Source organism: Sandaracinobacter sp. T42 (assembly GCF_059115405.1).
Window position 1 is genome coordinate 749405 of the sequence record NZ_CM181101.1, and the last position, 54107, is coordinate 803511.

At 67.3% G+C, this 54107-nt stretch carries 51 protein-coding genes and 1 tRNA gene (2 of these 52 running past the window's edge); 27 read left to right on the top strand and 25 right to left on the bottom strand.

Translation table 11 applies throughout. From position 1 onward, the window contains the following. Positions 1 to 568, bottom strand: partial view of a TonB-dependent receptor plug domain-containing protein gene (locus tag ACW9TV_RS03570; RefSeq protein WP_494304485.1) — the beginning only. It extends 2081 nt beyond the left edge of the window; 568 of the gene's 2649 nt are visible here — the first part of the coding sequence; the start codon lies at positions 566 to 568; the stop codon falls past the left edge of the window. A 160-nt stretch (positions 569 to 728) separates the two neighbouring features. Between ACW9TV_RS03570 and maiA the strand changes: the two genes are divergently transcribed. Beyond that, entirely contained in the window at positions 729 to 1358 is a 630-nt protein-coding gene (gene maiA / locus ACW9TV_RS03575; protein WP_494304486.1) for a maleylacetoacetate isomerase, read from the top strand. Positions 1359 to 1394: 36 nt separating this feature from the next. Here maiA and ACW9TV_RS03580 read toward each other — a convergent pair whose 3' ends face one another. From ACW9TV_RS03580 to ACW9TV_RS03590, 3 genes are all read right to left on the bottom strand, one after another. Next, the gene (locus ACW9TV_RS03580; protein WP_494304487.1) at positions 1395 to 2516 is read right to left on the bottom strand and encodes a PEPxxWA-CTERM sorting domain-containing protein; all 1122 of its coding nucleotides are present in this window, start codon (positions 2514 to 2516) and stop codon (positions 1395 to 1397) included. Between the two features lie 79 nt (positions 2517 to 2595). Next, positions 2596 to 4494 carry a tetratricopeptide repeat protein gene (locus ACW9TV_RS03585; protein WP_494304488.1) on the bottom strand — a complete coding sequence of 633 codons (1899 nt, stop codon included), beginning with the start codon at positions 4492 to 4494 and terminating at the stop codon, positions 2596 to 2598. A gap of 94 nt (positions 4495 to 4588) precedes the next feature. Next, the gene (locus ACW9TV_RS03590) at positions 4589 to 5101 is read right to left on the bottom strand and encodes a TetR/AcrR family transcriptional regulator (RefSeq protein WP_494304489.1); all 513 of its coding nucleotides are present in this window, start codon (positions 5099 to 5101) and stop codon (positions 4589 to 4591) included. A gap of 263 nt (positions 5102 to 5364) precedes the next feature. Here ACW9TV_RS03590 and ACW9TV_RS03595 point away from each other — a divergent pair, with 263 nt between their 5' ends. After that, the gene (locus ACW9TV_RS03595; RefSeq protein ID WP_494304490.1) at positions 5365 to 5895 is read left to right on the top strand and encodes a hypothetical protein; all 531 of its coding nucleotides are present in this window, start codon (positions 5365 to 5367) and stop codon (positions 5893 to 5895) included. Here ACW9TV_RS03595 and prsR read toward each other — a convergent pair. Both prsR and prsK read right to left on the bottom strand, forming a co-directional pair. Then, positions 5886 to 7256: a PEP-CTERM-box response regulator transcription factor gene (gene prsR / locus ACW9TV_RS03600; protein ID WP_494304491.1), complete on the bottom strand. Its 1371-nt coding sequence runs from the start codon at positions 7254 to 7256 to the stop codon at positions 5886 to 5888. The two genes, ACW9TV_RS03595 and prsR, sit on opposite strands and share 10 nt — an antisense overlap. After that, on the bottom strand, positions 7253 to 9403 hold the full coding sequence (gene prsK / locus ACW9TV_RS03605) for an XrtA/PEP-CTERM system histidine kinase PrsK (RefSeq protein ID WP_494304492.1): 2151 nt from the start codon (positions 9401 to 9403) through the stop codon (positions 7253 to 7255). Before prsK ends, prsR begins: the two co-directional genes overlap by 4 nt. A gap of 206 nt (positions 9404 to 9609) precedes the next feature. Here prsK and ACW9TV_RS03610 point away from each other — a divergent pair, with 206 nt between their 5' ends. Then, positions 9610 to 9762 (top strand): hypothetical protein, encoded by a 153-nt coding sequence (locus ACW9TV_RS03610; RefSeq protein WP_494304493.1) that lies wholly within the window; start codon positions 9610 to 9612, stop codon positions 9760 to 9762. On the opposite strand, the gene ACW9TV_RS03615 is transcribed toward ACW9TV_RS03610, so the two are convergent. Further along, positions 9742 to 11259 (bottom strand): alkaline phosphatase, encoded by a 1518-nt coding sequence (locus ACW9TV_RS03615; RefSeq protein WP_494304494.1) that lies wholly within the window; start codon positions 11257 to 11259, stop codon positions 9742 to 9744. The two genes, ACW9TV_RS03610 and ACW9TV_RS03615, sit on opposite strands and share 21 nt — an antisense overlap. Beyond that, positions 11256 to 12194 (bottom strand): isopenicillin N synthase family dioxygenase, encoded by a 939-nt coding sequence (locus ACW9TV_RS03620; RefSeq protein WP_494304495.1) that lies wholly within the window; start codon positions 12192 to 12194, stop codon positions 11256 to 11258. The genes ACW9TV_RS03615 and ACW9TV_RS03620 overlap by 4 nt, the downstream gene beginning before the upstream one ends. 360 nt (positions 12195 to 12554) lie before the next feature. Here ACW9TV_RS03620 and ACW9TV_RS03625 point away from each other — a divergent pair, with 360 nt between their 5' ends. Both ACW9TV_RS03625 and ACW9TV_RS03630 read left to right on the top strand, forming a co-directional pair. Continuing rightward, positions 12555 to 14189, top strand: coding sequence for a GMC family oxidoreductase (locus tag ACW9TV_RS03625; protein ID WP_494304496.1), 1635 nt, complete (start codon positions 12555 to 12557; stop codon positions 14187 to 14189). 74 nt (positions 14190 to 14263) lie between these two features. Continuing rightward, positions 14264 to 15601 carry an oxygenase MpaB family protein gene (locus ACW9TV_RS03630; RefSeq protein ID WP_494304497.1) on the top strand — a complete coding sequence of 446 codons (1338 nt, stop codon included), beginning with the start codon at positions 14264 to 14266 and terminating at the stop codon, positions 15599 to 15601. Between the two features lie 36 nt (positions 15602 to 15637). Here ACW9TV_RS03630 and ACW9TV_RS03635 read toward each other — a convergent pair whose 3' ends face one another. The 3 genes from ACW9TV_RS03635 to ACW9TV_RS03645 form a co-directional block, all read right to left on the bottom strand. Continuing rightward, on the bottom strand, positions 15638 to 16411 hold the full coding sequence (locus ACW9TV_RS03635) for an SDR family NAD(P)-dependent oxidoreductase (RefSeq protein ID WP_494304498.1): 774 nt from the start codon (positions 16409 to 16411) through the stop codon (positions 15638 to 15640). A 134-nt stretch (positions 16412 to 16545) separates the two neighbouring features. Further along, positions 16546 to 17670: a succinyl-diaminopimelate desuccinylase gene (gene dapE / locus ACW9TV_RS03640; RefSeq protein ID WP_494304499.1), complete on the bottom strand. Its 1125-nt coding sequence runs from the start codon at positions 17668 to 17670 to the stop codon at positions 16546 to 16548. 67 nt (positions 17671 to 17737) lie between these two features. Further along, on the bottom strand, positions 17738 to 18388 hold the full coding sequence (locus ACW9TV_RS03645; RefSeq protein ID WP_494304500.1) for a glutathione S-transferase family protein: 651 nt from the start codon (positions 18386 to 18388) through the stop codon (positions 17738 to 17740). Between the two features lie 96 nt (positions 18389 to 18484). On the opposite strand from ACW9TV_RS03645, the gene ACW9TV_RS03650 reads away from it, so the two are divergent. Then, positions 18485 to 19351 carry a helix-turn-helix domain-containing protein gene (locus ACW9TV_RS03650; RefSeq protein ID WP_494304501.1) on the top strand — a complete coding sequence of 289 codons (867 nt, stop codon included), beginning with the start codon at positions 18485 to 18487 and terminating at the stop codon, positions 19349 to 19351. Between the two features lie 76 nt (positions 19352 to 19427). Here ACW9TV_RS03650 and pnp read toward each other — a convergent pair whose 3' ends face one another. The 5 genes from pnp to polA form a co-directional block, all read right to left on the bottom strand. Then, positions 19428 to 21728: a polyribonucleotide nucleotidyltransferase gene (gene pnp / locus ACW9TV_RS03655; protein WP_494304502.1), complete on the bottom strand. Its 2301-nt coding sequence runs from the start codon at positions 21726 to 21728 to the stop codon at positions 19428 to 19430. 176 nt (positions 21729 to 21904) lie between these two features. Next, positions 21905 to 22174: a 30S ribosomal protein S15 gene (rpsO, locus tag ACW9TV_RS03660; RefSeq protein WP_494304503.1), complete on the bottom strand. Its 270-nt coding sequence runs from the start codon at positions 22172 to 22174 to the stop codon at positions 21905 to 21907. A gap of 10 nt (positions 22175 to 22184) precedes the next feature. Next, positions 22185 to 23078: a tRNA pseudouridine(55) synthase TruB gene (gene truB / locus ACW9TV_RS03665; protein ID WP_494304504.1), complete on the bottom strand. Its 894-nt coding sequence runs from the start codon at positions 23076 to 23078 to the stop codon at positions 22185 to 22187. Beyond that, positions 23075 to 23770, bottom strand: coding sequence for a YbaY family lipoprotein (locus ACW9TV_RS03670; protein ID WP_494304505.1), 696 nt, complete (start codon positions 23768 to 23770; stop codon positions 23075 to 23077). The genes truB and ACW9TV_RS03670 overlap by 4 nt, the downstream gene beginning before the upstream one ends. Then, positions 23767 to 26562, bottom strand: a complete 2796-nt coding sequence (gene polA / locus ACW9TV_RS03675) for a DNA polymerase I (protein WP_494304506.1) — start codon at positions 26560 to 26562, stop codon at positions 23767 to 23769. Before polA ends, ACW9TV_RS03670 begins: the two co-directional genes overlap by 4 nt. A 78-nt stretch (positions 26563 to 26640) precedes the next feature. On the opposite strand from polA, the gene ACW9TV_RS03680 reads away from it, so the two are divergent. Together ACW9TV_RS03680 and ACW9TV_RS03685 are read left to right on the top strand one after the other, a co-directional pair. Further along, positions 26641 to 28335 (top strand): class I adenylate-forming enzyme family protein, encoded by a 1695-nt coding sequence (locus tag ACW9TV_RS03680; protein ID WP_494304507.1) that lies wholly within the window; start codon positions 26641 to 26643, stop codon positions 28333 to 28335. After that, positions 28332 to 28730, top strand: a complete 399-nt coding sequence (locus ACW9TV_RS03685; protein WP_494304508.1) for a hypothetical protein — start codon at positions 28332 to 28334, stop codon at positions 28728 to 28730. Before ACW9TV_RS03680 ends, ACW9TV_RS03685 begins: the two co-directional genes overlap by 4 nt. A gap of 33 nt (positions 28731 to 28763) precedes the next feature. Here ACW9TV_RS03685 and ACW9TV_RS03690 read toward each other — a convergent pair whose 3' ends face one another. Continuing rightward, complete coding sequence (locus ACW9TV_RS03690; protein ID WP_494304509.1) at positions 28764 to 30215, bottom strand: coniferyl aldehyde dehydrogenase; 1452 nt, start codon at positions 30213 to 30215, stop codon at positions 28764 to 28766. A 79-nt stretch (positions 30216 to 30294) separates the two neighbouring features. Further along, complete coding sequence (locus ACW9TV_RS03695) at positions 30295 to 31065, bottom strand: inositol monophosphatase family protein (protein WP_494304510.1); 771 nt, start codon at positions 31063 to 31065, stop codon at positions 30295 to 30297. A 165-nt stretch (positions 31066 to 31230) separates the two neighbouring features. On the opposite strand from ACW9TV_RS03695, the gene ACW9TV_RS03700 reads away from it, so the two are divergent. Further along, positions 31231 to 32382 carry a sensor histidine kinase gene (locus ACW9TV_RS03700; protein WP_494304511.1) on the top strand — a complete coding sequence of 384 codons (1152 nt, stop codon included), beginning with the start codon at positions 31231 to 31233 and terminating at the stop codon, positions 32380 to 32382. Positions 32383 to 32438: 56 nt separating this feature from the next. Continuing rightward, positions 32439 to 33191 (top strand): LytR/AlgR family response regulator transcription factor, encoded by a 753-nt coding sequence (locus ACW9TV_RS03705; RefSeq protein WP_494304512.1) that lies wholly within the window; start codon positions 32439 to 32441, stop codon positions 33189 to 33191. Positions 33192 to 33275: 84 nt separating this feature from the next. Here ACW9TV_RS03705 and ACW9TV_RS03710 read toward each other — a convergent pair whose 3' ends face one another. After that, positions 33276 to 33653 carry a UrcA family protein gene (locus tag ACW9TV_RS03710; RefSeq protein ID WP_494304513.1) on the bottom strand — a complete coding sequence of 126 codons (378 nt, stop codon included), beginning with the start codon at positions 33651 to 33653 and terminating at the stop codon, positions 33276 to 33278. 202 nt (positions 33654 to 33855) lie between these two features. Next, positions 33856 to 36147 carry a TonB-dependent receptor gene (locus ACW9TV_RS03715; RefSeq protein WP_494304514.1) on the bottom strand — a complete coding sequence of 764 codons (2292 nt, stop codon included), beginning with the start codon at positions 36145 to 36147 and terminating at the stop codon, positions 33856 to 33858. Positions 36148 to 36290: 143 nt separating this feature from the next. On the opposite strand from ACW9TV_RS03715, the gene ACW9TV_RS03720 reads away from it, so the two are divergent. The 4 genes from ACW9TV_RS03720 to ACW9TV_RS03735 all read left to right on the top strand — a co-directional run bounded on the left by ACW9TV_RS03720 (position 36291) and on the right by ACW9TV_RS03735 (position 39937). Further along, a complete protein-coding gene (locus tag ACW9TV_RS03720) occupies positions 36291 to 36479 on the top strand; it encodes a zinc-finger domain-containing protein (protein ID WP_494304515.1) in 189 nt (62 codons plus the stop codon). A 32-nt stretch (positions 36480 to 36511) separates the two neighbouring features. After that, the gene (tldD, locus tag ACW9TV_RS03725; protein WP_494304516.1) at positions 36512 to 37921 is read left to right on the top strand and encodes a metalloprotease TldD; all 1410 of its coding nucleotides are present in this window, start codon (positions 36512 to 36514) and stop codon (positions 37919 to 37921) included. A 166-nt stretch (positions 37922 to 38087) separates the two neighbouring features. After that, positions 38088 to 38426, top strand: a complete 339-nt coding sequence (locus ACW9TV_RS03730; RefSeq protein WP_374390420.1) for a P-II family nitrogen regulator — start codon at positions 38088 to 38090, stop codon at positions 38424 to 38426. Between the two features lie 110 nt (positions 38427 to 38536). Continuing rightward, a complete protein-coding gene (locus ACW9TV_RS03735; RefSeq protein ID WP_494305026.1) occupies positions 38537 to 39937 on the top strand; it encodes an ammonium transporter in 1401 nt (466 codons plus the stop codon). Between the two features lie 180 nt (positions 39938 to 40117). On the opposite strand, the gene ACW9TV_RS03740 is transcribed toward ACW9TV_RS03735, so the two are convergent. Then, positions 40118 to 40747, bottom strand: coding sequence for a GcrA family cell cycle regulator (locus ACW9TV_RS03740; protein ID WP_494304517.1), 630 nt, complete (start codon positions 40745 to 40747; stop codon positions 40118 to 40120). Between the two features lie 63 nt (positions 40748 to 40810). Between ACW9TV_RS03740 and ACW9TV_RS03745 the strand changes: the two genes are divergently transcribed. The 6 genes from ACW9TV_RS03745 to ACW9TV_RS03770 all read left to right on the top strand — a co-directional run bounded on the left by ACW9TV_RS03745 (position 40811) and on the right by ACW9TV_RS03770 (position 46801). Further along, entirely contained in the window at positions 40811 to 41650 is an 840-nt protein-coding gene (locus tag ACW9TV_RS03745; RefSeq protein ID WP_494304518.1) for an ABC transporter permease, read from the top strand. Positions 41651 to 41736: 86 nt separating this feature from the next. Beyond that, positions 41737 to 42924 carry an aspartate aminotransferase family protein gene (locus ACW9TV_RS03750; RefSeq protein ID WP_494304519.1) on the top strand — a complete coding sequence of 396 codons (1188 nt, stop codon included), beginning with the start codon at positions 41737 to 41739 and terminating at the stop codon, positions 42922 to 42924. Then, a complete protein-coding gene (gene argF / locus ACW9TV_RS03755) occupies positions 42921 to 43859 on the top strand; it encodes an ornithine carbamoyltransferase (RefSeq protein ID WP_494304520.1) in 939 nt (312 codons plus the stop codon). The genes ACW9TV_RS03750 and argF overlap by 4 nt, the downstream gene beginning before the upstream one ends. Positions 43860 to 43866: 7 nt before the next feature. Then, the gene (gene hslO / locus ACW9TV_RS03760) at positions 43867 to 44751 is read left to right on the top strand and encodes an Hsp33 family molecular chaperone HslO (RefSeq protein ID WP_494304521.1); all 885 of its coding nucleotides are present in this window, start codon (positions 43867 to 43869) and stop codon (positions 44749 to 44751) included. 50 nt (positions 44752 to 44801) lie between these two features. Beyond that, a complete protein-coding gene (locus tag ACW9TV_RS03765) occupies positions 44802 to 45185 on the top strand; it encodes a DUF3617 domain-containing protein (RefSeq protein ID WP_494304522.1) in 384 nt (127 codons plus the stop codon). Positions 45186 to 45253: 68 nt separating this feature from the next. Next, positions 45254 to 46801, top strand: a complete 1548-nt coding sequence (locus tag ACW9TV_RS03770; RefSeq protein ID WP_494304523.1) for an acyl-CoA carboxylase subunit beta — start codon at positions 45254 to 45256, stop codon at positions 46799 to 46801. A 47-nt stretch (positions 46802 to 46848) separates the two neighbouring features. Here the strand turns inward: ACW9TV_RS03770 and ACW9TV_RS03775 are convergent, their stop codons facing one another. Continuing rightward, positions 46849 to 47628 (bottom strand): NUDIX hydrolase, encoded by a 780-nt coding sequence (locus ACW9TV_RS03775; RefSeq protein ID WP_494304524.1) that lies wholly within the window; start codon positions 47626 to 47628, stop codon positions 46849 to 46851. Positions 47629 to 47689: 61 nt separating this feature from the next. Here ACW9TV_RS03775 and ACW9TV_RS03780 point away from each other — a divergent pair, with 61 nt between their 5' ends. Together ACW9TV_RS03780 and ACW9TV_RS03785 are read left to right on the top strand one after the other, a co-directional pair. Beyond that, on the top strand, positions 47690 to 48604 hold the full coding sequence (locus tag ACW9TV_RS03780) for an acyl-CoA thioesterase (protein WP_494304525.1): 915 nt from the start codon (positions 47690 to 47692) through the stop codon (positions 48602 to 48604). After that, positions 48601 to 48906: a DUF167 domain-containing protein gene (locus ACW9TV_RS03785; RefSeq protein ID WP_494304526.1), complete on the top strand. Its 306-nt coding sequence runs from the start codon at positions 48601 to 48603 to the stop codon at positions 48904 to 48906. The genes ACW9TV_RS03780 and ACW9TV_RS03785 overlap by 4 nt, the downstream gene beginning before the upstream one ends. Before the next feature lie 116 nt (positions 48907 to 49022). On the opposite strand, the gene ACW9TV_RS03790 is transcribed toward ACW9TV_RS03785, so the two are convergent. Continuing rightward, positions 49023 to 49098: transfer RNA gene (locus ACW9TV_RS03790), tRNA-Ala, on the bottom strand. 225 nt (positions 49099 to 49323) lie between these two features. On the opposite strand from ACW9TV_RS03790, the gene ACW9TV_RS03795 reads away from it, so the two are divergent. Together ACW9TV_RS03795 and ACW9TV_RS03800 are read left to right on the top strand one after the other, a co-directional pair. After that, positions 49324 to 50436 carry a Ppx/GppA phosphatase family protein gene (locus ACW9TV_RS03795; RefSeq protein ID WP_494304527.1) on the top strand — a complete coding sequence of 371 codons (1113 nt, stop codon included), beginning with the start codon at positions 49324 to 49326 and terminating at the stop codon, positions 50434 to 50436. Next, positions 50433 to 51122 carry an RlmE family RNA methyltransferase gene (locus ACW9TV_RS03800; protein ID WP_494304528.1) on the top strand — a complete coding sequence of 230 codons (690 nt, stop codon included), beginning with the start codon at positions 50433 to 50435 and terminating at the stop codon, positions 51120 to 51122. Before ACW9TV_RS03795 ends, ACW9TV_RS03800 begins: the two co-directional genes overlap by 4 nt. 26 nt (positions 51123 to 51148) lie before the next feature. Here the strand turns inward: ACW9TV_RS03800 and ACW9TV_RS03805 are convergent, their stop codons facing one another. Continuing rightward, entirely contained in the window at positions 51149 to 51472 is a 324-nt protein-coding gene (locus ACW9TV_RS03805; RefSeq protein WP_494304529.1) for a hypothetical protein, read from the bottom strand. On the opposite strand from ACW9TV_RS03805, the gene ACW9TV_RS03810 reads away from it, so the two are divergent. Together ACW9TV_RS03810 and aguB are read left to right on the top strand one after the other, a co-directional pair. Then, complete coding sequence (locus ACW9TV_RS03810) at positions 51471 to 52436, top strand: agmatine deiminase family protein (protein ID WP_494304530.1); 966 nt, start codon at positions 51471 to 51473, stop codon at positions 52434 to 52436. The two genes, ACW9TV_RS03805 and ACW9TV_RS03810, sit on opposite strands and share 2 nt — an antisense overlap. After that, positions 52433 to 53293 carry an N-carbamoylputrescine amidase gene (aguB, locus tag ACW9TV_RS03815; RefSeq protein ID WP_494304531.1) on the top strand — a complete coding sequence of 287 codons (861 nt, stop codon included), beginning with the start codon at positions 52433 to 52435 and terminating at the stop codon, positions 53291 to 53293. Before ACW9TV_RS03810 ends, aguB begins: the two co-directional genes overlap by 4 nt. A gap of 2 nt (positions 53294 to 53295) precedes the next feature. Here the strand turns inward: aguB and ACW9TV_RS03820 are convergent, their stop codons facing one another. After that, the gene (locus ACW9TV_RS03820) at positions 53296 to 53922 is read right to left on the bottom strand and encodes a uracil-DNA glycosylase (RefSeq protein ID WP_494304532.1); all 627 of its coding nucleotides are present in this window, start codon (positions 53920 to 53922) and stop codon (positions 53296 to 53298) included. Between ACW9TV_RS03820 and folK the strand changes: the two genes are divergently transcribed. Beyond that, on the top strand, positions 53921 to 54107 hold the 5' end (the start) of the coding sequence (gene folK / locus ACW9TV_RS03825; protein ID WP_494304533.1) for a 2-amino-4-hydroxy-6-hydroxymethyldihydropteridine diphosphokinase. The gene runs 329 nt beyond the window's last position; only the first 187 of its 516 coding nucleotides appear in the window; its start codon is at positions 53921 to 53923; its stop codon lies beyond the right edge, outside the window. The genes ACW9TV_RS03820 and folK overlap by 2 nt on opposite strands.

Below are 54107 nucleotides of genomic sequence, written 5' to 3' on the forward strand. Positions count from 1 at the left end.
TGTCGGTGACGTTCTTGCCGTAGGTGACAGAAACGCGGCCGCCTTCGCGCGCATCGTTCAGCTGGAAGTTGATCACGCCCGCGATCGCGTCGGAGCCATATTGCGCGGCCGCGCCGTCGCGCAGGACTTCGACGCGGCTGAGTGCTGCGGTCGGGATGAAGTTCACATCCACCGCCTGGCTGCCCCGGCCCACCGAGCCATTGATGTTCAGCAGGGCGGACAGGTGGCGCCGCTTGCCGTTCACGAGCACCAGGGTCTGATCGGGGCCCAGCCCGCGCAGGGAGGCGGGGCGAATGACATCCGTTCCGTCCGCGACGGTCGGCTGCGGGAAGTTGAAGCTGGGGATGAGATCCCGAAGGGCGCGGGCCGTTTCGGTCTGGCCGCTGTTCTGGATGCTGGTGAGCCCCACGACATCGACCGGGACGGGCGAATCCGCCACTGTCCGGTCGAGCCGGCGGGTTCCGGTGACGATGATGGTATCGGCATCGGCAGTCGTCGCGGCCTCCTGCGCCAGCGCGGGCGCCGACGGGATGGCGATAGTTGCGAGAAGAAGGGTTCGGAAGCGCATGGAAAGTCCCCTGTTTTGAACCTGCTGCAATGCAGCAAGAATGCCCTGCGCGACGCGTTGCGCAACGAGACTTCGATCAACACCATACAGGATTGTCGGACCTGTTGCAGAATAGTGACATGCTGGCGCCCTGTCTTTGCCCGCGCTAGGGTTCGCCGCCATGAAATTGTACGGCTATTTCCGGTCCGGCGCTGCCTGGCGGGTTCGCATCGGCCTCCACTGGAAGGGGGTGCCGTTCGAGACTGTTTCCATCGACCTGAGGACCGGCGCGCAGGGCGCCCCCGAGTGGCTGGCACGCAACCCGCAGGGCCTGGTGCCTGCACTGGAGCTGGCGGACGGGACGCTGCTGACCCAGTCGCTTGCGATCCTGGCGTGGCTGGAGGAGACCCGCCCCGCGCCCGCCTTCCTGCCGGAAGACCCCATCGACCGGGCGAGGATCCGGGCCGTGGCGCTGGCCATCGCGGCGGATACACACCCCGTCCAGAATCTGGGCGTTCTGAAGCGCATCGAAGCGCTGGCCGGGGCCGAGGCCGCGCGCCGCTGGGCGCAGGACACGCTTGTCAGGGGGCTGACGGCCGTCGAGCAGCTTGTTGGCCGGACTGGGGGGCCGTTCGCCTTTGGAGGGGCGCCGACGCTGGCGGATATCCTGATCGTGCCGCAGCTGTTTAACTGCCGCCGCTTTGGCGTGGATCTTTCGCCTTTTCCACGCATCACCGGGATTGAATCCGCCTGCGCGGACTTGCCCGCGTTTCGGGCAGCCCATCCGGACGCGCAGCCCGACGCCGACTGAATCGGGGGGAGCCCGACGGCCGGCGCTGGCCGGGGATCAGGCCCTGACGGGCTTTTTCCCGCGGCGCATGGACAGGCCGACGAGGCCGAAGCCCATGATCAGCATCGCCCAGGTGTCCGGTTCGGGGATGGCGCCTGGCGCGGTGAAGCTGAAATTGCCGTTTTCATCGATGTTCCCGATGTTCAGCACATAATTGCGCTTCTGGTCGCCGCCTTCGCGGAAATCATCGCAGGTGGGATCGGCCAGCGAATTGATCAGCGGAATGATCGAGCTGGTGCTGCCGCGGCCGACCGGATCGGCGAAGCAGGAAAAGGCGATGATGGACCGGCTGGATTCGTTGTTCCCGGTGAGGGAGTCGCCGAAGCTGTAGGTGGTGATGCGGTAGCCGATGCTGCCGGATCCGACGATGGGCTGATCGAAGTTGACGGTGAAGTTCGACTGATCCCAGCCGTAGATCAGGCCGTAGCCGTCGTTCTGAAGCAGTTCGAAGCCGGGCAGCACACCCGACAGGGCGCCCAGCCCGCCGACGACGCCGTCGATCTGGCTGTAGCTGACGAGGGTGGGCGGGTTGGCGCCATTGTCGACGAGGGTGAGGCCGCCGCCGATGCTGCGTTCGACCTGGCCGTTCACCAGCACTTCGAACAGGAAGCTGCTGCCGGCGAGACCGGAGGTGAACAGCGGGCTGCCGCCATCGACCATGCTGGCGAAATCCACCGCGCCGCCGATCGCGCCCTGGCAGGTCGGCAGAGTCGCGCCGGTGCAGACCGGCGGGTTGTTGCCGAACGGCGCCATGTAGAAGCCGAAGGTGGACTGGAAGATGGTGGAGGTGACGCTGTTGATCTGCTGGCCGCCGAGGTTGGCGAAATCCAGGGAAACGCCGACGACGGACAGGGCGGCGTTTCCGCTTCCCGCCGACATCGAGCCGGACGAGAAGAAGACGCTGTTGCCGTTCGAGGTGACATTTGCGGCGTATCCGGCGCCCTTGCCGGCCGAATCCGACTTGTAGAGCACGGGTGGCGAGACGCCGCTGCTGTCGACTGCGTTTTCGAGGATCAGCAGATGACCATATTCCGGCGTGACGCTGATATCGACTGCCCCGGCGGCACTGGCCCATAGACCCGTGGCGGCGGCGAGCAGGATGCTGCTTGCACTGCGCATGACAAAAACCCCCAGAAAAATGCCCCAATTGAGATGAGCATATCTGTCGGCGACCCGATTGTCGAGTTGGCGTTCCGGGTTAACTGTCTTTCGAAGCAAGGCCCTCGCAGGTCTTGCGCAGACCTTGGGTGAAGCTGCTGTCAGGGCCCATTGTGGCTTCGAGCATCCGGATTCCCGCCCCGCATTGGGATCGGGCCTGATCCCGCTTTCCAAGCTTGAACAGGAGGGCGGCACGGGTGACGAGGACTTCGCCGATATTTGCGTGCTGCTTTCCGTAGCTTGCCTCGTAGTTGCGCTGCGCCTCGTTTAGATGGTCAATCGCAGATTGCAGCTGCCCGCGCTGTTCGGCCACCTGCGCGCGATAGAATTCGGCGATTCCGATATTGTAGTGCGGGCCCTTGTAGACGGCGCGATAGGCGTCGATCGATTCCGCGAGTGCGCGGTCGGCGAGATCGAGTTTGCTGCGGGCCTGGTAGATGGAGCCCTGCAGCGACAGAACGTCGGCGCGGATCGGGTTTGTCTTGTCCAGCACGCGGGAGACGATGGCGAGGGCGCGGCCGACCCGTTCTTCCGCGAGTGGATACTTTCCCGCGCTGTAGGCGGCGAGGGCGAGATAGTAGAAATTGTAGCCGGTGTTGATGTGCTGTTCGCCGCGATAGGTGGCGTAGAGCCGGTTGGCCGCCTGGAGGGCTGCTTCGGCTTCGTCGAACCGGCCGAGATCGATGAGGATGCGGCCGCGGCCTTCGAGGATGTCGGCGCGGAGCTTGGGATCCACATCCTGTTCGCGGGCCAGATACCGGACGGCTTCGTCGAACTGTTTCAGCGCCTCGTCCGCTTTGCCGTTGATGTAGGCGATGTTGCCGCGCGCGGCGGAGAGCTGGGCGCGCAGGGAGAGATGATCCGCAGGGTCTGTTCCCAGCATGCGGTCGGCGCTGGACAGGATGCTGAGGGCGCGTTCGGGCCGGCCCTTGCGCAGGTAGTTCGTCGCGAGCGCGATGAGGGCGGGGGCGCCATCCGGGCCGGCGCGGCGGATCGCCGGCATGGCGCGGGCGAGCGCGGTTTCAGCTTCGTCCAGCAGGCCGAGATTGGTGTAGGCGCGGCCCACGGCCGTGACGAGGCGCGCTTCGATCTCGGGCTGGTTCCGGAGTTCGGTGCGGGCGCGTTCCGCCCCGCGCGACAGGATGGTGACAAGACTGACGGTGCGGGGATTTTCCGTGGCCGGATCGGACAGTTCGAAAGTGCCGATCAGATAGTCCGTCGCGGCGCGGGCGGCGGCGGTTTCCCGCTCTGCGATCTTGCGCTGTTCGACGGCGACGATGCGCTGCTGGTTGGCGTAGAAGGCGAGGCCCGAGGTGAAGAGCATTCCAAGCGACGCGCCCGAGGCGATCCAGGTGAGGCGGCGGGCGCGGCGCTGGGCTTCGCGCTGCACGAGGTCATCGAGGCGCAGCCCGGTGAGACCGGCGACCAGCTTCCGCAGCGCCAGCCGGCGGCCATCCTTGCCGGGCCGGATGTCGGCGGCGATCGGTTCGGCGGGCGTGGCGCCGACGGTGCCGTCCGGATCGATGCGGAAGCGCAGCGCGGGCGGGAAACATTCCTCATCTTCCCGGCCGGGCATCTGACTTGCATAGGGCTCTCCGTCGACGATGAGGGCGAACACCCGCTCCTCCCCGTGCATCGCCTTGAAGGTGCGGATCTCCTCCTGCACGTAGGTGGAGCGCGCGGAGGCGGGGGAGGCGATGACGATCAGATGGGCGGCGTTTTCGAGTGCCGCCTTCAGTTCACCGCCGAGGTTGGAGGAGACGGCGAGTTCGTCGCGATCGCGGAAGATGGGAATGAGGCGGGCGGGCACCTTTCCCTTGGCGGTTTCGCGGCCGACGAGCTTGCGTGGAATGCTGTAGCGTTCGAGGGCCCGATGGAGCCACTCGGTCTCAGCCTTGTTGCGGTGGCTGTAACTCAGGAACGCGACATAGCGAGTCATCGGCTTCCGGCGGCCTCCTGCCGGGATGGTTCCTAGGTAAGTCGCACGAGGGACGCAATTGGCATCATGGCTGCCGGATCCCGGGGGATCCCGATCAGCCCCTGGATTCGATAAGGGCCCTGGCCCCGCGCAGCACCGCCTGCTGCGCTTCTGCGACGGACAGGCCCTGCTGCTCGCGCAGGCGTTGCCACGCTTCCAGCGAGAGGAGGAGCGAAAGAAGCTCGAACATTTCCCGGTCCGCCAGAAGACTGGAGGGGACGGAGGCGGCGAGCAGGTCCCGGCTCATCACGTTGATGCGGCGGTATTGGGCGGCGATGGCGCGACTGCGGTGGCGATGCACGTCGATCGCGCTCTTGAAGGGGGCCATGATCTCGAAGAATTCGGCCCGGCGCTCGACGGATTCCGCGAGGCTTTCGGGCCATTCGCGGGCGCGCATCGGGCGTTCGAGGATGGGACGGACCCGCTCGAAGACCATCGCCGCAATCTCGAGGTGGAGGTTTTCCATTTCCTCGAAATGGCGGAAGACGGTGCGCAGCGAGACGCCGGCCCGGGCGGCGACCGTTTCAGCGGTGGGAGCGGGCTGGCCGGATTCGATGAGATCGACCATGGCATCGAGTATGCGCCGCCTGCTGGCGGCCGACCGTTCCCTTCGGCCATCGGCCTTTGGAGCCGGTGAAAGACTCTCTGCCATGCCCATTGCCATTAATTAATCCATCCGCAGACTGGTTCCAATTCAATTCGGACGCATGTTCCGCATACGCACCTTAATATCCACGGATCGGCTTCAGTGCCTGTCCTACACTATCCGAAGTGGATATGTTCAGGGTGATGACAAAAGCTGAACCCATTCTGAACCCTGGTCTCTGCCCGATGCGGGCTCGACTTCCGATTGCGGGGGGGCGTGCGCAGATCCGGCTTGTCTGGCGTCGGCGGACCCGCAGATCCGAAGAGGGGCGCCGCTTTCTGGACGGGCTGATCGGGGCCGGGCTTGCGGCCGCGCTGGAGGGGAGCGGGCTGAGTTTCGGCGATGTGCTGGAGTTGCGGCGGCGCGATCCGTCTTTCGCGCGGCTGTGGGCGCGGGTGGATGCCGCGCGGCTGGCGGCGGTGGAGACGCTGCTGATCGATCATCTGGTGACACGGCTGATGCCGGGCGCGGGCGCCAAGGCCGGTGAACTGGACCGGATGCTGCTGGGCCTTTGGCAGCAGCTGAAGGACGCCACACCCGCGAAACCGGCCAGGGCGAGGCGCGATGCGCCCGCTGCCCCGCCGCCCCCGGCCGCAGGCGGCGATCCCACTGCGGACGAGGACGCGGAACTGGATCAGCTGATCGCCCGCGTGGAGCTGGCGATGCGCGGGATGGAGGCTGAGCTGGGTCTGGGGGCGCCGCCGCCTCAGGGCTGAGGAATCTCCAGCTCGCGGATGAGATCGTAGAGGGTGGGGCGGCTGATCCCCAGCAGCTTCGCGGCGCGGCTGATGCTGCCGCTGGTCGCGGTGAGGGCGGCGGTGATGGTGCGCCTGTCCGAGATCATGCGGGCATCGCGCAGGGTCTGGATCGCGGCTTCCGGCTGGTCGGCAAGATCCAGGTCCGCCGCGGTGATCTGGTTATCGTCTGCCATGATGACCGCGCGCTTCACCCGGTTTTCCAGTTCCCGGACATTGCCGGGCCAGCTGTGCAGGCTGATGGCGGCGAGCGCGTCCGGGCCGTAGCGGAGCGCCGGACCGGCACGGCCGCTGCTGAACTTCTGCAGGAAATGGTTGGCGAGGAGTATCGCGTCGCCCTCCCGCTCGCGAAGGGGGGGGATGCTGATCGTGACTTCGGCGATCCGGTAGAAGAGATCCTCGCGGAAGGTGCCTTCGGCGATCATCCGCTTGAGATTGCGGTGCGTTGCGCAGACGATGCGGGTGTCCACCTCGATCGGTTTGCGGCCGCCGATGCGTTCGATGATGCGTTCCTGGATGAAGCGCAGCAGTTTCACCTGAAGGGCCAGCGGGATGTCGCCGACTTCGTCGAGGAAGAGGGTGCCGCCCTGCGCCAGTTCGATCTTGCCCTCTGTCGTCTTGACGGCGCCGGTGAAGGCGCCGCGCTCGTAACCGAACAGCTCCGCCTCGAGCAGGTTTTCGGGAATGGCGCCGCAGTTGATGGCGATGAAGGGCCCTTCGGCACGGCGGGAAACGGCGTGCAGACCGCGCGCCAGCACTTCCTTGCCGGTGCCCGATGCCCCCAGCAGCAGCACGGAGACGTCGGTGGGGGCGACCTTTTCCACCATGGCGGAAACCTTCAGCATTTCCGGCGCCCCGGTGATGAGGTTCGCAAGCGGCGAGTCCCGGCGTTCGCTGGCGAGGCGGCGGTTTTCCGTTTCCAACTGGGCGACATGGAAGGCGCGACCGACGAGGAAGCCGAGTTCGTCGATGTCGATCGGCTTCTGGTAGAAATCGAAGGCGCCGAGCGCGATGGCGCGGCGGGCGCTGTCTCTGGCGCCGTGGCCCGAGGCGACGATGATCTTGGTATGGGGCGCGATGAGGAGGATTTCCTCGAGCGTGGCGAAGCCTTCGGTCGCGCCGTCGGCGTCGGGCGGGAGGCCGAGATCGAGGGTGACGACGGGGGGGCGGCGGGCCCGCACCGCGGCGACCGCGCTTTCCCGATCACCGGCGATGATGACCTCGTAATCCTCGTAGGCCCAGCGCAGCTGACGCTGGAGGCCGGCGTCATCCTCGACGACGAGGAGAACGGGCTTTTCGGACGCCGGTTGCGCGGAATTCATGTGCGATGGACTTTCTGTCGGTTGCGATCCGGCACCTTGCCGGTGCGTGGGAGGATGAGTGTGAAGACGCTGCCTTCGCCGGGGCGGCTTTCGACTTCGAGGCGCCCGCCGTGCGCGCGCGCGATTTCCCGCGCTTCGAAGGCGCCGATGCCGAAGCCGCCGTCCTTGGTGGAGCGGAACGGCCTGAACAGTTCTTCACGCAGGAAGGCGGGCGACATGCCATGGCCGTTGTCTGCGATGCGGATGCGGACATCGGTGCCGCCGGCTTCGAGGCCGAGGCGGATGGGGGCATCCGGCGCGCTGGCGTCGATCGCGTTCTGGATCAGGTGGGTCAGCATTGCTTCCAGACGGCCCTCGTCGCCGGGGATCCGCACGGAGCCTTCGGCTCCTTCCAGTTCCAGTGCGCTGTGCTGACGGCGCAGCGCGGCGGCGACGATGGTGAGGACGCGGGCGATATCCACCAGCTCGCCCTGGGTTTCCTCCGCCCCGCCGCGCACTTCCGGTTCCCGGCCCATCAGCTTCAGAAGGTCCGTCATCTTGGAGACGCTGGCGTTCAGCGTGGCGATCATGTCGGCGCGGAATTCCGGTTTGTCCGCATGGCGTTCGGCGTTGCGGGCGAGCAGGCCGAGCTGGCTGACGACATTCTTCACGTCGTGCATGACGAAGGCGAAGCGGCGGTTGTATTCCTCGAAGCGGCGGGCTTCTTCCAGCTGGGCCTGGGTTTCGGCCTCTGCCAGATAGGAGGCGGACTGGCGGCCCAGTGTTCGCAGGAGATCATAATCCTCCCAGTTGAGATCGCGGGCGGCGAGGCTGCGCTGAAGGAGCAGGATGCCCGCCAGCGTGTCGCGGTGGATGAGCGGCACGCCGAGCCAGATCGTGCGGTCTCGGGCGGCCCATACAGGCAGGGTGAGGGAGCCGTGACTGCCGCTGGTGCCGCCGGACGCGTCCGCGCGGAGCTGGTCGAAATCCGCGATCCGGCCGGATTCCATGAAATAGAGGGTGAGCGCGGCGCTGTCGGCAATGGTCGGTGCGTCGAGATCGGGCCAGTTCCAGCGGCTGGTGAGTTGGAACGCATCGCCGTCGACCGGTTCGAACAGCGCGCCGCCGGGGCATTCGAGGACGGTTGCGATCGCCTCGATCAGCCGCTCGCGCACCGGGGCGACGGGAAGGCCGGGAACGGCGGGCTCGGCTGAATCGATCTTGTCGATGAAGCGCAGCCATTCCACGCGATAATCGTAGCGGTAGCGATAGAAATTGCGGGCGATGCGGACGCGGAGTTCGGCCCGGAAGCGGGGGCTGAGCATGACCAGTGCGCCGGCGATCATGGTGGCGGCGAGGAAGGTGACCTGCAGCAGCTGGCCCCAGTCCCCGCCGGTGATCTTCAGGCCATAGGCGAGAAGCGACATGGCGATGAGGTAGAGGCCGATGATCGAGAAGCTGACCGTCTGGAAGGCGGCCTGGCGGGACAGGTGGAAGCGGCCGTCGCTGTCCTGGCGGAGCGCCAGGTAGATGAGCGGGACGGCGAGCGCGTTCACCGCGCCGCGGATGCCGAGCAGCGACTGGTTGATTTCGCCCAGCAGGAACTGGAGCGTGTAGAGGTTGAGATCGTAGGCGAAGATGACGCCGAGGCCGACGGCGAACATGCGGAACGAGAGGCCGCCGCTTTCGGGACTGTTCACATAGAGATTGTGCAGCAGCACAAGGCCGGAGATGGCGAGGATGAGGCGGCCGGCGACGAACAGCATGGCCCCGAAGGGCTGATCGGCGAGGGATGCGGTGCTTGTGCCGAGGTTGAACATGATGTCGAGCGCGAGCTGGAGGGCGACGATGAAGCCGATCCCGACCGCGAGGGCGAATGACTGGGAGGGGCGTTCGGCAAGGCCCAGCGAGCGGCGCTGCAGCAGAATGAGGACGCCGATCCAGGCGGCTGTGCGCAGGGTTTCCGCGCGCGAGAGCCAGGGCGCCACTTCTGCGCCATAGGCCGACGCCAGCATGTGGCTGCCGGCCCAGAAGGCGGTGACGAAGGACGCGAGGGAGACCGCGAGGCGGACGCCCGTGGGCGCCCGGCGCAGCGCGAGGGCGAGACCCAGGATACCGAAGGCGATGGTCGCCACCAGATGACTGAGCAGGCCGATTGTTCCCAGCATGGCCGGCATGTATCGCGCGCACCCCTCCCGAGCCAGCGGCCGCGGTGATGAACGGCGCGCCTGTAAAGATACTTTACACCATGCGGCAATATTGCCGACAGTGGATTCGCGGGAAGCGCCTTACCCCATGGACCCTTGTGGATCCCCGACCCTTGCATGTGGCGCAGGGGGAGCTATCGCCAAGCCGTCACGGGAAAGCAAGACGGATGGCGGAACGGAAAGCGGATCGGGCGGCGCGGCTGAAGGCCGCGCTTCGGGACAATCTGAGAAAGCGCAAGGCGCAGGACCGGGCACAGACCGGGCCCGCCGACGCAGCGGCAGGCCCGGACGAGGACGGATCAGCGCCAGCCGAGGGCTGAGGCGATGATGTGGAAGATCGTGTTCTGCTCGATCGTACCCGAGGCGAGCGCACTGCCGGGGCCACCCGCGAACAGGCCCACATCTTCCCCCCCATGGGTTTCGGATCCGAGCAGGAAGGCCTTGGGCTGAAGGAAGTTCGGATCGGTCGGCGCGCGCTGGGAATTCAGCACCCGGCCGCCCGAGCGCACTTCCAGCGGGCCATTCATGTAGCCGAGCGTCGTCATCGGCCGGCCGAGCTGGTCGACGATATTGCCGTTCGCATCGGTCGCCGAACTGCCTTCGCCGCCTTCGATCGGGCGGTTGAAGCCCAGGATCGGATTTCCGCGCGGGGGATAGCCGGCCATGGTGAAGACATGGCTGTGATCGGCGGTGACGAGGACGAGCGTGTCCTTCAGATCGACGGTCTTCAGCACTTCCGCGATGGCGTTCGAGAATTCGGCGGTTTCATCCAGCGCGCGATAGGCGTTGGAGATGTGGTGGCCATGATCGATGCGGCCGCCTTCCACCATCAGCACATAGCCCTTGCCGGAGCGTTTCGAGCCGGCCTGGAGCTTGCGCACCGCGAACAGCGCCAGTTCGGCGAGCGAGGGTTCCTTCGTGCGATCGGCATCGACGTTGAAATCGAGATGGTCGGCATTGAACAGGCCGAACACCTTTTCGGGCGATGCGGGATCCAGCTGGCGGAAGGGGGCGGCGGTGTCGACGAAGCGGCCCGTGGGCCAGGCCTTCTGCCATTCCGCGATCAGGTCGCGGCCGTCATCGCGGCTGCCGCCCGCCGAGGTGGGGCGGAAGCGGGCGAGCCCGCCGCCCAGCACGACGTCTGCGCCGCCCCGGAACTGCACCAGCTGGGTCGCGATGTCGGGGCAGCCGGACTTGCGGTCCTCGGCGGAATAGTTGCGGTCGGCGCCTTCCCAATCGCGCGAGGGCGAATGGGCGTACATGGCCGCCGGAGTCGCGTGGGTGATGCGGGTGGTGGTGACGATGCCGAGCCCAAGCCCCCGATCATTGGCGATCTCCCCCAGCGTGCGGGGGAAGGCGGCCGGCGTGCGGCAGGTATCCGCCCCCTGCCCGGGGCGGATACCCAGCACCCCGATCCGGGTTTTCGTGCCGGTGGTGATTGCGGCGGCGGTTCCGGCACTGTCGGGCACCTGGGCGTTGGTGTTGTAGGTCTTTACCAGGGCGCGGTTGGGCAGCTTTTCGAAGCTGAGCAGATTTTCTTCGCCGCCTTCGAAGCCGGGGTAGGTGCCGCCGGCGGCCCTGGCGCGCTTCTGCGCTTCGTAGATGCGGCCCGCCGCGATGGTGGAGACACCCATGCCGTCTCCGATGAAGATGATCACGTTCTTCGCCCGTGCGCCGGCGCCGGGGATCGACCGGCGCGCGGCGATTTCGGCTTCGGCCTTCTTCCAGCTCGGCTCTTGCGAGGCGGTGGTGGTGACGGGTTGCGCGGCCAGCGGCGCCGCGGCCAGCGCGGCCGCGATCAGGATCATCTTTGTCATGCGAGCTTTATCTCTGCCAATCGTTGCAGGAGGAAGTCATGCGCGGTGATGGGGGGCATCGCCGCGTTTTCGACGAAGGGGGTTATCAGCCAGTCCGGCCGGTAGTGGAGGAAGAAAGGCATGGAATAGCGCGACAGGTGCCGCCGTTCGGCCGGGGGGTTCACCACGCGGTGGGTGGTGGACGGCAGCTGTCCGCCCGTCTGCCGCTGCAGCATGTCGCCCACGTTGATCACGAGGCAGCCTTCGGGGGCGGGCACTTCCAGCCATTCGCGCAGATTCGACTCATTGGGCCGCGAGAGCAGCTGGAGCCCGGCTTCCTCTGCCCCCAGCAGTAGCGTGATGACGTTGATATCCTCATGCGCGCCGGCGCGCACGGCGTCGGCATCGGCCGGAACGGGCGGATAGTGCAGCAGGCGCAGGATCGAATTGCCGTCCTCGACCGGGCTTTCGAAGAAATCCTGCGGCTGGCCGAGGTGGACGGCGATCGCCTTCAGAACCCGCAGGCCGGTGGTTTGCAGCGCGGCGAACAGGGCCTGGAAGGCGGGGCGGAATTCGGGCAGTTCCGCATCGGGCCAGATGTTGGGGGCCATGATGTCGGCGAAGCGGTGGCCGGCGGGCAGGTCCCGGCCGACGTGCCAGAATTCCTTCAGGTCCGACAGCTTCGCGCCCTTGGCGGTTTCCACGCCGAAGGGGGTGTAGCCGCGCTGGCCCGCGCCGCCGGGCAGGTGGTAGCGGCGCTTCACATCCTCTGGCAGGGCGAAGAAGCGTTTCGCCGCATCCCAGGCCGTGTCGATGGTGTCCTGCGGGATGCCATGGCCTTCGACCACGGCGAAGCCGGTTCGGCGGAAGCTGTCCCCGAAGCGGTCGGCGGCCTGGGCGAGATCCGCCTCGACGAGGGAGAGGGGGACGGGGGTGATGTCTGCGCGAGTCGGCATGAACCTGCCTTAGGCCGTGAACGCATAAATGGAAGGCGTTTTGACGTGGATTGCAGCCCCGAGGTGAGTGAGTGAGCGCAGACCAGCTACCTGAAGGTAGCTGGCAAGCGAGGCGAGCGCTGGATCGGGGCTGCAATCCACGCTTTCAGTGGGCATTGCAGGGGAAATCAACGCCGTCGCGCCGCTCGCCGGGGGGCAAAGCCCCGCCTTCGCATCGCGCCAACGCCGATTTCCCCTGCAATGCCCATCAAATCGCCTTCCATTTATGCGTTCGCGGCCTGGACCTGTTTCCGCCCCATTGAAGGGACAGCTTTGAAGCAGGCGCATCTGCCGCCACAGTGGCGGCTGGAGGAGAGGTGCATGCTGGAGTTCGATTATATCGTGGTGGGCGCAGGCTCTGCCGGCTGCGTGCTGGCCAACCGGCTGACGGCGGACGGGCGGCACCGGGTGCTGGTGCTGGAGGCCGGGCCGAAGGACTGGAACCCGTGGATCCATGTGCCCGTGGGCTATGCGCAGACGCTGAAGGACCCTTCGGTCAACTGGCTGTACGAGACGGAGGAGGATCCCGGCTCAAACGGTCGGAAGCATGTGTGGCCGCGCGGCAAGGTGCTTGGCGGCTCGTCCTCGATCAACGGGCTGCTGTATGTGCGGGGGCAGATGGCCGACTATGACGGCTGGGCGCAGCTTGGGGCGCGGGGCTGGGGTTCTGCCGACGTGCTGCCCTATTTCCGGCGCGCCGAAGGGAATGAACGGCTGCACGACGAGTTGCACGGCAGCGACGGGCCGCTGAACGTGAGCGATGCGACGACGCACCACCCGGTGTCGGATGCGGTGATCGAGGCGGGGGTGCAGGCCGGCCTGCCCTTCAACGACGATTGCAACGGCGAGCAGCAGGACGGCATCAGCTATTTCCAGCTGACGGTGAAGAATGGCCGCCGCTGGTCGGCCGCCCAGGCCTATCTGAAGCCCGCCATGACGCGGCCGAACCTGCGGGTGGAGACCGATGCCCATATGGCGGCCATCCTGTTCGAGGGCGCGCGCGCCGTGGGTGTGACCTTTCGGCAGGACGGGCGGATGGTTTCGGTGCGCGCCACGCGCGAGGTGATCCTGAGCGGCGGGGCGGTGAATTCGCCACAGATCCTGGAAGTGAACGGCATCGGCGATCCCGCCGTGCTGAAGGCCGCCGGGATCGAGGTGCGCCACGCGCTGCCGGGCGTGGGGACCAATTGCCAGGATCATTATGTGGTGGGCGTGCAATACCGGCTGAAGGACGGCACGGTTTCGGTGAACGAACTGAGCCGGGGCTGGCGGCTGATCGTGGAGGCGGCGAAATATGCGACGACGCGCAAAGGCCTGCTGACTCTGTCTGCCGCGCATATCCAGGCCTATTACCGGACGCGCCCCGGCCTTTCCGGGCCGGACGTGCAATATCATATCCTGCCCGCGACCGCCGATACGAAGAAGCAGATCGAAGAGCAGAAGTGGGAGCTGGAGAAGCTGCCCGGCCTGACCATCGCGCCCTGCCAGCTGCGCCCCGAAAGCCGGGGCACGATCCATGTGCGTTCCGCCGATCCGTTCGCGCCGCCCGTGATCCGGCCCAACTATCTGTCCGATCCGATCGACCAGGTGACGATCACGGAAGGGCTGAAGTTCGCCGACGTGCTGGCGGGGCAGGAAGCGCTGAAGCCCTGGGTCGTCGGCCGCAGCCTGCCGGAAGCGGGCCCCATGAGCGACGCCGACTGGCTGGCGTATGCGAAGGAGAATGGCTCCACCATCTATCACCCGGTGGGGACATGCCGGATGGGGCAGGCATCCGATCCGGGCGCGGTCGTGGATCCGGACGGGCGCGTGCACGGCCTGGCTGGCTTGCGCGTGGTGGACGCCAGTGTGATGCCGCGCCTGGTGAGCGGCAACACCAATGCGCCGACGATCATGGTGGCGGAAAAGATCAGTGATTCGATCCTGGCTGACGCACGGGCCGCACGGGCGGCCTGAGCGGGTGATTGCGCCCGGGCCTATCGTTCGATAGGCTGGCAGCGACGGGGGGTTCCCCCGCCGGGAGGTGAGAGATGGGGCTGACGGTCGCCGAGGTTCGGGCGCGGGTGGAGCGGCAGAAGCTGCTGGTGCCGGCCATGTATGGCGGGATCGACTTTGACCTGCGGGCGGAGCGGTTCGCGGATCCGGACGGCGGGAACAGCGTGCTGAAGCGCCTGCCGGCCGAGGACCGCAGGCGCCTGTTCGCGGACACCGAACTGATCGCGCGGCTGGAAGCCTATACCATGCTGGGGGATACGGTGGCGGACGCCTATGCGGCGCTGATGCCGGCGTATGGATTCCGGCGGCTGGTGGACATGCTGGTGGAGGCCTGTGACCGGGGCGTCGATGCAGTGGAGGGCGCGCCCCCTGAACTGGTGGCGCTGATCCGCGCGATGGAGGCGACGCCCGACTGGGTGGACATGGCGAAGGTGGAGCGCGGCGCGGCACTGCAGCGCAATGCGACGGCGCACCTGGCGCCCTATGCCGTGCGCGGGGCCTTCATCGCCACCTTCATGAACAAATATGCCGCCCTGCCCATGGCGCTGACGGGCACGCTTTCACACAAGACGGCGGCGCGGCGGGTAAAGGAAACCGCCACCTTCTTCGCGACATCCGTGCTGCCCGGCGCGATGGAGCGGCACGGGCCCGGCTTCAAGGCGGCGGCCATGGTGCGGCTGATGCATTCGATGGTGCGCTTCAACGTGCTGTCTCGGGGGCGGTGGGACCAGGCGACCTATGGCATTCCCATCCCGCAGGTGGACCAGATGCCCGCGGGGCTGATCGGCGACTATCTGATTTCCGCCAGACTGCTGAAGCAGGGGCGTACCGGGTTCACCGCCGACGAGCGGGCGCAAATCGAGCTGAGCCGCTATCGCTGTTTCCTGCTGGGCCTGCCCGAGGATCTGCTGGCCGATACGCCGCAGGGGATCGTGGACGCCTGGATGGCGCGGCTGGGCACCCTGCGCGATGGCTTTGACGACGCCACCTGTGGCGCATTGCTGCGCGCGACCATGGCGGCCTGGCTTGAACCGGACACGCGGTTCTGGAACCGGCTGAAGGCGCGCTACGAGCAGAGCTTCTCCAAAGTCTATTTCGTGACGAACTTCTATGACGGCAATGTGGAGAAGGCCGCCGAGGTGGGCGTGCCGCTGACGATCGCGGACCGGGCGCGGGCGCTGGTAGTGACCGGCCTGATCCTGGGGTGGATGATCGGCTATGATCTGGCCTTGAAGGTGCCGGGGCTGCGTGGCGTGGCCGACCGGCGGATGATCCGGACCATCCGCCGGCGGCTGGCCGCGATGGGCCATGCGGAGTTCACCACGGACGCGGCGCAATATCGCCCGGCCCATGGCGAGGCGGCCCCGGCCTGACGGGGCGCGGGGCCCGGCAGGCCAGCGCCCCGCAGGTCAGCGCGGGCCCTGGCCGTCGTCGATCTTGATAACGGTGCCGGTGACGGCTTCGCTGGCGGGCGAGGCGAGGAAGAGCAGCGTGGAATCCATCTGCGCCGGGTTGCCGATGCGCTTGCGCGGGAAGTGCTTTGCGATATCGCCCACGCGGCTGAGCATGCCATCCATCATTTCGGATTCGAACGCGCCCGGCGCGATGGCGTTCACGTTGATGCCGGCCGAGGCCCATTCCATCGCCAGCGCTTCGGCCATGCGCGCAACGGCGGCCTTGGAGACGGAATAGAGCGCTGCGCCGTTGCCGCTGTAGACGAAGCCCGCCATGGAGGCGATGTTGATGATCCGGCCCGGCTGCCTTGCGGCCAGCAGGCGGCGCGCGACTTCGCACGACAGGATGAAGGGCGCCCGGACGTTGATGTCCAGCACGCGGTCGATCAGTTCCAGCGACATCTTGTGGGCGCGTTGCGCATCCGGGATGCCGGCATTGTTGACGAGGATGGTGACGAGGCCCAGCGCCTGTTCGGCCTGTTCGACGGCCGCAACGAGCTGATCTGCATCGGTGACGTCGAGCTGGATGGGATGGGCGGTGCCACCGGCCTTGCGGATTTCATCTGCGAGCGCTTCGAGCCTGTCTGCCCGGCGGGCGGCGATGGCGACCTTGGCGCCCGAGGCGGCGAGCACCTTCGCGAAGCGCCAGCCGAGGCCCGAGGAGGCGCCGGTGACAAGCGCAACCTGGCCGGTGAGATCGGTGCTGGCGTTGGGAAGCGGATAGGTCATCTGGCTGGTCTCCTCAGGTGTCGTGCGTCCCTTTCTAGGGGGGCTTTCCGGCAAGGAGACCTGTGCAATGCGCCTGCTATCAGAAGTCGATGGCGGTGGCTGCCTTCCTGCGCGCGATCCGGCCCGGCGGGCCTTCAGGCGAAGGCGGAGCGGAGGATGCGATCATAGATGCGGGTGAGCGCCTGCACGTCGGCCACGGCGGCCAGTTCATCCACCTTGTGCATGGACTGGCCCGGCAGGCCGAATTCGACGACGGGACAGAGTCGGCGAATGAAGCGGGCATCCGAGGTGCCGCCCGATGTGCTGAGTTCCGGGGTACGGCCGGTTTCCGCCTGGATCGCCGCCGCGACGAGACCGGACAGGGCGCCGGGTTCGGTGAGGAAGGCTTCGCCCGAGATGCGGATGACGACATCGGCCGAAGGGGCATGGGCGGCGACTGTCTCGCGGATCCAGCGGGCGAGATCCTCCCCCCGGTGCGTATCGTTGAAGCGGATGTTCAACCGGGCCTTTGCCTGGGCCGGGATGACGTTGGTGGCGGGGTTGCCGACTTCGAGATCGGTGATCTCGAGGTTGGAGGGGGTGAACCAGTCCGTTCCGGAATCGAGGTGGCGCGCCTGAAGCGCGTCGAGGATGGGGACAAGCCGGCGGATCGGATTGTCGGCCCTGTCGGGGTAGGCGACATGGCCCTGTGCGCCGTTGATGCTGATCCAGGCGTTCAGGCTGCCGCGGCGGCCGATCTTCATCATGTCGCCCAGTTCGAGGGCGGAAGTGGGTTCGCCGACGAGGCAGGCGTGCGGGCGGTGTCCGTTCGCTTCCATCCAGCGCAGGAGTTCATCGGTTCCGTGGGTGGCGGGGCCCTCTTCGTCTCCGGTGATGATGAAGCTGAGCGTGCCCGGCGCGCCGCGGCGGACATGGGCGGCGGCTGCCGCGACCATGGCCGCGAGCGCACCCTTCATGTCTGCCGCGCCGCGCCCGACCAGATGGCCGTCCTGGATTTCGCCGGCATAGGGATCGACCGACCAGCCGCGGCCTTCGGGCACGACATCGGTATGGCCGGCGAAGGCGAAATGCGGGCCGCCGCTGCCGATCGTGGCGAACAGGTTTTCGATCGGGCCGTCTGGCGCTGCGCCGAAGGTGAGGCGGTGGCAGGTGAAGCCGAGGCCTTCCAGGGCCAGGGCCAGGACGCCCATCGCCCCGGCGTCGGCAGGGGTCACGGAGGGGCAGCGGATGAGGGCCTGGGCGAGCGCGATCGGATCCATGCCCGCCCTGCTGGCAGCTTGGGCGGGTGGGGGCAAGCCGGTTGCGGCCGGATCGCCCCCTTCCGCCTCAGAACTCATAGTCCGGCTTCAGCACCGTTTCCGCAGCCGCGTCGGCCACCCATTGCGCGACATGGGGATGGGCCATGACACGCTGGCGGTAGGCGTCGGCCTCTGGGCTGAGCTTTGCATCATAGGTGGTGAGGCGGCTGGCGACGGGGGCGAAGAGGATGTCGGCCCCGCCCCACTGATCGCCGCCGAGCCAGGGGCCGCCGAACTGGCGGAGGCCCGTGCGCCACAGATCGTCGACCCGTGCGATGTCGGCTTCGGCTTCGGGTGCGATCGCGTGGCCACGATAGTGGCGCATGCAGTTCATCGGGCAGGCCTGGCGCAGGGCAAGGAAGCCGGCCTGCATTTCGGCGGCGGCCGAGGTGGCGAAGGCGCGGGCCGGGCCGGCGGCTGGCCAGAAGCGCGTGCCGCCCGACTTGCGGTCGAGCCAGTCGATGATGGCCAGCGCGTTCCAGATGACGGCTTCACCATCAATCAGGATGGGCACCTTGCCGTTCGCCTGCGCAAAGACGCCGCTGGCCCGCCGGACGGGCCAGTCGGGCGCGTAGATGTTCACCAGTTCCGCTTCGAAGGCGAGGCCGGACTGTTTCGCCGCGAGCCATCCGCGCAGCGACCAGGACGAGTAGCGGCGGTTGGCGATGATCAGTTTCACGGGCGGGCCCCTTCGGACTTGGACTGACGCGGGCATAGCGGGCGAAACGCCGTCTTGAAATGGGGTTGGGGATGTCGGAGGATGAAAGGCGGGCCAATGAGAGATGCATTTTCCATCCGCTTTCGCGTGCCGCAGCCGGCACTTACCCCCCATGTGACCTCTTTCTACCTGCTGGATTGCGCGGCGGACGGTGTTGACGACTGGCTGCACCCGGAATGGGCGAACATCCGCTTTGCGATCGAGGGGAGCTGGGCCTGGGGGGCGGCCGGCGAGCGGGGGCCGCCGCAATGGTTGGGCGACGCGACGCTGTTCGGCCCGATGGCGAAGGCAGCGCGAATCATCGGCTCGCCGGGCGCTCGGGTGATTGGCGTGGGGCTGACGCCGCGGGGCTGGGCGCAGCTGGTGGGTGAGTCCGCCATACGCTTCGCCAATCGGGCCGTGCCGCTTGCCGGACTGTTCCCGGAAACGGCCGAACTGCTGCTGCGACTGCGGGCGGCGGCGGATGATGACACGCGCGTGGCCATGCTGGGGGACTGGCTGGCGGCGCGCCTGTCGGACCCGAAGCCCTGCGATCCGCATGCGGACCGGCTGCACCGGGCGCTGGTTTCGGGGAATGTCTCGACCGTGCCGGCCTTTGCGGACGAGGTGTGCGTTTCGGAGCGGACGCTGGAGCGTCTGTGCCCGAAGCTGTTCGGCTTTGCGCCGAAGAGGCTTTTGCGGCGACAGCGCTTCCTGCGGACGCTGGACAAGATGCAGCGCAATCCGGGGCGGACATTCACCGACAGCCTGGACGGCCACTACACTGACCAGTCGCATTTCGTGCGGGAGTTCAAGGCGCACATGGGGATGAGCCCGAGCGCCTATTTCGGACTGGCGCGACCGTTGATGCAGGCCGCCGGGCGAGCACGGGCGGAGATGCTGGGCGAGACGATGCAGGGATTGCACGCGCCGCAGCATGGCTAGTGGGGGAACCGCCGAGGCCTGAAGGGGCCCCTTCGGACCGGATGTGAAAAGGGGGCCTTTCGGCCCCCTTTCCGGATCAGTCGTCGTTGCCGGTCAGGAAGGACGGCAGCGGGCTGTCGCCTTCCGGTTCCGAGCGTTCCCGGCGGGGGCCGCGATCCCGGCCGCCATCCCGGCGGGGGCCGCGATCGCCTTCGCGACGGGGGCCGCGGTCGCCATCCCGGCGGGGACCGCGGTCGGAGCGCTCGCCGCCTTCACGCGGTTCGCGCGCGGGGCGCGTGTCGGGCAGTTCCTCGCCCGTTTCCTGATCGACGAGGCGCATGGAGAGCTTCACCTTGCCGCGATCGTCGACGCCGATCACCTTCACCTTGACCTGCTGGCCTTCGGTGAGGACGTCGGAGACCTTCTGCACGCGCTCGTTCTTGATTTCCGAGATGTGGACGAGGCCGTCCTTGGCGCCCAGGAAGTTCACGAAGGCGCCGAATTCCGGCATGCCGACGACCTTGCCGGTGTAGATCTTGCCGATTTCCGGTTCGGCGATGATGCCGATGATCCACTGGCGGGCGGCTTCGATCTTGTCGAGATCGGACGACGCGATCTTCACCGTGCCGTCGTCCTCGATGTCCACCTTGGCGCCGGTGGTGGCGACGATCTCGCGGATCACCTTGCCGCCGGTGCCGATGATGTCGCGGATCTTGTCCTTCGGCACGCTCATCGTTTCGATGCGCGGGGCGTGGGCCGACATTTCGGTGCGGGTTTCGGTGATGGCCTTGGCCATTTCACCGAGGATATGCGTGCGACCGTCCTTCGCCTGGGCGAGTGCGACCTTCATGATCTCTTCGGTGATGCCGGCGATCTTGATGTCCATCTGCAGGCTGGTGATGCCTTCCGACGTGCCGGCCACCTTGAAGTCCATGTCGCCGAGGTGATCTTCATCCCCCAGGATGTCGGACAGGACGGCGAAGTCCTTGCCTTCCAGGATCAGGCCCATGGCGATGCCGGCCACCGGGCGCTTCAGCGGAACGCCGGCGTCCATGAGGGCGAGCGATCCGCCGCAGACCGTCGCCATCGAGGACGAGCCGTTGGACTCGGTGATGTCGGACAGCAGGCGGATGGTGTAGGGGAACTCCTCTTTCGCGGGCAGCATCGGGTGGATGGCGCGCCAGGCGAGCTTGCCATGGCCGATTTCACGGCGGCCGGGGGCCCCGAAGCGGCCCACTTCACCGACCGAGTAGGGCGGGAAGTTGTAGTGCAGCATGAAGCGCTCGTACTTCAGGCCGTCGAGACCGTCGATCATCTGTTCCGCATCGGCCGTGCCGAGCGTGGTGGTGACGATCGCCTGGGTTTCGCCGCGGGTGAAGAGGGCGGAGCCATGGGTGCGCGGCAGGAAGCCCACTTCGCCCAGGATCGGGCGGACGGTCTTCAGGTCGCGGCCGTCGATGCGGCGGCCTTCCTTCAGGATGGCGCCGCGCACGATGTCGGCTTCCAGCTTCTTGAAGGTCTTGATGGCCTTCATCTGGGTCTGGCCGTCCTCGTCCGCGAAGAGCGCCTTGGCCTTGGCCTTGGCGACTTCCAGCGCTTCGCGGCGTTCGGTCTTGCCGAGCATGCGGTAGGCGGCGTCGATGTCGGCGCCGACTTCGGCCTTCAGCTTCTTGAGGATGGCGGCATCGTCGGAGATCTTGAGATCCCACGGATCCTTCGCGGCCTTTTCGGCGAGCGCGATGATCGCCTTGATCACCGGCTGGATCGAGCGGTGGGCGAACATGACGGCGCCCAGCATCTCGTCTTCGGAGAGTTCCTTCGCTTCGGATTCGACCATCATCACGGCATCGTTCGTGCCGGCGACGACGAGATCGAGGCGACCTTCCTTCAGCTGCTCCTTCGAGGGGTTCAGCTGGTATTCGCCGTCCTTGAAGCCGACGCGGGCGCCGCCGATCGGGCCCATGAAGGGCACGCCGGACAGCGTGAGGGCTGCGGATGCGGCGATCATCGCGACGATGTCGGCTTCGTTTTCGCCATCATAGCTGAGGACCTGCGCGATCACGTTGATTTCGTTGTAGAAACCTTCCGGGAACAGCGGGCGGACGGGGCGGTCGATCAGGCGGCTGGTGAGCGTTTCATGCTCCGTCGCGCCACGTTCGCGCTTGAAGAAGCCGCCGGGGATGCGGCCGGCGGCCGAGAATTTTTCCTGGTAATGGACGGTCAGGGGGAAGAAATCCTGGCCTTCCTTCACCGACTTGGCGGCCGTGACGGCGCACAGCACCACGGTTTCGCCATAGGTGGCGAGAACGGCGCCGTCAGCCTGACGGGCTACGCGGCCGGTTTCAAGGGTCAGCGTGCGGCCGCCCCATTCGATGGATTGCTTGGCAATGTTGAACATCAGTGTGCTTTCTCAAGCCTCTGACCCATTGCCAGAGGCAGTTCGGACATGAGGCGGAATGCCTCGGTTGCCTCGGATGCGAGGCGGCGCTGTTCGCGCCAGGTTCCCGGATACGCCGGGCCGGTCGGAGGGGGCCGGTTAAGGAGAAGGGCGCCCTTTGGGGGCGCCCTTTCCGGTTACTTGCGGAGACCCAGCTTGGCGATCAGCGCCTGGTAGCGGGCTTCGTCCTTGCGCTTCAGATAATCGAGAAGCGAGCGACGCTTGTTCACGAGCATCAGAAGACCGCGGCGGGAGTGATTGTCCTTTGCGTGGGTCTTGAAGTGCTCGGTCAGATTCTGGATCCGCTCCGTGAGGATGGCGACCTGGACTTCCGGGCTGCCCGTATCCCCGCTGGCGCGGGCGTTTTCGGCGATGACCGCAGCCTTGCGGTCGACAGTGATCGACATCGTGGATCTCCTACGTCAGGTTGAATCCCCGCACGACGCGAACGTCATGTTCGGAAACCGCGACCAGCGCCACCGGAACAGACCCGTCGGTGGCGAGATATTGGCCGGGCTTCACGCGGGGCCCATCCAAGCGTTTGCCCTGTTTCAGGGCAGCGGCTTCGCTGGGGTCGACTGCCAGGGCCGGGATGTCGTCCAGTCCGGCAGTCAGCGGCAAAAGGGCCTGTTCAGGCGCGGGCCCATGCACGAGTTCCACGCATTTGTCTAGGCTGAGGGCCTGATCCAGCGTGAACGGGCCGGCGGCCGTGCGGCGCAGCAGGCTGACATGGCCCACCGTGCCAAGGGCTTCCGCGATATCCCGCCCGAGGCTGCGGACATAGGTGCCCTTGGAACAGCGGACATCAAGGGTGGCGCTGTCGGGCCCGCTTTCCACCAGAGACAGGGCGTGGATGAAAAGGTCGCGCGCTTCGAGCTCGACCGATTCGCCGGCGCGGGCCCGCGCATAGGCGCGCTCCCCGTCCACCTTCAGGGCGGAATAGGCGGGCGGGCGCTGGCGGATGGCGCCGGTGAAGTGCGGCAGGACCGCGCGGATCGCCTCTGCCGTTGGGCGGGCGGGGCTTTGCGCCACCACATCGCCTTCCGCATCATCCGTGCTGGTGGCGGTGCCGAACGAGATGGTGAAGCGATAGGCCTTGGGCCCGTTCAGCAGATAGCCGGACAGTTTCGTCGCCTCGCCAAGGGCGATGGGCAGCACGCCCGACGCCAGCGGGTCAAGCGTGCCGCCATGACCGATCTTCACTTTGCCATGGCCGCCCGATTTCAGCGCCCATTTCAGCTTGCCCACGACCTGCGCGCTGCTGGGGCCGACCGGCTTGTCGACCACCAGCCAGCCGTGAAGGCCCGTCATTGCCGGCCGGTGCGGACCAGCATCAGCTCGATGGGCGAAGGGGCGGGGCCGTCGGTGGGGATCATGTTCGCCGTGTCGGTTATGTACATCAGTTCGCCGGCGGCGGTTTCGATCCGCGCCTGCAGACGCGGACTGGCGGGCGGCGCGACGCGGGCCGGATCGTAGCGGATGAGGAAGTGCAGCGGCACCTGGTTGCCGGCCGTGGTGATCAGCGTGGAGCCGAGCTCGATGGCAGGTGCATCCGCGCGGGCGGCATCCACCAGCAGCACCTTGGCGCGCGTTCCTTCGCGCAGGGCCATGCGGTCCAGTTTTGTCAGCGTGCCCCAGACCGTGCCGGCGACGGGTTCGGCGGGAACGCGGGCGCAACTGGCGACGACGGGCGACTTGCGCGTGACGCCGAGCGTGATGGTGGCCGTTTCCTCGCCCAGGTCGACGCGAACGGAATTCTGCACGAAGCGCGGCGGCGTGTAGCCGACCTGTTCCTGCAGCACATGGGTTTCACCGCCCCGCACGACGCGCAGGATGCCGGCGGGCTGATCCCGATCCGTGGTGACCAGATGGCCATCGTTGCAGATGTAGCTTGCGGCATTGGCAAGCGGCAGGACCGGCGCCTGCTGCGCGGGCTGCGAGGTGGCGGTGGTGGCGCAGCCGGCAAGGCCGAAGGCTGCCAGGGCGGCGAGTGCGTGCTTCAATGGGCTGCTCCCCAGTTTGCGCCGGTGCCGACTTCGACCCCCAGCGGGACGCTGAGTTCGAGGGCTGGCCCGGCCGCGGATTCCATGACGGTGCGGATGATCCCGGATGCGACTTCGACTTCCGATTCGGGGACTTCGAACACCAGTTCATCATGCACCTGAAGCAGCATGCGCGTGCCCGTCAAGCCGGCGTCCTGAAGGGCGGCTTCCATGCGGATCATGGCGCGCTTGATGATGTCCGCCGCCGTGCCCTGAACGGGGGCGTTGATCGCGGCGCGCTCGGCACCCGCCCGTTCGGACTGCACCTTCGAGCGGATGCCCGGCACATGGATCCGGCGGCCGTAGAGGGTGGTGACGAAGGCGTCCTCGCGCACCTTCGCGACCGTTTCCGCCATGTAGCGGCGGATGCCGTGATAGCGATCGAGATAGCGTTCGATGAAATCGGCGGCTTCCGGGCGACTGATTCCCAGCCGCTGGGCCAGGCCGAAGGCGGAGATGCCGTAGATGATGGAGAAGTTGATGGTCTTGGCGCGGCCGCGCAGGTCGCGGTCGACCGGAGCGTCGGGCGCGAGGCCGAAGATCTGCCGCGCGGTCAGGGCGTGGATGTCCTGGCCGGTGGCATAGGCTTCCTTCAGTTCGGGCACGTCGGCGATGTGGGCCATCAGCCTCAGTTCGATCTGGTTGTAATCGGCGGACAGGATGACGTTGCCGGGTTCCGCGACGAAGGCATCGCGGATGCGGCGGCCCATTTCGGTGCGGATCGGGATGTTCTGCAGGTTGGGATCGGTGGAGGCCAGCCGGCCCGTTGCCGCGACCGCCATGGAGAAGCTGGTGTGGACGCGCCCGGTTTCCGGGTTGATCTGCTGTTGCAGCGCTTCGGTGTAGGTGGACCGCAGCTTGGAAACCTGCCGCCAGTCCAGCAGCTTGCGGGCAAGTTCGGTGCCGGGAAGATCCAGCGCGGCGAGCCGCTCGAGCTCTGTCACGTCGGTGGAATATTGCCCGGTCTTGCCCTTCTTGCCGCCGGGCAGGCCCAGCTTTTCGAACAGGATCTCGCCCAGCTGCTTGGGACTGCCCAGGGCGAAGGTCTGGCCGGCGATGCCGTGCACCTCTGCCTCAAGGCGCGCCATTTCGCCCGCGAATTCGGCGGACATGCGGGCCAGTTCGGCCCGGTCCACCTTCACGCCGTGCCGCTCCATCCGGGCCAGCACCGGCACCAGCGGCCGATCCTGCCATTCATAGGTGCGCGTCACCTTTTCCCGCCAGAGCCGGGGTTTCAGCTTCTGCCACAGCCGGAAGGTCACGTCCGCGTCCTCGGCGGCATAGCGGGTGGCCTTGTCCAGCGGGACTGCCGCGAAGCTCAGCTGCGTCTTGCCGCTGCCCGCGACATCCTTGAAGCTGATGGGGGTGTGGCCCAGCAGCTTCTCCGAAAGCTCGTCCATGCCGTGCCCGTGCAGCCCTGCGGATAGCGCATAGGACAGCAGCATGGTGTCGTCGAATGGCGTGATGGCGATGCCGTGGCGGGCCAGCACGAGCATGTCGTATTTCAGGTTCTGCCCGATCTTCAGCACCGCCGGATCCTCCAGCAGCGGCTTCAGCAGCGGCAGCGCCTGTGCCACGGACAGCTGATCGACCTTTTCCGCGAGGAGTCCCTCTCCGGAGACATGGGCGAGCGGCACATAGCAGGCCTTGCCCGGCGCCAGCGCCAGCGAGAAGCCGACGAGATCGGCCGAGATGGCATCGAGGCTGGTTGTCTCCGTGTCGAACGAGACCTTGCCCAGACGCCGCGCCTCGTCGATCCACCAGGCCAGCCGGTCCTTAGTGGTCACCGTTTCATAGGCCTCCAGATCGAACGGCACGTCCGGCGCTTCATCCGCGTCCTGCGCCTTCGGCCTGGCGATGGTGGTTGCAGCAGTCCGCCCCAGTTCGCCCAGCTTCGCCAGCAGCGTGCGGAAGCCGTGCTTTGCCAGAAAGGCGGCCAGACGTTCCGGATTCTCGTGATGGTCCAGCTTCAGCGATTCGAGCGGCGGTTCCAGCGGCAGGTCGCGCTTCAGCTCCACCAGCACCCGGCTCAGCCGCGCGTCTTCCGCGTGGCGTTCCAGATTCTCGCGCAGTTTCGGCCGCTTGATCGCGTCGATGTTGGCGAGAACGGCTTCCACGTCGCCATACTGGTTCACCAGATCGGCGGCCGTCTTCGGGCCCACGCCGGGCACGCCGGGCACATTGTCCACGCTGTCGCCCATCAGGGCCAGGACATCGGCGAGCCTGGACGGGGGGACGCCCCACTTTTCCAGCACCTCGGGATCCGAGAAGCGCTTGTTCTGCATGGTATCCAGCAGAGTGAGCCCTGGCCGGATCAACTGCATCAGATCCTTGTCGGAGCTGACGATCGTGACTGTCATGCCTGCCGCCAGCGCGGCTTCGGCGTAGGAGGCGATGAGGTCGTCCGCCTCGAACATCGGCTTTTCGATGCAGGGGACGCCGAGCGCGTTGACCGCATCGCGGATCAGCGGGAACTGGGGCACCAGATCTTCCGGTGGATCTGGCCTGTTCGCCTTGTAGGCGGGGTAGAGATCGTTGCGGAAACTGTGTTTCCCGGCATCGAGAATGACGGCGAGATAATCATCCTCCGGCGAGTTTCGCGCCGCTTCGATGAGGTTCCACAGCATCGAGGTGAAGCCGAATACCGCGCCGACAGGCGTGCCTTCGGGATCGGTGAGCGGCGGCAGGCGATGGTAGGCGCGGAAGATGAAGCCCGAGCCATCGATGAGGGTAAGGTGCGGGGGCTTCGCCATGGGCCGATCAGTAGCCGTCAAATCAGGGGATTGCGAGGGGGCGCGCGGCCTGCTTCTGAGGCTGCGGGAGGATTGCAGATGATCAACCACTGGCCGTCGATGTCGATTGTGGAGGCGACCGCGCTGCTGACGGCGCCCGGTGCCCCGTTCGAGATGGAGACGGTTGCGATCCGCGGCCGGCCCACGCGCACCTGGAAGAATGTGCCGCCGACCTTGCAGCATTGCTTCGCGCTGGGGCGCGCGCACGGGAGCCGCGTCTTTCTGGTGCATGAGGATGAGCGGGTGACGTTCGAGGCCTTCGCCCGCGCGGCCATCCGGCTGGCTGAGCATATGAGGGCCTTGGGCGTGAAGCCCGGGGACAGGATCGCGATCGCGATGCGCAACGTGCCGGAATGGCCTGTCGCCTTTTATGCCGGGCAGCTCGTAGGGGCGATCGTCACCCCGCTGAACGCCTGGTGGACGGGCGCGGAGCTGGAATATGGGCTGTCGGATTCCGGCGCGAAGCTGTTGCTGGCCGACGGCGAGCGCTGGGACCGGATCGCGCCGCACAGGGGCGTGCTTCCCGACCTTGCCCATGTGCTGGTGTCGCGGGGCGGCGACGGATCGCTGGAAGCGGTGATCGGGACGCCGGACGGCTGGCACGCCCTTCCCGACCTGCCAACGCCGGCGCCCTTCCTGGAGCCGGATGACGACGCCACCATCTTCTATACCAGCGGCACCACCGGGCGGCCCAAGGGCGCGCTGGGGACGCAGCGCAACATCTGTTCGAACATCATGTCTGGCGGCTTTTCCTTCGCACGGAGCTTCCTGAGGCGGGGGGAGGCGCCGCCGCAGCCCGATCCGGCCGCGCCGCAGAAGGCGACGCTGCTGAGCGTGCCCTTCTTCCACGCCACGGGGTGCCACGCCGTTCTGAACCCCAGCCTGGTTTCGGGCACGAAACTGGTGATGCAGCGCAAGTTCGACGCGGGCGACGCGCTGCGGCTGATCGAGGCGGAGCGGATCACTTCTGCCGGTGGCGTGCCGACCATCGCCTGGCAGATCCTGACCCATCCGGACCGGGACAAGTACGACATCTCGAGCCTGGAGACCATTTCCTACGGCGGCGCGCCGTCCGCCCCGGAACTGGTGCGGCAGATCGGGGCCGCGGGATCCGCCCCCGGCAACGGCTGGGGGATGACGGAAACCAGTGCGACCTTCAGCCACCACATGGCTGAGGATTATCTGAACCGGCCCGACAGCTGCGGCCCGCCCGTCGCCGTGTGCGACGCCCAGGTGCGCGGTCCTGACGGCGAGGTACTGGGGCCGGACGAGGTGGGCGAACTCTATGGTTTCGGCCCCAACATCGTGAAGGGGTACTGGAACAAGCCCGAGGCGACGGCCGAGACCTTCCCGGACGGGTGGGTGCGGACGGGGGATCTGGCCCGGATCGACGCGGAGGGCTTCATCACCATCGTCGATCGCGCCAAGGACATGCTGATCCGGGGCGGGGAGAACATCTATTGCGTGGAGGTGGAAGGCGTTCTGTGCGAACACCCCGCCGTGATGGACGCGGCGCTGGTGGGCAAGCCGCACCATGTGCTGGGTGAGGAGCCCGTGGCCTTCGTGAGCACGAAGCCGCACATGACGGTGAGCGAGGCGGAGCTGCAGGCCTTTGTTTCGGAACGGCTTGCGCGCTTCAAGGTGCCGGTGGAAATCTTTGTCCGGCATCAGCCCCTGCCGCGCAATGCCAATGGCAAGATCCTGAAGAACGAACTGAAGAAGGAGGTCGCATGATCGCAGCGGAGGCCCTGTCGCAGCTGAAGGACCGGCTTGCGGAGGCGTTGCAATCCCCCGTGGAGCTGGGCGACGGCGACATGGGACCGGGGCCGGGCCTGCGCATGCGGATCCATTCCATGTTTCCGGTGCCGGACGTTTCCAAGATGACGGGGCGGCATGTGGCGGACCAGACGGCGACGCTGTCCTGGGTGTTCCAGCTGATCCTGAAGGGAGAAGCGGAAAGCCAGCTGGCCGCGATCCGGCTGATCGAGACGGCCGCCGGAAACATCGACGCCCGGCCCGTGCTGGGGGGCGAGGGCTGGCGCGCGGACATGGCCCTGGAGGATGGCCCCGAGTGGGCGAAGGGGAATGGCGCCGCGATCGGAATCCGGCTGCGCGTGGCCGCGACGTGACGGATGCCGCCGCGCGCCGCCCGGCATCTGGCTTCAGCCCTTCAGTTCGCGCGCCAGGGCCTTGCGGGTCTTTTCGCCGTAAGGCGGCTTGAAGCCCGCCAGTCCGGCGAGATCGATCTTCGGCTGGCGATACACGCTCTTGGGGTGGCTGAATTCCTTGAAGCCGTCGTGGCCGTGGTAATTGCCCATACCCGCCGGGCCGATGCCGCCGAACGGCAGATCTTCGGCGGAGACGTGGAAGATCACGTCGTTCACGGTGACGCCGCCGGAAATGGTGCGGTCCAGCACGGTCTTTTCCTCTGCGCCGTCGGTGCCGAACCAGTAGAGGCCCAGCGGACGGTCGCGGCGGTTCACATAGTCGATCGCTTCCTCGATGGACTTGTAGCTCTTGATGGGGAGGACGGGGCCGAAGATTTCCTCCTGCATCACGGTCATCTCGTCCGTCGGGTTGCGGATGAGGGTGAGCGGCATTTTGTTGGTGTTCTGCTTCGAGAAATCCTCGTTCGCGGGGTTCACCTCGACGATTTCGGCACCCTTGGCGCGTGCGTCGTCGATGTGCGCCTGAAGCCTGTCTCTGTGGCGACGGGAGATGACGGAGGTGTAGTCGTCGTTGGCGAGGAGCGAGGGATACATCTTCGCGGTGGCGGCCTTCAGCCCCTCGACCACCTCGGCCTCCTTTTCCTGCGGGACAAGCATGTAGTCGGGCGCGAGGCAGATCTGCCCGGCGTTCATCAGCTTGCCCATGGCGACGCGTTCGGTGGAGGCCGCGACATCGGCGGACCGGGAGAGGATGGTGGGCGACTTGCCGCCCAGTTCCAGCGTGAGGGGGACGAGATTCTTCGCCGCGGCCGCCATCACATGGCGCGCGACCGAGGTGGCGCCGGTGAAGATCACATGATCGAAGGCCAGTTCGGAGAAGGCCTTGCCGATTTCCGGCCCACCCACGACGACCGCGACTTCGGTTTCGTCGAAATACTGGGCGATGGCCTTCGCCATCAGTTCGGACGTGGCGGGGGTGAATTCGGAAGGCTTGATCATCGCCCGGTTGCCGGCTGCGAGGATGTTGGCCAGCGGCGCGAACGTGAGGTTCACCGGGAAGTTCCAGGGCGAGATGATGCCGACGACGCCCTTGGGCTGCCACTGGACCTCTGCCTTCGCGCCGAGGAGGCCCAGCGGGAAATCGAGCTTGCGTCGTTCCGGGCGCATCCATTCGTCGACATGCTTCAGGCTGTGCTTCAGCGGCTTCACCGAGGCCATGATGTCGGTGACGAGCGACATTTCCGAGGACCGGTGGCCGAAATCGTCGCTGAGCGCCTTCACGAAGCCGTCCTTGTGTTCCAGCACGAGCTTCAGGGCGCGCTGGAGCCTGTCCTTGCGGATGGCGGCGCCGACGGGAAGTTCCGCGGTGAAGGCGGCGCGCTGGCGTTCCAGCAGGGCCTGCATGGCGGCGGTGTCGCGGGCGATGGCGTCTGCGGCGATGGTCATGTGTGAAGGTCCCTCTTGTCCCTTTTGGCGGGAGAATAGAGGCTGAGGCGTGCTGCGGAAACCTGTCAGTGAAGAGCGGCTAGATCCGTTCAAGCGCCTGCGCGTGAACGCGAACATCGCCGGCCGCCAGAACATGGCCTTCGCTGCCGAGCGTGAGGGGGCGGCCGTGCCAGTCGGTGATGATGCCGCCGGCCCCCTCGATCACCGGAACCAGGGCGGCCCAGTCGTAGGGCTTCAGATTTTCTTCCATCACCAGATCGAGCTGACCGGCGGCGAGGAGGCCGTAATTGTGGCAATCGCCGCCGAAGAGCATGTCGGCCACGGACCGGCCGACACGCTGGAAGGCGGCGTGGCCGGCGGCGGAGAAGGCCATCGGGTGGGTGGAGCCGGCGCGGGCCTGCGCCAGGCTGGCGCAGGGGCGGGCCCGGATTGGCCGGCCGTTGAGGACGGCGCGGGGCTGGCCCACGGTGCAGCCGAGCCACCGGTCTCCGGCGGCGCCGGCCGATATGATGCCGAGCACGGGGCGGCCATCTTCCACCAGGGCGATGAGGGTGCCGAAGAGGGGGCGGCCGGCGACGAAGCCGCGCGTGCCGTCGATCGGATCGATAATCCACATCCGGCCGGACTGGCCGTGGCTGATCCCATATTCCTCGCCGTAGATGCCGTCCGTTGGCCTGTCCGAGGCGAGGATGGCGCGGATCGTCGATTCCGCGGCCCGGTCTGCGGCGGTGACCGGCGACAGATCTGCCTTCTGCTCGACGGCGTTCTGCGCCCGGAAATACGGGGCGATCGCACGATCCGCGGCCGAGGCAAGGCGCTGGATCAGGATGATGTCGGCTTCGATCGTCATTCGGGGGCCTGTAGGCGGGGGCGCATCGCGCAGCGCTAGCGGCTTCGTGGCGGCCCGCAAAGGGGCGTCGGAAGGTTAACAGTCAATGAACCGCTTCGACGAACGACGGGGCGGGATCGACAAAGGGCGTCGCGCCGCGGCCGATGTTTCAGTAGGGTTGCACGCATGAACCAGCCCTTCAGGCCCTTGTCGAAGGCGGATCCGCACGCCGATTCCGGCGCCGGGCCCCGGCGTGACGGCGAACCTTCCGGCCGCATGGCCCTTCTGTCGATCGTCGGCTTCTGGCTTGTCTATTTCACGCTGGCGACGGCACGGGCGCTGATCAACCACCTGCCCGCACAGGACGAGATGCTGATTCGCCGCGCCATCGTGACGCTGGCGGCGATGGGCCTGACGGGGCTGCTCTATGGCCTGCTCAGGCGTTTCGACGATGCGCGGACGGGCAAGCTGCTGACCATCGCGTTCGCGGCTTCGGTGCCGCTGGCGTTCGCCTATGCGACGGTGAACTACATCGCCTTCTATGGTTTTCCGATCGCCGAGCATATCGAGCTGGAAATGGGGAAGGCGGGCCCGGGTGAGCGGCTGGATCCCGTCTTGCTGATCTCCTCCACCGCGACGGAATGGTATTTCTTCATCGCAACCTGGGCGGTGATGTGGGTGGCGCTGTCCTATGCGGCCAAGGTGCGGCGGGTGGAGCGCGAGGCGGCGGAACTGCGGCAGGCGGCACAGGCGGCGGAACTGAAGGCGCTGCGCTATCAGGTGAACCCGCATTTCCTGTTCAATACGCTGAATTCGCTGAGCTCGCTCGTGATGCGGGCGCGTGGGGAGGAGGCGGAGCAGATGATCCTGAACCTGTCCACCTTCTTTCGCGCCTCGTTGACGCGGGAGGCGAGCGAGAATGTGCCTTTGTCGGAAGAAGTGCGGCTGCAGCTTCTGTATCTGGATATCGAGAAGGTGCGCTTTCCGAAGCGGCTGATCGTGAAGGTGGCGGTGCCGAAAGCGCTGGAGGATGCGCTGGTGCCGGCGCTGATCCTGCAGCCGCTTGTGGAAAATGCGATCAAATATGGCGTGTCGCGCAGCCAGCGCCCCGTGACGGTGACGATCGCGGCCGACCAGGTGGGCGACAGGCTTGAGCTGTGGGTGCGCGACGACGGCGAAGCTTCGCCCACGGCGGCCGAGGCCGGGTGTGGCGTGGGGCTTGCCAATGTGGAGGCGCGGCTGAAGGCCGCCTATGGCGACGCGGCCGACTGCGTTTCGGGTCGCCCTTCGGCGGGGGGCTGGCTGGTCCGGCTGACGCTGCCCCTGCAGCGGGCCTGAAGGCGCGCCGGACAAGCGCTTGCGGAACCGTCGCGGCCGGGGCAATCCTGCCGCGCATGGCCCTGCTGAAGACCCTGATCGTCGACGATGAACCCCTGGCCGTGGAGCGGCTGCAGATCCTTTGCGCACGTGTGGAGGGGCTGCAGCTGGTGGGCACCGCCGCCGATGGGGAGGCGGCGCTTCGGATGATCGAGGCGCTGGATCCCGATCTGCTGTTCCTGGACATCGCCATGCCCGGCATGACGGGGCTGGATGTCGCAAATGTGCTGGAGGGGCGCGCCAAGGCGCCGGCGGTGGTGTTCGTGACCGCGTTCGACCAGTTCGCCGTGGCGGCCTTCGATGCGGCGGCGGTGGATTATCTGCTGAAGCCCGTGGCCCCGGAGCGGCTGGCGAAAGCCGTGGCGCGCGTGGCCGAGCGGTTGCGGCTGGCGACGGACGCCCCCCCCGATTCCGGGCAGCCGGCGGCAGCGGCGCGCTATGCCCAGGAATTCTGGGTGCCGAACCGGGGCGAGCTTGCCCGGGTGGCCGTGGCGGACATCGAGCGGATCGAGGCCGAGCGCGATTACATGCGGCTGCATGCGGGCGGGCGCAGCTGGCTGATCCACGAGACGATCGGGGCGCTGGAGGCGCGGCTGGATCCGGCCCAGTTCATCCGCCTGCACCGATCGACAATCGTTCGGCGCGACCGGATCGTTCGGCTGGCGCATGACGGCCAGGGCAACTGGACTGCGGAGCTATTGGGCGGGCAGCAGCTGCGGATCGGCCGGACCTATCTGGCGAGCGTGCGTGCGAGCGTGACACGCGGCTGAGTGGCCGGGCGGCCGCAACAGGAAGTGGCCCGCCCCTTGTGGAGGGCGGGCCAGTTGGGACTGACCGGATCCTGGCGCAGGAAATCAGTCGGCGGTCGCTTCGCGCTGCACCGCGCTTGCGGCGAGTTGTTCGCTCTGGGCGCGGGCGACCAGCACGTTGCGCCGGGCATCGGCCGAGGCGCGGGCCGCCTTTTCGCAGGCCGGCCGCTCGGCCATGGCGCGCAGATCGCGATAGTCGGCCGGGGCGCAGACGCTGCGGACGGCGCGCTGGATGCGGGCGTCGAGCTGGGCCTGGACATCCGGGCTGGCGAGATTGAGGCCGGTGACGGAGATGGTTTCCATCCTGCCGTTGGCTTCAAGGGGAACTGTGCCGGCGAAGACGGCGCCTTGCAGGCAGGTCATGGCGACGGCGGCCAGAAGGGCCAGCGGCATGATGGTGCGGGAATTGGACTTGGCGAACATCGGGGGTCTCCTGTTGGGGGATGCTGCCGGAGCCGGTCGAGAGGGGTTGTCCGTCCCCGGCAGCACCATGTGTCCCTTCTGGCGGAGGCCGTTCCCGCTGTCGTTCGCGGCTCGATGGGGGGCGGCTGATGTTCGGCGGGCGCCACCTGCTTCGACGAATGCCACGGATGGATCGACGAAGTGCAGGTGGCGGGCCGTTTCTTCAGAAGCGAATCGAGAACTCCACGCCGCCAAGGCGCGGATTTCCGCGGATGAAGGTAGGGACTCCGAACGAGCCGCCGGTGTTGCCGGCGTCGATGAGATAGGCTTCGTCGAAGAGATTGCTGACGAAGCCCGTGAGCTGCCAGCCGCCATCGCGGCCCGAGAAGCCGGCGCGCAGGTTCGCCAGCGTGACGGGCCCCTGCGAGATCAGATCCTTGTTGGGCACTTCGAAGAAGATCTTGGAGCGGTAGGTGACGCTTGGGGTGACGAACGCTTCGAGCCCGTTGCCGAGCGGCATGCGGGCATCGAGCCCGGCTGCCGCCTGCCATTCGGGTTGCAGGCGGAAGCGGTTGCCGGCGAAGATGCCGTTCGACGCCTTGTCGTCGATCTTGCTGTCGATCCAGCCGAAGTTGCCGAAGAGGTTGAGGCCCTGCATCGGCCGGACGCTGGCTTCGCCTTCGACGCCGAAATTCTTCGCGGAGCCGGCGTTGCGGGTGACGGACTGGCCGTTTTCGATGATCGAGACCTGGAAGTTCTCATAGGTCTGGTAGAAGACGCCGAGGCTGCCGCTGAAGATGCCGGTGCTCGCTTTCACCCCGCCTTCATAGTTCCAGACGGTTTCGGCCGGGATGTCGGTGCGGTTGGCGACCGGGCCGGCGGCGGTGTTGCGGGCGTTGAGCTGGATGACAGGGCTGCGGCGGCCCTTCGAAACGGTGGCGTAGCCGTTCAGCCCGTCGGCGAAGCGGATGAGCGCGTTGAAGCGCGGCAGGAAGGCGCGGTTGCTGCCGCTGGCGCGGAAGGTCTGCCCGCCGGTGCCCGCGAAGGGGAGGAGCGGGGCGCCGAGGAGGAGCGAGTTGGGCTGGTTGGCGAAATAGGAGGAGGTGCGATCCTCCCACAGGTAGCGGGCGCCGGCCGTGAGTTCGAGCCAGTCGGCCGCATCGAAGCTGACGTCGGCAAAGATCGAAATGGTTTCGAATTCGCCGCCGTTGCGGAAGGTGGAGCTGTAGGGGATGCGGCTGAGCTTGCCGCCGGTGAGGATGGAGGTGGCCTGGGCGGCCGTGACGACGCCGGCGGCGTTCACGCAGGGCAGGCCGGGGATCACGCCGGCGGCGCATTGGACATAGGTGCCTTCCTCTGTGCTGAAGGGCACTTCCTGTGTGCCCTTTTCCCAGAACCAGTTGAAGCCGGCGAAGGCGCGCAGCCGGCCGCCATCATAGTTCACCCGGCTTTCGTGGCTGAGTTGTTCGCCCTTTGAATCCTCGGCGAATTCAAGGAACCAGGCGCCCGAGCCGTCGGCGTCGAACACTTCGTAGCTGTCGAACCTGCGGTAGCCGAAGATGTGGACGGTGGACCACTGGCTGCCATCGGGCTGGTAGCGGGCAGTGAAGTTCAGATCATGCACGTCGCGCCACAGGCCCAGTTCTTCGTGCCGGAACACGCTGGCGGCGACCGGCGATCCGCCGAGTTCCGCGAATGTGTAGGGCGAAGTGGTGCCGCCGTAGGGCGCGAGCTTGCCGGACTTGAAGGCGGTGCCGGGATTTCGCTGGCCATCGTAGGTATAGACGAGATCGGTGCGGATCGGCCCTTCGGGATCGAACCTGAGGGAGACGCGCACCCCGCGCTGATCCTGACCGTTCAGGTCGCGCTGGTCGGTTCCGCCGTTCGGTGTTTCGCCGGCGATGTTTTCCACGACGCCGTCGCGCTTCTTCCAGGCAAAGGCGATGCGGGCGCCGACGATGTCGTTGGCGATGTTCAACATGCCGGACAGCTGGCGCTGGTTGAAATTGCCGAAGGCGGCGCGGGCTTCGCCGCTGATACCCTCTTCGACGGGGTTGGAGATGACGCTGACCGCGCCAACGGCGGCGGCGGTGCCGAACAGGGTGGCCTGCGGGCCCTTCACCACTTCTACCCGCTGGATGTCGAACAGGTCGAAATAGGAGCCGCGCGAGCGGCTGACGTCGACGCTGTTGTAATAGATGGTGACCCGGGCGGCTTCCTGGGCCGATCCGCTGTCGGATGTGATGCCGCGGATCACGAAGCCGGGATTGTTGGCCGACTGTTCCTGGATGTTGAGGCCGGGCACGAACGCGGACAGTTCGTTGAACTGGCTGACGCCGAGACGCTGCATCTGTTCACCCGACCATGCAGTGACGTTGACGGGGACGTCGACGAGCTTCTGGTCGCGTTTCTGTGCGGTGACGATGATGTCGTCTGCGAGATCGGCGGCGGCCTGCTGCGCGGCTGCGGGGGTGAGGGTGAGGGCGGAGGCAGTAAGGAGGAACAGGTTTTTCATCGAAGGGCTCCGTCAGCGGGGTGGGCGCCCTGCTGCCCTGACATTGTTGCGGCGCGAGGAAATTTCTGTTGCACTGCAATGAAACGAAGCCGGATGACGGACCGGGCTTTTCGCGCGGCGCGTCGCCCGCTAGAAGGCGGGCCATGTCGACCATTCCGCAGCCGCCCGAAACCCGCATCGTGCATAGCCGCCGCGTGGCCTGCGACGGCGATGAAGGCCCCCTGGGGCATCCGCGCGTGTGGCTGCAGATCGACGAGCGGAATTTCGTGGATTGCCCCTATTGCGACCGGCGCTTCGTTCTGGAGGGCGAGGGCGGCGACGACCACCACTAGTCGATCGGCGCCGAAGCCCCTATTTCGAGGGGATGGACAGCCTTCTCTATTCCGAACTGGATCCGCATGAAGCCGAGCGCCTGACGAAGCAGGCCTTGGATGGAATGGAGGATGGCGAACTGTACCTGCAGGTCGCGGCATCCGAAAGTTTCGCCTTTGACGACGGGCGGCTGAAATCCGCGAGCTTCGACCAGAGCCGGGGATTCGGCCTGCGTGGCGTGGTCGGCGAGGTGAGCGCCTATGCCCATGCCAACGAGATTTCGGCGGCGGCCATCCGGCGGGCGGCGGAGACGGTGGCCGTGGTGAAGGCGGGGCATGGCGGGGTTGTCGCGGCGGAACCGCCGCGCGGAACCAACCGCCGACTGTACACCGATGCCGATCCGCTTTCGGCCGTGCCGTTCGCCGAGAAGGTGAAGTTGCTGGAGCAGATCGACGCGGTGGCGCGGGCGAAGGATCCGCGCGTGGCGCAGGTGACGGCGAGCCTGGCGGCGAGCTGGAGCCATGTGGAGATCATCCGCGCGGACGGGGTTCGCGTGACGGATGTGCGGCCGCTGGTGCGGCTGAACGTGGGGATCGTGGCCGAGAAGGATGGGCGGCGGGAATCCGGCAGCTGGGGCTTTGGCGGCCGGCAGCTGTATGACCGGCTGTTCGAGGCCGCTGAGTGGGAGCGGGCGATCGATCTGGCCCTGGCTCAGGCGTTGATCAACCTGGAGAGCGTGCCGGCGCCGGCTGGCGTGATGCCGGTGGTGCTGGGGCCCGGCTGGCCGGGTATCCTGCTGCACGAAGCAGTGGGTCACGGGCTGGAAGGGGATTTCAACCGCAAGGGAAGTTCCGCCTTTTCCGGACGCGTGGGCGAGCGGGTGGCAAGCCCCGGCGTGACGGTGATCGACGACGGGACGCTGGCGGACCGGCGCGGATCGCTGAGCGTGGACGATGAGGGGACGCCGACGGAACGAACCGTGCTGATCGAGGACGGCTATCTGCGCGGTTACATGCAGGACCGTATGAACGCCCGCCTGATGGGCGTGGCCGCCACCGGGAACGGGCGGCGGGAGAGTTTCCGCCATCCGCCGATGCCGCGCATGACCAACACCTTCATGGCGGCTGGAACGGAAGATCCCGGCGAGATCCTGCGCAGCGTGAAGAAAGGGCTGTTTGCGAAGAGCTTCGGCGGCGGGCAGGTGGACATCGTTTCGGGCAAGTTCGTCTTTTCCTGCACCGAGGCCTATCTTGTGGAGGACGGCAGGATCGGCGCGCCGGTGAAGGGTGCGACGCTGATCGGCAACGGGCCCGAGGTGATGCAGAAGATCGCGGCCATCGGCAACGACATGGCCCTGGATGAAGGCATCGGCACCTGCGGCAAGGGCGGGCAATCCGTGCCTGCGGGCGTAGGGCAGCCGACCCTTCTGGTGGAAGGCCTGACCGTCGGCGGAACTGCCTGAAAATCAGGCATCCGCCAATCGGCCACGCGACGCCTGCCGAGAAAATGAGCAACCTCTGATCTGATTTGCTGCACTGCGGCGAGTGCTGGAACTTGGCATGGTTCCTGCAATAGGCTCTGATTGCAGGTGCTTCGTGCCTGCCCAGCAGAAAAGGGGTTCGGCAGCCGTGAAATTCATCGTCGCCGTGATCAAGCCGTTCAAGCTCGACGACGTCCGGGAGGCGCTGACCGCGCTGGGCGTGACGGGCCTGACCGTGACCGAAGTGAAGGGGTTCGGCCGCCAGAAGGGCCAGACCGAGATCTATCGGGGTGCGGAATACACCACGAACATGGTGCCGAAGGTGAAGATCGAGACGGCCGTGCCCGCCGATCTTGCGCCGCGCGCCGTGGAGGCCATCCAGCAGGCGGCTCATACGGGGGCCATCGGCGACGGCAAGATCTTCATCTTCGACATTGCCGGGGCGGTTCGCATCCGCACCGGTGAAACCAACGAGACGGCGCTCTGATGCGTCCGCGCTCTGAATTCGAGGCGGGCGGAAAGCCCGGCCTGTTCAAGGAAGGGTCCCACATGGAATTGCGACACCTGCCCTGGGGCAAGATTGCCCTGGGCCTGGGGATGGCCGGCCTATTCGCCGCGCATCCCGCGCTTGCGCAGGAGGCCGCGACGGCCGCTGCGACCGCCGCCGACGCGGCTGCAACGGTTGCGGCCGAGGCGGCCGCCCCGGTTGCCGCCGCGGCGGCCCCCGTGGCCGAAGCCGCTGCCGTGCCGGTTCCCGACAAGGGCGACACGGCGTGGATGATGGTTTCGACCGTGCTGGTCATGCTGATGATCGTGCCGGGCCTCGCGCTGTTCTATGGCGGGCTTGTCCGCACGAAGAACATGGCCTCTGTCCTCACCCAGATCGTGGGTGTGGCAAGCCTGGCGATGATCATGTGGGTCATCTTCGGCTATGCGCTGGCGTTCGGCGGCGATTCCAACCAGTTCGTTTCCACCGGCAAATTTTTCCTGGCCGGGGTGACGGCCGATTCGACCGTGGCGACCTTCACGGACGGCGTGGTGATCCCCGAGTTCGTGTTCATCGCCTTCCAGATGACCTTCTCCGCGATCACGGTCGCGCTGGTCGTGGGCGGGCTTGTGGAACGAATGAAATTCTCGGCCCTGATGGTGTTCGCCATCGTCTGGCTGACGATCGTCTATTATCCGATCGCGCACATGGTGTGGTATCTGGGCGGCGACGATGCCGCGACCGGCCTGATCTTCGGCTGGGGCGCGCTGGACTTCGCCGGCGGCACCGTGGTCCACATCAACGCCGGCATCTCCGCGCTGGTGGGCGCGCTGATCCTGGGCAAGCGCATCGGTTACCAGAAGGAACTGATCGCGCCGCACAGCCTGACGATGACGCTGATCGGCACCGGCCTGCTGTGGGTGGGCTGGTTCGGCTTCAACGCCGGCTCCGCGCTGGAGGCCAATGGCTCAGCCGGGCTGGCGCTGATCAACACCTTCACCGCGACGGCGGCCGGGGTGCTGTTCTGGATGCTGACGGAAAAGCTGCTGGGCCACTCCGGCTCTTTGCTGGGGGCCTGTTCCGGTGCGATTGCGGGCCTGGTGGCGATCACGCCGGCGGCCGGCAATTCCGGGCCGTTCGGCGGCATCCTGCTGGGCGCGATCGGCGCAACGGTGGCCTGCATCTTCGTGATGAAGGTGAAGCCGAAGCTGGGCTTCGACGACTCGCTGGATGTGTTCGGCATCCATGGAGTGGCGGGCATCATCGGCTCGATCGGCACGGCCTTCACGATGCTGACCGTACTGGGTGGGCCGGCCGGCGACGACTATAACCTGGGCGCTCAGCTGTGGATCCAGGTGAAGTCGGTTGGTGTCGCCATCGTCTGGTCCGCCGTCGGCGCCGCGATCGCCTTCTATGTGGCCAAGGCCCTGACCGGCCTGCGCGTGAGCGAAGAGGTGGAGCGCGAAGGCCTCGACCTCGGTGAACATGGCGAGCGCGCCTACAATTACTGAGTTCGGTTGCGCCGGGTGAACCGGCGCAACCCCTGATTTCCTCCCCAAGGAACCAACCTCCCCCGGCAGGCGACTGCCGGGGGATTTTTTGCAGCAAGGGAGATCCGCCCGGCGTGCAGAGCGGATCAAGTCCCGGAAAACCGGGACTTGATGTTCAGGCCATGGCCTCGGGTGTCGTCTTCAGCGGGGGCGCGGGAGGTTTGGGCCGAAGGGCCGGGGCGGACCGCCGGGCCGGTCGCGGCGCGGCATCTGGGCCTGATAGGCGACCAGGCAATGTTCGCCGCAATAGGGGAAGCCGGGGTTCACCGGCTTGCCGCAGAAGTGGAAATCCGGCTCGTCCGGGTGGCCGATGGGCCATTTGCAGATGCGATCGTTGAGATCGAGCAGCGTGACCTTGCCCCCCTTGCCGCGCGGTGCGGCGGGCCGGGGTGCGGATTGCAGGCCCGCCGGCGAAGGCGCCGGGGCCGCCGGGGCGGGGGCTGGTGCGGCGGGCGCGGGCTGGACGGGAGGGGCCGCCTGGGCCTGCGGCGCAGGCGCGGCAGGCGCTGGCGCAGCTGTCGGGGTGGGGGCGGCACGCGCGGCCGCCCTGGGCGCTGCGGGTTTGGCTTCGCCCTTGGCAGGTTTCGCGTCTGCCTTGGGCTCGCCGGTTTTCAGCGGGGAGGGACGCGAGGCGAGGCCGAGGCGGTGGGCCTTGCCGATCACCGCGTTGCGCGACAGGCCTTCGCCCAGAACTTCGGCGATCTGGCTCGCCGAGCGGCCTTCTTCCCAATATTGCTTCAGGAGCGCGATGCGCTCGTCAGTCCAGGCCATGGTTCCGCTTCCGGTTTCACGGCTTGCAGGGCATGCCGGGCGCCATTAGACGCGGTGGCAGCCATGCAAGCGCAACAATCACCCCAGTCCACCGCGCCGACGTTCCCGGAACCGGGCGTTCCGGTGATCCACGGCATCAACTGGCTGGGAATTCGCACCCTCTATGTGAAGGAAGTGCGGCGCTTCTTCAAGGTTCAGATGCAGACGGTGTGGGCGCCGGCCATCACGACGCTGATGTTCCTGGCCATCTTCACCCTGGCGCTGGGCGGCGCGAAGGGCGAAGTACTGGGCTTTCCCTATGCCACCTTCCTGGCCCCGGGCCTGATCATCATGGGGATGACGCAGAACGCGTTCCAGAACAGCCTGTCGTCCATCATCATCGCCAAGGTGCAGGGCACGATCGTGGACGTGCTGATGCCGCCGCTGAGCCATGGCGAACTGCTGTTCTGCTATGTGGCGGGGGCGGTGACGCGGGCCTGGGCGGTGGGGCTGGCGGTGTGGGCTGCCATGCTGCTGTGGCCGGGCGTGGACGTGTCGGTATCGAACCCGTTGCAGGTGCTGCTGTTCGGCACACTGGGCGCGCTGATGCTGGGGCTGCTGGGGGTGCTGACGGGCATCTGGGCCGACAAGTTCGACCATGGTGCGGCGGTGACCAATTTTCTGGTACAGCCGCTGACGCTGCTGTCGGGCACCTTCTATGCAATCGACCGGCTGCCGCCGGCGATGCAGTCCGTTAGCCGCGCAAACCCCTTCTTCTACATGATCGACGGCTTCCGCGCCGGCTTCATCGGGGTCGCGGAAGCGCCCGTGTGGCTGGGGGCCGTGATCGTGGGCGGGCTGTGCCTGATCCTGTGGGTGGCGGCCTATGCGCTGCTGAAATCGGGGTGGAAATTGCGCGTCTGACGGGTTATGCCTGATCGCATATGGGAGGCGGCGTTTCGCCGCCTTTTTTTATTTCGCCTGCTTAGACACCACAGGAAGAGGTAGCCATGGCCATTTCCCCGCTGATGCCCGTTTACCCCCGGTGTGAAGTCGAGCCGGTGCGCGGGGAAGGCGCCTATCTGTTCGACAGCGCCGGGAAGCGCTGGCTGGACTTTGCTTCGGGCATCGCGGTGAACCTGCTGGGCCATGGGCATCCGCACCTGACGCAGGCCATCCAGGAGCAGGCCGCCACGCTGATGCACACGTCGAACCTTTATGGTTCGCCGCAGCAGATGGGGGTGGCTAAGCGGCTGGTTGAGCTGACTTTCGCCGATACGGTGTTCTTCACCAATTCCGGCGCAGAGGCGCTGGAATGCGCGGTGAAGACGGCGCGCGCCTATCATTATGCCACCGGCAACCCGCACAAATACCGGCTGATTACCTTTTCGAATGCCTTCCACGGGCGGACGCTGGCGACGATTTCCGCGACCGACCAGGAAAAGCTGCGCAAGGGCTTCGAGCCGCTGCCGGACTGGTTCCATGTGCTGCCCTTCAACGACCTGAAGGCGGCGGAAGCGGCGATCGACGAGTCCATCGGCGGCTTCCTGGTGGAGCCGATCCAAGGTGAGGGCGGCATCCGCCCGGCGACGCCGGAGTTCCTGCAGGGCCTGCGCCGACTGGCGGACGAGCGCGGGCTGCTGCTGGTGCTGGACGAAGTGCAGACGGGCGTGGGCCGGACCGGCACGCTGTTCGCGCATGAGCAATATGGGATCACGCCAGACATCATGGCGATCGCCAAGGGGATCGGCGGCGGCTTCCCGGTGGGAGCCTGCCTTGCGACGGAAAAGGCCGCGCAGGGCATGGTGATCGGCACGCATGGCTCCACTTATGGCGGCAACCCGCTGGCGATGGCCGCCATCAACGCCGTTCTGGACATCGTGGCCGAGCCGGACTTCCTGGCGGAGGTGCGGGCGAAGGGCGAGCGGCTGCGCGCGAGCCTTGAGCAGATGATCCCGAACCACGACCTGTTCGACCATGTGCGCGGCAGCGGGCTGATGCTGGGGCTGAAGCTGACCGGCGACAGCCGGGCGTTCGTGGCGCACGCGCGTTCGAATCATGGGCTGCTGACGGTGGCGGCCGGGGACAATGTGGTGCGCATCCTGCCGCCCTTGAACATCGACGAGAGCCATATCCGCGAGTGCGTGGAGAAGCTTTCGGCAGCCGCCGCCGCGTTCGAAGCACAGGCTGCGGCATGAGCGGGGTGCGGCACCTGCTGAACCTTGCGGATCTTGGGCCAGGCGGGTTGCGGCGCGTTCTGGACCATGCGCACGCTCGGAAGGCAGGCCGCGATGGCCTGCCGCAGGGCGCGGCGGATGCCGATGCGCCGCTGGCCGGGCATGTGCTGGCCGCGATCTTCGAGAAGCCTTCGACGCGGACGCGGCTGAGCTTCGACATCGCCATGCGGCAGCTTGGGGGCGAGACGATCACGCTGTCCGCCGGCGACATGCAGCTGGGGCGGGGCGAGACGATCGGCGACACGGCCCGGGTGCTTTCGGGCTTCGTGGATGCAGTGATGATCCGCGCTAACCGTCATTCCGACGTGGCGGCCTTTGCCGCCGCGGCGACAGTGCCGGTGCTGAACGGGCTGACGGATGTTTCGCATCCCTGCCAGATCGTCGCCGATCTGCTGGCGGTGGAGGAGCGGCTGGGCCGCACCGCCGATGGCACGCGCTGGGCCTGGGTGGGCGACGGCAACAATGTCTGCAACTCCATCATCGAGGCGGCGGGCCTGCTGGGCTTTTCGCTGACGGTGGCCTGTCCGGCAGGCTATGAGCCGGATCCCGGTTTCGTGGCCGATGCGGTGGCGCGGGGCGCGGACATCCGCATCCTACGCGAACCGGACGAGGCAGCCGCCGGGGCCGATGTGGTGGTGACCGACACCTGGGTTTCGATGGGTGATACGGATGTGGCCGAGCGGCAGGCGGCCTTCACGCGATACCAGGTGAACGAGGCGCTGATGGCGAAGGCGGGCGCGAATGCGCTGTTCCTGCACTGCCTGCCCGCGCATCGCGGCGAGGAAGTGACCGACGCCGTGCTCGACGGGCCGCAATCGGCAGCGTGGGAAGAGGCGGCAAACCGCGTGCATGCGCAGAAGGCGCTGCTGCTGTGGGCGCTGGGCCGGCTGGGCTGAGGGCGGCATGGCCGAAGACAGGATTCTGGGCTTTACCATCCCCGGGCGCGCGGCGCGGGGCCGGGTGGTGCGGCTGGGGACGACGCTGAACGAGATTCTGGCGGCCCATGCCTATCCGGAGCCGGTGGCGCGGCTGGTGGCGGAGACGCTGGCGCTGACGGCGCTGCTGGGTTCACTGTTCCGGCCGGACGACGGGCAGATGACGGTGCAGGCCAAGGGCGAGGGCGGGCCGATCCGGTTGCTGGTGGCTGACTGGCGGCAGGGCGAACTGCGCGGCTATGCGAGCCAGGATCTGGACCGCCGTTATCCGCCGGTGGAAGAAGGGCGGTCCGCCGGGCTGGAGGCGATGCTGGGAAGCGGATATCTGGCGATCACGCTGGACCAGACGGCTTCGGCCGAGCGCTATCAGGGAATCGTGGCGCTGGGGGGCGATACGCTGGAAGCGTCGGCGCAGGGCTATTTCGCGGACAGCGAGCAACTGCCGACGCTGGTGCGGCTGGCGGCGCGGCGGAACGGGGATGGCGTGTGGATGGCGGGCGGGCTTGTGGTGCAGCATCTGCCGCGCGCCGAAGAAGGCGTGGCGCGGCTGCACCTGGACAGCGGGCTGGCCGACTGGGCGCATGTGGAGGCCCTGGCCTCGACCGTGACGCCGGACGAACTGACCGATCCTTCGCTGTCGCTGGAAACCCTGCTGTGGCGACTGTTCAACGAGGATGAGGTGCGGGTGCTGCCCGATGTGCCGCTTTCACGGGGTTGCCGCTGTTCCGTCGAGCATATCCGGAACGTGCTGGAGCAGTTTCCGGAGGAGGAGCGCGCGGGCATGCGCAATGCGGACGGTGTGATCGCGGTGGATTGCGAATTCTGTTCGCAGCAGTTCCTGCTGGCATTGTGACCCTGGCGGCGGGCCTTTGTTTTGCCCGCTTCGCTTCCTAGGTGCATGACATGCGCCTGATCCCGCCCCTTGTCGCCCTGCTGGTGCCCATGGCCGTCTGCGCGCAGCCGGCGCCCGAATTGCAGGCACTGCGCGGCTTTGCCCCGGGCGCCTGGCAGGTGACGCCGATCGGCGGGCAATCGGGCAGCAGCCAGTGCCTTCAATCCGCCGCACCCATGCTGATGGGGGGGCGGCCTGGCGGAGAATGCAGCTTTACCGTGATTGCGGACGGGCCCGATGGCGCCACCTTGACCTATCGCTGCGCCGGGGGGCGTTCCGGACGGACCATGGTGCGGCGTGACGCCAAGGGAATCTTCACGGTGGATGCGCAGGGGCTGGAGGGTGGAAGGCCCTTTCAGAGCCGGAGCGAATGGCGGCGCATCGGCACCTGCTGAGCCGGGTGCTTCATACTGGCCAAGCGGCGAGGGTTTGCAGCCGGGTCTGAGCGGCTATGCTGGCGCCCATGGGATGGGAAAACGAGATTGGGGAACTGCGTCGTCGGCAGGAGCTGGCGCGGCGCATGGGTGGGGCCGAGAAGCTGGCGCGGCAGGCGGCGGCGGGGCGGATGGACGCGCGGGCGCGGATCGCCGCCGTGGCGGACCCCGGCACCTTCCGCGAGATCGGCGAGCTTTCCGGCTTCGCAAGCTATGCCGACGACGGGGAGATGGAGGCGTTCCTGCCGGCCAATTTCCTGTTCGGACGGGGAGAGATCGACGGCCGGCCGGTTGTGGTGACGGCGGACGATTTCACCGTGCGGGGCGGGGCGGCCGACGCGGCGCTGCATCGCAAGCTGCTGGAGGCCGAACGGCTGGCGAGCGAGTATCGCATGCCGCTGATCCGGATGATCGAGGGGACGGGCGGGGGCGGATCCGTCCGCACGCTGGAGGCGATGGGCCATACCTATATCCCGGAGATCCCCGGCTGGGAGGTGATGGTTGCCAACATGTCCGCCGTGCCGGTGGTGGCGCTGGGGCTGGGGCCGGTGGCGGGCCTTGGCGCCGGACGGATGGTGATGGCGCATTACAGCCTGCTGGTGGACGGGATTTCGCAGATGTTCGTGGCCGGGCCGCCCGTGGTGGCGGCTGCCGGCGAGGTGCGGACCAAGGAGGAGCTGGGCGGAGCGGCCATCCATGCCAAGAACGGCGCGGTGGACGACCGGGTTGGCAGCGAGGCCGAGGCGTTCGATCGGTTGCGGCGGTTCCTTGGCTATCTTCCGGCAAGCGTGGATGAACTGCCGCAGCGGGTGAAGGGGCGGGACAATCCCGCGCGGCGGGACGCCTGGCTGAACGATGCGGTGCCGCGGGATTCGCGGCGGCTGTATCCGATCCGGCCGATCGTGGAAGCCATTGTGGACAAGGGGAGCTGGTTCGAGATCGGGCGGGAGTGGGGACTGGGCGTGGTGACGGGGCTGGCCCGGCTGGATGGCTATCCGGTGGCAGTGATCGCATCCAACCCCGAAGCACTGGGCGGTCTGTGGACGGCGGCGACGGCGCGCAAGGTGGAGCGGATGGTGGACCTGGCGGACACCTTCCATCTGCCGGTGGTGCATCTGGTGGACAATCCCGGCTTCCTGATCGGGCGGCGGGCCGAGGACGAGGCGACGATCCGCTGGGGCAGCCGGGCGCTGGCCGCGATCTATCAGGCGAGCGTGCCCTGGGCGAGCGTGATCCTGCGCAAGGCCTATGGGATGGCGGGATCCGCCCATGCGCCTGCCGACCGCTTCCGCTGGCGCATGGCCTGGCCGAGCGGGGACTGGGGCAGCCTGCCGATCGCGGGCGGGCTGGAGGCGGCCTACAAGAGCGAGCTGGAGGCATCCGACGACCCGGCGGCGAAGCTGAAGGACATCCGTGCCCGCCTGGACCGGGTGCGCAGCCCGTTCCGCACCGCCGAGCGCTTCGGGGTGGAGGCGATCATCGCGCCGGAGGAAACGCGCGCCGAACTGTGCGCCTTTGCTGCGATGGCACAACGGGCGCTGAAGCCGGGGCGGAAGGGGCGGGGCCTGCGGCCCTGACGCATCTGCCGGGATCCTGACTGGCCGTGATGCGGCGATCGCCGGGCCTATTCCCTGCGCACCATCTCAAGCCGTTCCCGCGTGTAGGGGTAGCCGATGCCTTCCGGGATGGTGAGCCAGCCATCCGACGAGATGTCCGGCTGGATGAAGGGCGGATCGGTGGGATCGGCCAGCAGCGCCGCCACGGATGCGAACTGTGCCAGACGGGCGATGTTGCACCGGGTTGGGAAGAGCAGGCTGATGCGGCCTTCATCCGCTTCGGCCAGGAGATGTTCCGGCCGCGCCCATCGGGCGTGCACGGCTTCGTAGCCATCCGCCAGCATGATTTCGCCATCCGGGAGCGCGGCGACGTAGAAGTGCGTGTCGAACCGCTTGTGAAGCCCCGGCGGCGGAAGCCAGCGGGCGAAGGGGCGCAGGATTCCGGCATCGAGACTGTGGCCGATCTGGCCAAGAAGTTCCGCGAAGCCGATTTCGTGCCGATCCGATGCGGGGCGCAGGCGGGCGCGGGTTGCGGCATCCACAGGGGGGCCGGAAGAGAGCAGGATACCCGATTCCTCGAACGCTTCGCGAGCGGCGGTGATCCGGGCCGTGGCGTCCTCTGTCGCAAGGGCTGCGAAGCCGCAGAAGGCAGCGCTATCGGGAACGTCGGTCGTGTCCACCTTGCCGCCGGGGAAGGCGACTGCGCCGCCGGCGAAGCCCATTCCCTTTGCGCGTTCGATCGCGAGGACTTCAAGACCATCCGGCCCATCGCGTGCGATGATGACAGTGGCGGCGGGGGTGGCGCCCGTTGGATCGGGCCTGTTCGCGGTGGGGGCGGTTTGCGGCATGAGATGATCACTGTAGGGACAATCGGGCGGCCGTGTCGCCGCCGATTTTTTGGGGGTGCCGATGAACGAACGCGTGACCGGATCGACCGAAGTGCTGGACTGGGACGGCCGGGATGCGCGCGCGCTGCTGACGCTGGAGCGGCTGGACCGGGATCTGTTCCGCAACCGGTTGAACCAGCGCAACGCGAATGACGCGCTGTTCGGCGGGCAGGTGCTGGCGCAGGCGTTGACCGCAGCGACGCATACGGTGGAGTCCGACGGGCCTTCGGCGCGCGCGGTGCATTCGCTGCATGGCTATTTCCTGCGGGCCGGACGGGCCCATGCGCCGGTGATCTATCAGGTGGATCGGACGCGGGACGGCGGGCGATTTTCGACCCGGCGGGTGATCGCCATCCAGGAAGGCGAGCCGATCTTTCACATGGAATGCGGCTTTCATGCCGACGAGGCGGGTTATTCGCACCAGACCGGTCTGCCCGAAGGCGTGTTGCCGCCGGACCAACTGCAGACCCTGCCGGAGCTGGCCGACAGCATGGGCGCGGAGCTGCCGGACTGGGTGCGGGCGCGCTGGCGGGCGCAGAACCGGCGGATCGAGGTGAAACCGGCCGACCCGATGAGCTTCCTGCACCAGCCGGGGATTTCCCGGCGGGCGATCTGGATGCGCCTGCCCAGCGGGGCGGGCGCTGGGGCGGCGGAACAGGCTGGCCTGCTGGCCTATCTGTCGGACTATTGGCTGGCGGGGACGGCGGCGCTGCCGCACACGCTGCCCATGCCGAGCCCGACGCTGTTCATGGCGAGCCTTGATCATGCGATGTGGTTCCACCGGCCGGCGCGGGTGGAGGAGTGGCTGCTGTTTGCGTGCGAGAGCCCTTCGGCGCAGGCGGGGCGGGGGCTTTCGCGGGCGCTGATCTATGCCGCCGACGGGACGCTGGTGGCGAGCACCGCGCAGGAGGCGCTGCTGCGGATCCGCGAGGCGTGACCGGGGCCGCGATCCGGGTGGAAGGTGGCGACCTGCTGCTGTGCGTGAAGGCGCGGCCCGGCGCACGCGCCGACCGGATTCGCGGCGTTAAGGGTGGATTGTTGCAGGTGGACGTGGCGACGGTGGCCGAAGACGGCAAGGCGACCGAGCGGCTGCTTGCGTTCCTGGCGGCGGAACTGGGCGTGGCGCGGCGCGATGTGGAGCTGCTGTCCGGCGGCTTCGCGCGGTTCAAGCGGGTGCGGGTGAAGGGGCTGGGCATGGTGCCTGGCAAGCTGCTGGCCGAACAGACGGGGAATCGCTGAGCCCTTACCGGCCCGAAGGGCCGCAAGCGCGACTGCGCGCCGGCGCAAGTGCGCCGAAGCCAAGGCGGGCGGATGCCCGCCGCCCGGCGCCTGAGGGACAAAATCAGGAAAGGGCCTGGTGGAGACGAGGGGGATCGAACCCCTGACCTCAGCAGTGCGATTGCTGCGCTCTCCCATCTGAGCTACGTCCCCGTTTCTCGTGAAACCGAGGGCCCAGGCCGCTGGGAAGCCGGGCCTATACCGGCGAGTCCGCGCGGATGCAATGGCCTGCTGACGGCCTTCCTGTTTGCGTGCGTCCGCCTTTTGTCCCCGGGGGGGCGCGCCGGCAGCCGGCCACTTGTGAAATGGCCTTTCCGTGCTAGCTTGAGTTCAAGTGCCTGAAGCCTATCCGGCTTCTGGCGGGACAGGACGATGACGATGGCGGAGATGCGAGCCGGCGGCCTTGCCGGCGCCGGCGAGCGGCCGGGTGCGGCACGCCCCCAGGGGGCCGAGCGGCGCGGGTTGCGGCCGGCCGATGTGCGGGGCGGTGGGGTGAAGGGGCCGTTTGCGGCGCTGGATCTTGGAACCAACAATTGCCGTTTGCTGATCGCGCGGCGCGTGAACGGCAGTGGTGGGGCCGCCGAATTCCAGGTGATCGACGCCTTTTCGCGGATCGTGCGGCTGGGCGAGGGGCTGCTGCAATCCGGGCGGCTTTCGGATGCGGCGATGGACAGGGCGATCGCCGCCCTTGGCGCCTGTGCCGAAAAGCTGCATCGGCGCGGTGTGACGCAGGTGCGCAGCGTGGCCACCGAAGCCTGCCGGCGGGCCGAGAATGGGCCCGAGTTCGTGCGGCGGGTTTATGACCAGACCGGTCTGGCGCTGGACGTGATCACGCCGGCCGAGGAGGCGCGCCTGGCGGTGCTGGGCTGCCAGACGCTGATTGATCCCAAGGCGCGTCGCACGCTGGTGTTCGACATCGGCGGCGGATCGACCGAGGTGGTGCTGCTGGAGCGGGTGAACGGCGGGCGCAACCAGTTCCCTTCCATCCGCATGGACTGTTGGGTGAGCGTGCCCTGGGGGGTGGTTTCCCTGGGCGAGACGGAGCCGCTGGATGCCGGTTCGCCGACGCATCGGCTGGAGGCCTATGGGCGGATGAAGGCGCGGGTGGCCGAGCATCTGGTGCCGTTGAAGGCGCGGCTGAAGGGCGAGGTGCAGTTGCTGGGCGCATCGGGAACGGTGACGACGCTGGCCAGCCTCAACATGGGCCTGCCGCAATATGACAGGCGGCAGGTGGACGGATCGCTGGCCTCCACCTCAGAGCTGGTGGCGTTGAGCCATGACCTGGCCGTGAAATCGCCGGACGAGCGGGCGTTGATCCCGGGAATCGGCGCGGACAGGGCGGATCTGGTGGTGGCGGGCGCTGCCATCCTGGAGGCGTTGATCGATCTGGGGTGCGCGCCGAAGCTGCGCGTGGCCGACAGGGGAATCCGGGAAGGAATATTGCGAAGCATGATGGCGCGGGACGACGGCCGGAAAGGCGTGCGGCAATGACCGGCAGGAGTGGTTCGCGCGGTGGCGGGCGTTCCCTGGGTGGGCGGACACGCCTGAAATCGCGGCGTGGCCGATCCGTCAGCTCTGCGCGCTGGCTGGAGCGGCAGCTGAACGACCCGTATGTGAAGCGGGCCCAGGCGGAGGGCTGGCGTGCACGGGCGGCGTTCAAGCTGATCGAACTGGATGAGCGCTTCGGGCTGCTGAAGGATGTGGACCGCGTGGTGGACCTGGGCGCGGCGCCGGGCAGCTGGAGCCAGGTGTTGCTGAAGCGGCGCCCGAAGGCGACCGTGGTGGGCATCGACCTGTTGGAGGTGGAGCCTATGGCCGGGCTGACCTTCGTGCAGGGTGACTTCCTGGAGGACGGGATGGACGAGCGGCTGATCGCCCTGATGGGCGGGCCGGCGGATCTTGTGATGTCGGACATGGCGGCCAATACGGTTGGACATCCGCCGACGGACCATCTGCGCACCATGGGGCTGGTGGAGGCGGCTGCCGACTTTGCCGTTCGGGTGCTGAGGCCGGGTGGAACCTTCGTGGCCAAGGTGTTGGGCGGCGGGGCCGAGGGGCCGTTGGTGGCCGAACTGAAGCGGCGGTTCGAAAGCGTGCGGCATGCAAAGCCGCCCGCGAGCCGGAAGGAATCGAGCGAGACCTATCTGGTTGCAATGGGGCGCAAGGCGGACGGCTGAGGGAAATCCGCCCGCCTGCGCAGGAATCAGATGAGCCCACCGCCCAGCGACAGGCGGACGAGAGCGATGGCGATCACCACGAGATTCAGGATCTGGCCTTCCTTGCGGCGGGAGATCAGGCCGAGCACCAGACCGAGGCCGGCGATCGGGATGACGAACCAGTTGGCCCAGCCGACGAAGGGAATGATTCCGAACAGGGCGACGATGCCGGCGACGATGCCGATCAGCAAGGACAGGACATTGAGCATTTTGTAGCTGGTCTTTCCGTATCTGGTGTCCCGCTCTCTCGATCCGGCGATATGGGACGGCGAGGTGGAATTGCAATGGGTTGGGTTGTAGGGCTGGGTCATGAGCCGAATCCCCCCTGCCGAATGGGCCCCGCAGCGCGCGCTGTTCGTGGGCTTTCCGTCTGACCCAAACCTTTGGGAGGATGACCTTGCGCCGGCGCAGGCGGAAGTCGCCGCCCTTGCGCGGCGGCTTTCGGACACGGTGACGGTGCGGCTGGTTGCGAGCGGTTCGACAGCCGCGGCGACGGCGCGGGCCATGGTGCCGGCGGGGGTTTTGATCGACGATATTCCCTTCGGTGATATCTGGCTGCGGGATACCGGGCCGGTGTTCACCGGAGCCGCGCATTGCGTGCGGTTCCGTTTCAATGGCTGGGGCGGCAAATATGACCTGCCGGGCGATGACACGGTGGGGGCCGGGATGGCGGGGCTGATGTCTGCCGCTGTCGACCGGCATGATTTCGTGCTGGAAGGCGGCGCGATCGAATATGACGGCGGCGGCTTGGTGCTGACGACCGAGCAGTGCCTGCTGAACCCCAACCGGAATCCGGGCTGGACGAAGGATACGGCCGAGGCCGCGCTGGCCAGGGCCATCGGCGCGCGGCGCGTGGTGTGGCTGGGTGACGGGCTGCTGAACGACCATACCGACGGACATGTCGACAATCTCGCCCGGTTCGTGGGGCCGGGGACGGTCGCTGTGCCGGATGTCGGTGCCGACGACCCCAATGCGGCGGTGTTCGCCGATGCGGCCGAACGGGTGCGGGCGGCCGGGCTGGTGGCGGTGACCATCCCTTCCGTCGGGGCCTACGAGATGGATGGCGAGCTGGTTCCAGCTTCCTACATGAACTGGATCGTGGCCAACGGGCAGGTGATCGTGCCGCTGTATGGCGCGGCGAACGACGAGGCGGCGGTGGCGGCGGTGGCGCGCTGCTTCCCCCGGCATCGGGTTACGGGGCTGAGGGCCGACCATATCCTGACCGGGGGCGGCAGCTTTCACTGCTTGTCGCAGCAGGTTCCGGAGAGCGAATGATGCTGAATGTGGGCGCGGTGCAGATGGCGATGAGCGGCCGCCGCGATGACGACATCGCGAAGGCGATGCGGCTGGTGCGCGAGGCGGCGGCGAAGGGGGCGAAGGTGATTCTGCCGCCGGAGCTGTTCGAGGGGCATTATTTCTGCACTTCTCAGGATGAATCGCTGTTCGCGACGGCTGCGCCGGTGGCGAGCCACCCGGCGGTTGAGGCCGCGCGAGAGGTGGCGCGGGCCGAGCGGATCTTCATTCCGACGAGCTTCTTCGAGCGGGACGGGCATCATTACTACAACAGCCTGGCGTTCATCGGGGACGACGGGATGGTGCAGGGCGTCTATCGCAAGAGCCATATCCCGGACGGGCCGGGCTATATGGAGAAATTCTATTTCCGGCCCGGCAACACCGGATTCAAGGTGTGGCCCACGCCACACGGGGTGATCGGCGTGGGCATCTGCTGGGACCAGTGGTATCCCGAAACCGCGCGTTCGATGATGCTGATGGGGGCGGACCTGCTGTTGTTCCCGACGGCGATCGGCAATGAGCCGCACGATCCCGAGCTGGATACGCGGCGGCTGTGGGTGCGGGCGATGATCGGCCACGCCGTTTCCAACGTGGTGCCGGTGGTGGCCGCGAACCGGGTGGGCACCGAGCCGACAGCGGACGGCGCGGGCGCGCATTTCTATGGCAACAGCTTCATCTGCAACCAGAGGGGCGACATGGTGGCCGAAATGGATCAGGTGAGCGAAGGCGTGATCACGGCGGAATTCGACCTGGACGTGATTGCGCGCCACCGGGCGGCGTTTGGCTTTTTCCGGGATCGGCGGCCCGGTCTTTATGGCCGGATCGCGGAGGATATCTGACGTCAGCCGCGCTGGGCGATGGCCGTTTCGACGGCGACGCGGAACATTTCGGCCGTGAGGCGGCCGGTGTTCTGGTTGTAGCGCGAGCAGTGGTAGCTATCGACCAGCGTATACCCCGTGTGCAGCCGGTGAACGGCGGCATGGGCAAAGGGGTGTTTGGGGAGCTTGCCGCCCAGCGCCTTCACGGCGGACTGATGGGCGACCTGGCCCAGCGCGAGCACGACCCGGAGATTGGGCATTGCCTTCAGCTGATCGGCGAGGAAGGGGCGGCACTGGTGGATTTCGGACGGCTCAGGCTTGTTGGCGGGGGGCAGGCAGCGCACGGCGTTGACGATGAGCGCGCCGTTGAGTGTGAGGCCGTCTTCCGGGGTGCCGGCGTAGGCGCCCGAGGCGAGGCCGGTTTCGAGCATCGTTGCGTAAAGCAGGTCTCCGGCGAAATCGCCGGTGAAGGGCCGCCCCGTCCGGTTGGCGCCGCGTTCGCCCGGTGCGAGGCCAACGATTGCCAGCCAGCCGGATTCGTCGCCGAAGGCGGGAACCGGCGCGTTGAACCAGCCCGGTTCGCGCGTACGGAGCATCGCCCTGTGGGCGACAAGGCGCGGGCAGAGCTGGCAATCGGGATCGGGCTGCATGGCTGATGCGGGTAGCAGCGCGTCGGCGCGGACTCCAGTGCTGGTGGCGCTTGGCAGCAATCGCTGCCACGGCCGGCATGGCCCACCGCGGGCTGTGCTGGAGGCCGCGTTGAGGGCGCTGGACGCGGGCGGGGCTGAGCCGCTTCATGTTTCGCGCATACTGGAGACGGCCCCGCTGGGGCCTT

What these genes read in the sequence shown, in the direction of transcription:
- maiA (WP_494304486.1), top strand. Translation starts at nt 729, where the DNA reads ATGAAATTGTACGGCTATTTCCGGTCCGGCGCTGCCTGGCGGGTTCGC.
- ACW9TV_RS03580 (WP_494304487.1), bottom strand. Translation starts at nt 2,516, where the DNA reads ATGCGCAGTGCAAGCAGCATCCTGCTCGCCGCCGCCACGGGTCTATGG.
- ACW9TV_RS03585 (WP_494304488.1), bottom strand. Translation starts at nt 4,494, where the DNA reads ATGACTCGCTATGTCGCGTTCCTGAGTTACAGCCACCGCAACAAGGCT.
- ACW9TV_RS03590 (WP_494304489.1), bottom strand. Translation starts at nt 5,101, where the DNA reads ATGGTCGATCTCATCGAATCCGGCCAGCCCGCTCCCACCGCTGAAACG.
- ACW9TV_RS03595 (WP_494304490.1), top strand. Translation starts at nt 5,365, where the DNA reads ATGCGGGCTCGACTTCCGATTGCGGGGGGGCGTGCGCAGATCCGGCTT.
- prsR (WP_494304491.1), bottom strand. Translation starts at nt 7,256, where the DNA reads ATGAATTCCGCGCAACCGGCGTCCGAAAAGCCCGTTCTCCTCGTCGTC.
- prsK (WP_494304492.1), bottom strand. Translation starts at nt 9,403, where the DNA reads ATGCTGGGAACAATCGGCCTGCTCAGTCATCTGGTGGCGACCATCGCC.
- ACW9TV_RS03610 (WP_494304493.1), top strand. Translation starts at nt 9,610, where the DNA reads ATGGCGGAACGGAAAGCGGATCGGGCGGCGCGGCTGAAGGCCGCGCTT.
- ACW9TV_RS03615 (WP_494304494.1), bottom strand. Translation starts at nt 11,259, where the DNA reads ATGACAAAGATGATCCTGATCGCGGCCGCGCTGGCCGCGGCGCCGCTG.
- ACW9TV_RS03620 (WP_494304495.1), bottom strand. Translation starts at nt 12,194, where the DNA reads ATGCCGACTCGCGCAGACATCACCCCCGTCCCCCTCTCCCTCGTCGAG.
- ACW9TV_RS03625 (WP_494304496.1), top strand. Translation starts at nt 12,555, where the DNA reads ATGCTGGAGTTCGATTATATCGTGGTGGGCGCAGGCTCTGCCGGCTGC.
- ACW9TV_RS03630 (WP_494304497.1), top strand. Translation starts at nt 14,264, where the DNA reads ATGGGGCTGACGGTCGCCGAGGTTCGGGCGCGGGTGGAGCGGCAGAAG.
- ACW9TV_RS03635 (WP_494304498.1), bottom strand. Translation starts at nt 16,411, where the DNA reads ATGACCTATCCGCTTCCCAACGCCAGCACCGATCTCACCGGCCAGGTT.
- dapE (WP_494304499.1), bottom strand. Translation starts at nt 17,670, where the DNA reads ATGGATCCGATCGCGCTCGCCCAGGCCCTCATCCGCTGCCCCTCCGTG.
- ACW9TV_RS03650 (WP_494304501.1), top strand. Translation starts at nt 18,485, where the DNA reads ATGAGAGATGCATTTTCCATCCGCTTTCGCGTGCCGCAGCCGGCACTT.
- pnp (WP_494304502.1), bottom strand. Translation starts at nt 21,728, where the DNA reads ATGTTCAACATTGCCAAGCAATCCATCGAATGGGGCGGCCGCACGCTG.
- rpsO (WP_494304503.1), bottom strand. Translation starts at nt 22,174, where the DNA reads ATGTCGATCACTGTCGACCGCAAGGCTGCGGTCATCGCCGAAAACGCC.
- truB (WP_494304504.1), bottom strand. Translation starts at nt 23,078, where the DNA reads ATGACGGGCCTTCACGGCTGGCTGGTGGTCGACAAGCCGGTCGGCCCC.
- polA (WP_494304506.1), bottom strand. Translation starts at nt 26,562, where the DNA reads ATGGCGAAGCCCCCGCACCTTACCCTCATCGATGGCTCGGGCTTCATC.
- ACW9TV_RS03680 (WP_494304507.1), top strand. Translation starts at nt 26,641, where the DNA reads ATGATCAACCACTGGCCGTCGATGTCGATTGTGGAGGCGACCGCGCTG.
- ACW9TV_RS03685 (WP_494304508.1), top strand. Translation starts at nt 28,332, where the DNA reads ATGATCGCAGCGGAGGCCCTGTCGCAGCTGAAGGACCGGCTTGCGGAG.
- ACW9TV_RS03690 (WP_494304509.1), bottom strand. Translation starts at nt 30,215, where the DNA reads ATGACCATCGCCGCAGACGCCATCGCCCGCGACACCGCCGCCATGCAG.
- ACW9TV_RS03695 (WP_494304510.1), bottom strand. Translation starts at nt 31,065, where the DNA reads ATGACGATCGAAGCCGACATCATCCTGATCCAGCGCCTTGCCTCGGCC.
- ACW9TV_RS03700 (WP_494304511.1), top strand. Translation starts at nt 31,231, where the DNA reads ATGAACCAGCCCTTCAGGCCCTTGTCGAAGGCGGATCCGCACGCCGAT.
- ACW9TV_RS03705 (WP_494304512.1), top strand. Translation starts at nt 32,439, where the DNA reads ATGGCCCTGCTGAAGACCCTGATCGTCGACGATGAACCCCTGGCCGTG.
- ACW9TV_RS03710 (WP_494304513.1), bottom strand. Translation starts at nt 33,653, where the DNA reads ATGTTCGCCAAGTCCAATTCCCGCACCATCATGCCGCTGGCCCTTCTG.
- ACW9TV_RS03715 (WP_494304514.1), bottom strand. Translation starts at nt 36,147, where the DNA reads ATGAAAAACCTGTTCCTCCTTACTGCCTCCGCCCTCACCCTCACCCCC.
- ACW9TV_RS03720 (WP_494304515.1), top strand. Translation starts at nt 36,291, where the DNA reads ATGTCGACCATTCCGCAGCCGCCCGAAACCCGCATCGTGCATAGCCGC.
- tldD (WP_494304516.1), top strand. Translation starts at nt 36,512, where the DNA reads ATGGACAGCCTTCTCTATTCCGAACTGGATCCGCATGAAGCCGAGCGC.
- ACW9TV_RS03735 (WP_494305026.1), top strand. Translation starts at nt 38,537, where the DNA reads ATGGCCGGCCTATTCGCCGCGCATCCCGCGCTTGCGCAGGAGGCCGCG.
- ACW9TV_RS03740 (WP_494304517.1), bottom strand. Translation starts at nt 40,747, where the DNA reads ATGGCCTGGACTGACGAGCGCATCGCGCTCCTGAAGCAATATTGGGAA.
- ACW9TV_RS03745 (WP_494304518.1), top strand. Translation starts at nt 40,811, where the DNA reads ATGCAAGCGCAACAATCACCCCAGTCCACCGCGCCGACGTTCCCGGAA.
- ACW9TV_RS03750 (WP_494304519.1), top strand. Translation starts at nt 41,737, where the DNA reads ATGGCCATTTCCCCGCTGATGCCCGTTTACCCCCGGTGTGAAGTCGAG.
- argF (WP_494304520.1), top strand. Translation starts at nt 42,921, where the DNA reads ATGAGCGGGGTGCGGCACCTGCTGAACCTTGCGGATCTTGGGCCAGGC.
- hslO (WP_494304521.1), top strand. Translation starts at nt 43,867, where the DNA reads ATGGCCGAAGACAGGATTCTGGGCTTTACCATCCCCGGGCGCGCGGCG.
- ACW9TV_RS03765 (WP_494304522.1), top strand. Translation starts at nt 44,802, where the DNA reads ATGCGCCTGATCCCGCCCCTTGTCGCCCTGCTGGTGCCCATGGCCGTC.
- ACW9TV_RS03770 (WP_494304523.1), top strand. Translation starts at nt 45,254, where the DNA reads ATGGGATGGGAAAACGAGATTGGGGAACTGCGTCGTCGGCAGGAGCTG.
- ACW9TV_RS03775 (WP_494304524.1), bottom strand. Translation starts at nt 47,628, where the DNA reads ATGCCGCAAACCGCCCCCACCGCGAACAGGCCCGATCCAACGGGCGCC.
- ACW9TV_RS03780 (WP_494304525.1), top strand. Translation starts at nt 47,690, where the DNA reads ATGAACGAACGCGTGACCGGATCGACCGAAGTGCTGGACTGGGACGGC.
- ACW9TV_RS03795 (WP_494304527.1), top strand. Translation starts at nt 49,324, where the DNA reads ATGGCGGAGATGCGAGCCGGCGGCCTTGCCGGCGCCGGCGAGCGGCCG.
- ACW9TV_RS03800 (WP_494304528.1), top strand. Translation starts at nt 50,433, where the DNA reads ATGACCGGCAGGAGTGGTTCGCGCGGTGGCGGGCGTTCCCTGGGTGGG.
- ACW9TV_RS03810 (WP_494304530.1), top strand. Translation starts at nt 51,471, where the DNA reads ATGAGCCGAATCCCCCCTGCCGAATGGGCCCCGCAGCGCGCGCTGTTC.
- ACW9TV_RS03805 (WP_494304529.1), bottom strand. Translation starts at nt 51,472, where the DNA reads ATGACCCAGCCCTACAACCCAACCCATTGCAATTCCACCTCGCCGTCC.
- aguB (WP_494304531.1), top strand. Translation starts at nt 52,433, where the DNA reads ATGATGCTGAATGTGGGCGCGGTGCAGATGGCGATGAGCGGCCGCCGC.
- ACW9TV_RS03820 (WP_494304532.1), bottom strand. Translation starts at nt 53,922, where the DNA reads ATGCAGCCCGATCCCGATTGCCAGCTCTGCCCGCGCCTTGTCGCCCAC.